This is a genomic window from Streptomyces sp. NBC_01808 (assembly GCF_035917395.1).
Lineage (GTDB): Bacteria > Actinomycetota > Actinomycetes > Streptomycetales > Streptomycetaceae > Streptomyces.
Genome location: NZ_CP109072.1, coordinates 6,478,539 through 6,536,209, shown reverse-complemented (window position 1 = coordinate 6,536,209; position 57,671 = coordinate 6,478,539). Strand labels below are relative to the sequence as shown.

Sequence of the window (57,671 nt, the reverse complement as noted above, 5' to 3'; positions counted from 1 at the left end):
GCCGTTGGTGCTGCCCGCGGGCGCCAGTTGTGTGGACGCGGCGTACGCGCGTCATGGGGAGACGGCGCACACGCTGGTGGGCGCGCGCGTCAACGGGCGGCTCGCCGGCCTCGGGACCCGGCTGCGGGACGGCGACGCGGTGACCCTGCTGCTGGCGCCGGAGGCGTCGGGGCCCGCGCCGGAGTGGCTGGACCACGCGCAGACGCCGGCGGCGCGCATCGCGATCACCCGCTGGCTGGGGGACCACCCGACGGCACAGCCCGCCGACGCGGCGATCCCCCTCCCGGCCGACTACGTCCCGGCCGCCCCCGCCGCGCCCGGCTCCCCCGCCCACGACGAGGCCGACGTCCCCGTCGGCGTACCGGCAGCCGACGCACCGGCAGAGGGCGTACCCGCCGGCGGCGCCCCGGCCGACGGCATCCCGCGCGCCGCCGAGCCCGCCGTGGCCGAGCTGCCGGACGCCACGCCCCGCCTCGCCCGCTGCTGTACGCCGGTGCCCCCCGACGCCGTCACCGGCTTCGTCATCCGCGGCGGCGCCGTCGTCGCCGTGCACCGGGCGCAGTGCGCCACCGTGGCCCGGATGGCCGCCGCCGGCCGCCGCGAGCTTCGGGTCCACTGGCGTACGGGCGAGGGCGCACCGCCCGCCGACCTGCGGGTGACGCTCAAGGCGGAGGCGTTCGTACGGGCCCATCTGCTCGCCGACCTCACCGAGGCCATCGCGGCCGAGGGCGTCGCGATCGTCGCCGCCGACGTCGAGCCGCCGCACGAGCAGCGCGTGCGGCACACGTACACGCTGCAGCTCCCCGACCCGGCGGAGCTGCCCGGGCTGATGCGCGCGATGCGCAAGGTGCCCGGGGTGTACGACGTCTCCCGCGCCCAGCACCCCACGGGCGCGGACGGGCAGGCGCCCGGGCTGCGCGCCCGCACTCGTTAGAGTGCACCGCTGCCGCGTCGGCGGCGCGCGGGGTTCGCCCGCTGATAGCGGTAGCGCATGCTCCGCTCCGCCCGCCCGCGCCGTCCGCTGCGCCACGCCCTGCTCGCCGCCGCCGTCCTCGCCACCCTGGCCGCCGCCCCGGCCGTACCGGCCGCCTCCACCGCGCCGGCCGCCCCCGGCCGTACCGGCGCGCAGGATGCCCCGCCACCCCGCCCCGCCGGCATCGGCGACCCGCTCTTCCCGCACCTCGGCAACCCCGGCTACGACGTCCTCGCCTACGACATCGCCCTCACCTACTCCGGCCGCAACGACGCCCCCCTGACCGCCCGCACCGAGATCACGGCCCGCGTCACCGACCGGCTGCCCCGCATCAACCTCGACTTCACCCACGGCACCGTCCGCGACGTCACCGTCAACGGCCGCCCCGCCGCCCACGCCCGCGCGGGCGAGGACCTCGTCGTCACCCCCGAGCGCACGCTGTACCCCGGCGAACGTCTGCGGATCGCCGTACGGCACACCAGCGACCCCCGCGGCAACGGCGGCGGCTGGATCCGTACGAAGGACGGGCTGGCGATGGCCAACCAGGCCGACGCCGCCCACCGCATCTTCCCCGGCAACGACCACCCCGCCGACAAGGCCCGCTTCACCTTCCGCGTCACCGCGCCCAAGGACCTCACGGTCGTCGCCAACGGCCTGCGCCTGGCCCGCGAGCGCGCCGGCGCGCGCACCACGTGGACGTACCGCACCGCGCACCCCATGGCCACCGAGCTGGCGCAGGTCTCCATCGGCCGCTCCGCCGTGCTGCGCGGCACCGGCCCGCACGGGCTACCGCTGCGCCACGTCGTCCCCGAGCGCGACCGGCGCACCGCCCGACCCGTCGTCGACCGCACGGCCGCGCAGATCGCCTGGATGGAGCGGTACGCGGGCCGCTATCCGCTGGAGTCGTACGGCATGCTGTCCGTGGACGCGCCGCTGAACTTCGCGCTGGAGACGCAGACCCTGTCCGTCTTCGGCCGCGACTTCCTGCGGGCCGTCGCCCAGTACCCGAAGCGCGCCGAGGGCGTCCTCGTGCACGAGCTGGCGCACCAGTGGTTCGGCAACAGCGTGACGCCGCGCAGGTGGTCGGATCTGTGGCTGAACGAGGGCCATGCCACCTGGTACGAGGCGCTGTTCACCGACGAGCGGCACGACCGGGGCAGCCTGGTGCGCCGGATGCGCGCGGCGTACGAGCAGTCCGACGGCTGGCGGCGGGCAGGCGGCCCGCCGGCCGCGCCGCGGCGGCCCGCGGACGGCGGTCAACTGGAGCTGTTCCGCCCGGTCGTCTACGACGGCAGCGCGCTGGTGCTGTACGCGCTGCGCCAGGAGATCGGCGCGCCGGCCTTCGAGGAACTGGAGCGGGCGTGGGTGACGCGCCACCGGGACGGCACCGCCGGCACCGCGGACTTCGTCGCGCTCGCCTCCGAGATCGCCGGCCGCGACCTGGAGGGCTTCCTGCACGCCTGGCTGTACGGCGAGCGCACCCCGCCGATGCCGGGCCACCCCGGCTGGAAGCCGGCGAAGCCCGCGACGCGCGAGAAGGCCGCCGCGCCAGCCGAGCTCGCGAAGGCCGCCAAGCCCGCGGAGGCCGCGCAGCCGGCGCGCTGAGCCGCCGTGCCCGCGGGGCCCGCCGGGGCGTCCCGGCGGTCCCCGCGGGCGGTAAAACGGGTGACGCCCGTGCGGCAGCGTGCGACCATCGTGGATGCCACGACGCCCGCCGTGCGGGGAATCCTCCCGGTCTGCGGGACGTTGTTGCAGAGGCAGACTACCGATCTCACAGACAAGGATCCGATGACTTCTCCTACCCACCTTCCCCAGGACGATCAGCGTCTCCCGGAAGGCCTGCGTGCCGACGCCCTCATGGAAGCCGAAGCCGCGTGGAGTCCCGGATCCGACGCCGATCGCGACGGCGATCAGTTCGACCGCGAGGACCGCGCGGCCCTGCGCCGCGTCGTGGGTCTGTCGACCGAGCTGGAGGACGTCACCGAGGTCGAGTACCGGCAGCTCCGGCTGGAGCGGGTCGTGCTCGTCGGGGTGTGGACCTCCGGTACGGCCCGGGAGGCCGAGAACTCGCTGGCGGAGCTGGCCGCGCTCGCCGAAACGGCCGGCGCGCTCGTGCTCGACGGCGTGGTGCAGCGCCGCGAGAAGCCCGACCCCGCGACGTACATCGGCTCCGGCAAGGCTCTGGAGCTGCGCGACATCGTGGTCGAGACCGCGGCCGACACCGTCGTCTGCGACGGTGAGCTGAGCCCCGGCCAGCTCATCCACCTCGAGGACGTCGTCAAGGTCAAGGTCGTGGACCGCACCGCGCTGATCCTCGACATCTTCGCCCAGCACGCCAAGTCCCGCGAGGGCAAGGCGCAGGTCGCGCTCGCGCAGATGCAGTACATGCTGCCGCGGCTGCGCGGCTGGGGTCAGTCGCTGTCCCGGCAGATGGGCGGCGGCGGCTCGGGCTCGGCGGGGGGCGGCATGGCCACCCGCGGCCCCGGTGAGACGAAGATCGAGACGGACCGGCGGCGCATCCGCGAGAAGATGGCGAAGCTCCGCCGGGAGATCGCCGACATGAAGACCGGCCGGGACGTCAAGCGGCAGGAGCGCAAGCGGCACAAGGTGCCGTCGGCGGCCATCGCCGGCTACACGAACGCGGGCAAGTCCTCGCTGCTCAACCGGCTCACGGGCGCGGGCGTGCTGGTGGAGAACGCGCTGTTCGCCACCCTCGACCCGACCGTGCGCAGGGCGGAGACGCCCAGCGGGCGGCTCTACACGCTGGCGGACACCGTCGGCTTCGTCCGGCACCTGCCGCACCACCTCGTCGAGGCGTTCCGCTCCACCATGGAGGAGGTCGGCGACGCCGACCTGATCCTGCACGTGGTCGACGGGTCCCACCCGGCGCCCGAGGAGCAGCTCGTCAGCGTGCGCGAGGTGATCCGCGACGTGGGCGCGACGTCTGTGCCCGAGATCGTGGTGATCAACAAGGCGGACATCGCGGACCCGGACGTGCTGCGCCGGCTGCTGCGCATCGAGCCGCGGGCGATCGCGGTCTCGGCGTCGACCGGCGAGGGCATCGAGGAGCTGAAGGCGCTCATCGACGTGGAGCTGCCGCGCCCGCAGGTCGAGATCGAGGCCGTCGTGCCGTACACGAAGGGCGGGCTCGTCTCGCGCGTGCACGACGAGGGCGAGGTGCTCGTGGAGGAGCACATCGCCGCGGGCACGCTGCTCAAGGCCCTGGTCCACGAGGAACTGGCCGCCGAGCTGAGGCGGTACGCCCCCGCGGGACAGGCCGACTGAGGCGGTCGCCGAAGTCGTAGACTGACGGACGGGCCGCCCCCGGCGGCCCGTCCGTGAACCCCCGTCGCCGTTTGGATGATCGCTGGCATGCCCGAGGAAGTCGCACAGCCGCGCACGTACGAGGTCAGGACGTTCGGTTGCCAGATGAACGTCCACGACAGCGAACGGATGTCGGGGCTGCTTGAGGAGGCGGGCTACGTCCGCGCGGAGCCGGACGCCGGCACCGCGGACGTGGTCGTGTTCAACACCTGCGCGGTACGGGAGAACGCCGACAACCGGCTGTACGGCAACCTCGGCCAGCTCGCGCCGAAGAAGGCCGCGAAGCCCGGCATGCAGATCGCGGTAGGCGGCTGCCTCGCGCAGAAGGACCGCGACACGATCGTGGGCCGCGCCCCGTACGTCGATGTCGTCTTCGGCACGCACAACGTGGGCAAGCTGCCGGTGCTGCTGGAGCGCGCGCGGGTGGCCCGCGAGGCGCAGGTCGAGATCGCCGAGTCCCTGGAGGCGTTCCCCTCCACGCTGCCGACGCGGCGGGAGAGCCCGTACGCCGCGTGGGTCTCGGTCTCCGTCGGGTGCAACAACACCTGCACGTTCTGCATCGTCCCGGCGCTGCGCGGCAAGGAGAAGGACCGCCGCAGCGGCGACATCCTCGCCGAGGTCGAGGCGCTGGTGTCCGAAGGCGTCAGCGAGATCACGCTGCTGGGGCAGAACGTCAACGCGTACGGGTCCGACATCGGTGACCGGCAGGCGTTCGGCAAGCTCCTGCGGGCCTGCGGGCGGATCGAGGGCCTGGAGCGGGTGCGCTTCACCTCGCCGCACCCGCGGGACTTCACCGACGACGTGATCGAGGCCATGGCCGAGACGCCGAACGTGATGCCGCAGTTGCACATGCCGCTGCAGTCCGGCTCGGACACGGTGCTGCGCGCGATGCGGCGCTCGTACCGGCAGGAGCGGTACCTGGGGATCATCGAGAAGGTACGGGCCGCGATCCCGGACGCGGCGATCACCACGGACATCATCGTCGGCTTCCCCGGCGAGACCGAGGCGGACTTCGAGCAGACGCTGCACGTGGTGCGCGAGGCGCGCTTCACGCAGGCGTTCACCTTCCAGTACTCCAAGCGGCCGGGGACGCCGGCGGCGGAGATGGCCGGGCAGGTGCCGAAGACGGTCGTGCAGGAGCGGTACGAGCGGCTGGTCGCCCTCCAGGAGGACATCTCCTGGGGCGAGAACAAGAAGCAGGTCGGCCGGGTGCTGGAGGTCATGGTCGCCGAGGGCGAGGGCCGCAAGGACGGCGCCACGCGGCGGCTGTCAGGACGGGCGCCCGACAACCGGCTGGTGCACTTCGCGCGGCCGGAGGAGCCGGTGCGGCCGGGCGACATGGCGACGGTCGAGATCACGTACGCGGCGCCGCACCACCTGCTGGCGGAGGCCCCGCCGCGGGCGGTACGCCGCACGCGCTCCGGCGACGCCTGGGCGGCGCGGCAGGCGGCGCCCGACGAGGGCGGGGCGGGCGGCACGGGCGTGCTGCTGGGCCTGCCGACGGTGGGCGTCCCGGATCCGCTGCCGGCGGCGCAGGGCTGCGCGGCGCACTGACGGCTCCGCCCGGGTGCGCCGGGAACGGCCCTGCTTCCCCTACGAGCAGTCCCGCGGGTGCCGCGTGCGTCCTACGCGCGCGTAGATCCCTGCCTCCCCCCGGGTGCGGCCTGCCGTGATCGCCGGACGCGCCGGGGCCGCCGGAGCCGGGGCGGCTAGGCTGCGGCTCATGCTCGTCGCCGCCGCCTGCTGCCCGTGTCCGCCCCTGCTGGTGCCCGAGGTGGCCTCGGGTGCCGCCGGCGAGCTGGAGGCGCTCAGAGCGGCGTGTATGGACGCCGTGGGGGTGCTGGCGGCGGCGCGGCCGGACCTGCTGGTCGTCGTCGGGCCCGCGGAGGAGTCCGGGCGGGGCCCGTATCCGCAGGGGGCCGCGGGGTCGTTCCGGGGCTACGGCGTGGATCTTCCGGTCCGGCTCGGGCCGGCCGGCGGTGCAGAGCAGGAGCCAGGCGGGCGGGAGCTGCCGCCGTCACTTGCGGTGGGCGCCTGGCTGCTGGAGCGGGCGGAGTGGAACGGCGCGCCCGTGGAAGGGCTGGGCGTCGGCGAGCCGCTGGCGGGCGAGCGCTGCGCGGCGGCGGGCCGGGAGATCGCCACGCGGGCCGGGCGGGTGGCGCTGCTGGTGCTGGGCGACGGCAGTGCGCGCCGTACGCAGAAGGCCCCCGGCTACTACGACGAGCGCGCCGCCGGCTTCGACGCCGGGGCGGCCCGCGCGCTCGGCGCCGCGGACGCCGCCGCCCTGGCGGCGCTGGACGCGGAGCTGGCCGCCGATCTGCAGGCCGCGGGCCGCGCCTGCTGGCAGGTCGCCGCGGGCGCGTCGGAGAACGCCGCCCTGCGCGGAGCCCTCCTGTACAACGAGGCGCCGTACGGCGTGGGTTACTTCGTCGCCACCTGGTCCTGACGCCCGCAGCCGCGACAGCCCGGAGGCCGCGGGCCCCGTCCGGGGCCGCGCGCCTCCCAGGGTCCTACTTACGGGCCTCGTCGCCCGCGTCGCTGTCCGCGGCCCCCTCGGCCGACTGCTGCTTCGGGATCCCCGCGGCGGCCGCGGCCCCCGCGTTCGCCGGCTCCTCGGTGGCCTCCGGCTGCGCCGCGGTCGCCGCGGCCTCCCCGGCCGGCGGTTCGGCGGCGGGCACCGGCTCCTTGGCGGCCTGCCCCTCCCCGCTCGATCCGCCTCGACGAAGAAGCTTGGCAAAAACGCCCATCTCAACTCCATAACTGCTCGTGTGGGCGAAATTCCGCGCCGTCCGGAGCGGCTCATTGCGCCGCCCGGGGGCCCGGTCCGTAAACCGGCGTTCGGAACCTCGGAACGGCAAACGACCCCGAGGACACCGCGTCACGTCACTCGTTCGAGGGGGGTCCCGTTGTTTGCGAGACTTGCCGCGTGACAGAGACCACCCCCCGTCCCCAGGTCGTCGCGGTCGTCGGGGCCACGGCCACCGGCAAGTCCGAGCTGGGGATCGCTCTCGCCCGGCGGCTCGGCGGCGAGATCGTCAACGCCGACTCGATGCAGCTCTACCGGGGGATGAACATCGGCACGGCCAAACTGACGCCCGCGGAGCGGCGGGGCGTGCCGCACCACCTGCTCGACGTGTGGGACGTCACGGAGACCGCCAGCGTCGCCGCGTACCAGCGCCTGGCCCGCGCCGAGATCGACAGGCTCGGCGCCCTCGGCCGCACCGCGGTGCTCGTCGGCGGCTCCGGGCTGTACGTGCGCGGGGCCGTCGACGCCATGGAGTTCCCCGGCACCGACCCCGACGTCCGCGCCCGGCTGGAGGCTGAGCTGGCGGCCGGGGGGCCGGGGCCGCTGCACGCGCGCCTCGCCGCCGCCGACCCGGACGCCGCCGCCGCGATCCTGCCGGGCAACGGCCGCCGGATCGTCCGGGCCCTGGAGGTGATCGAGCTGACCGGCCGCCCCTTCACGGCCAGCCTCCCCGCGCACGAGTCGGTCTACGACACCGTCCAGATCGGCATCGCCGTGCCGCGGCCGGAACTGGCGGACCGGATCGAGCGGCGCGTGCACCGGATGTGGCGGGCCGGTCTGGTGGACGAGGTGCGGCGGCTGGAAGCGGAAGGGCTGCGTGAGGGCCGTACCGCCGCCAGGGCCCTGGGGTACCAGCAGGTGCTGGCGTTCCTCGCCGGCGAGTGCACGGAAGCGGAAGCCCGGGACGAGACCGTGAGGGCCACCAGGAGGTTCGCGCGGCGGCAGGAGACGTGGTTCCGGCGCGACGCGCGCGTGCACTGGATCAGCGGCTCGGAGGCCGACCGTGACCGCCTTCCGGACACCGCGTGTGACCTACTCGAACGGTCGGTTACAGGCTGATCACGTCATGGCATCGGGACGCCTCGGTGGCACTGCGGCTGTTCCCCGCCGTGCCATCATCGAGGCGAGCTGGGAAGCCTGAAAGTCGCCGGAGGTTGGGAGGGCACGTGGCTATGGAGGCCGGCCCTCGTGACAGTCGACGGGAGCCGCAGGACGACCGGATCGCCGGGCCTGTGGCAGAGCCCGCGGACGACCTCGCGGGGGATCTCACCGACGCGCCGGAGCCTGTGGGCCAGGAGTCCTTCCGCGAGCTGCGTCCGCCGCGGCTGCTCCGCTTCTGGCAGCTCGCCCCCATCGTCGCGCTGGCCGCGCTGGGCTCGCTGATGTTCGCGTTCCCGCTGGCCTTCGAGTTCGGCGGCGGCGGTCCCGTCGTGGCGATGCTGGGGCTGCTCATCAGTTGCTGCGCCGCCGGCTGGGCCATGATGGCCGCGCGCCGGGTGGGGCTGGCGCTGCCGGGGCTGCCGCGACGCGGCTCGGGGCGGCGGGCGGACTGGCGGATCGCGCTGCTGTACGCGGTGGCGGTGGCGGCGGTCGTCGCGCTGGCCGTCTGGCGGGTGGCCCGGCTGGGCTGACCGGCGCCCGGAGCCCGGTCCCACCCCGTCGCCGGGGCGTTGTCGGCGCGGACGGTTACGATCACAGAGTGAGCACCGCGCAACTGCACTTCCTCAAGGGACACGGCACCGAGAACGACTTCGTGATCGTCCCGGACCCGGCCGGTCTCATCGACCTGTCCCCGGCCGCCGTGGCCCGGCTCTGCGACCGCCGGGCGGGCATCGGCGCCGACGGCCTGCTGCGGGTCGTACGGTCCGACGCGCACCCGGAGGGGCGGCGGATGGCCGCAGACGCCGAGTGGTTCATGGACTACTGCAACGCGGACGGCAGCGTCGCCGAGATGTGCGGGAACGGGGTGCGGGTCTTCGCCCGCTATCTCCAGCACGCCGGCCTCGTGGAGAGCGGCGACCTGGCGGTCGGCACGCGCGCGGGGGTGCGGCGGGTGCACCTGGCGAAGGACGGCGACATCACGGTCGGCATGGGCCGGGCGGCGCTCGCGGCAGGCCCGGACGCCGAGGTGACGGTCACGGTGGGCGAGCGGAGCTGGCCCGCGCGCAACGTCGGCATGGGCAATCCGCACGCGGTGGCGTTCGTCGCCGACCTCGCGGACGCGGGGCGGCTGTACGAGGCGCCGGGGGTCGCGCCGGCGTCGGCGTATCCCACGGGGGTGAACGTGGAGTTCGTCGTGGACCGCGGCCCGCGGCACGTGGCGATGCGGGTCCACGAGCGCGGCTCGGGCGAGACCCGCTCGTGCGGTACGGGCGCGTGCGCGGTGGCCGTCGCCGCCGCCCGCCGCGACGGGGTGGACCCGGCGGCGACGGGCCGCCCGGAGACGTACACCGTGGATGTGCCCGGTGGCCGCCTCGTGGTGACCGAACACCCCGACGGCGAGGTGGAGATGACGGGCCCGGCCCTCATCGTCGCCGAAGGCGACACGGCGGCCGGCTGGCTCTAGCCGCCTGCCGGGCCCCGGACCCGTCCTGCTCCTCGGTCCCCGCTCCTCCGTCCGGCTACTCCTCCGCGTCGTCCGGCCGGCCCAGCATCCGGTTCGCGCACAGCCGCATCGACTCCTCGCGCACCCCCGCAAGCGCCGCCATCAGATGGCCGTCCGGGCGGATGTAGAGGACCGTGTGCGGTGCCGCGCCGGGGTAGGTCTCCGCGACCAGCAGCCGGGCGCGGGCGGGGAGTTCGCCCACGAGCCGCACCAGCTTCGGCATCAGCCCCGCCTGCAGCCAGCGGCTGCGGTCCCAGACCCGGGTGCCGGGGGCGACCAGCACCACCAGGGGGTCGCCCCCCAGCCGTTCGGAGAGCCGGCCCGTCCAACCGTCCGGAGCGATCACTTGGACGTCGTCGACCCGGGCGCCGGGGGCCGTGCCCACCTCCACCGCCCCGTCCAGACCCGTCGGCGCCGTGGCGTATACCGGCGGGCCGCCTATCCGGCCCCGGCCCAGGTGTCCGTCCGTCAGCAGCTCCGCCGCCGACTTGCCGCGCACCGCCGCCCGCAGACCGCCCGCGCGGCGCAGCAGCGGGCGGACCTGGTCGGCGGCGCGCAGCCGGGCGCTGATCGCGCCGCGGCGCTCGGTGACGTAGGTGTCGACGAGGTCGTCGCCGGAGTCGTCGCGTCCTGCCTGGTGCCAGACGCGGCCGAGCTTCCAGGCGAGGTTCTCGGCGTCGGCGAGGCCCTCGTCGAGCTGCTGGGTGCCCAGCGAGCCGACGAGGTGCGCGGCGTCGCCGGCGAGCAGCGTGCGGCCGCGGCGCCAGCGGCGGGCGAGCCGGTGGTGGACGGTGTGCACGCCGGTGTCGAGGAGTTCGTACGACGGATGGCGGGTGCCGGTCCAGACGCGCAGGGTGGCCTCCAGCCGCGCGACGAGGGCCTCCGGGGTGACGACGCCGCCGCCGGGCGGAAGCAGCCAGTCCAGCCGCCACCGGTCGTCGCCGAGCGGCCTGGCGACGCACTCGGCGCCGGGTCCGCTGCGCGGGGCGCCGCGGTACAGCACGCCCTCGCCGGGCCAGGGCAGGTCGGCCCGTACCGCGGCGACAGCGTGCCGCTCGACGGCCGTGCGGCCGGCGTACGGCACCTCCAGCAGCTTGCGCACGGTCGACCGGGCGCCGTCGCAGCCGACGAGCCAGCTCCCGCGCCACCAGGTCCCGGCCCGGGTGCGGACGTTGACGCCGTACGGCTCCTGCGTCAGCTCCGTCAGCCGGCTGCCGCGGAAGACCTCCACGTGGTGGGAGTTGTCGGCGAGCGCCGCCAGGGTGGTGGTCAGGGCGGACTGCGCGACGTGCAGCGGGGCGGGTCCCGCGGCCTCGCCGAACTCCACCCGCACCTGCGTCCGGCCGCCGCGCAGCACGCGCCAGCCGGCGAGCGCGGCGCCGCACTCGCGGGCCTCCGCGGCGCCGAGGCGGTCGAGGAACGCGGTGGTGTGCGGGCGCAGCACGGCGGTACGGGCCGGGCGCGGGCCCGCGGGCCTGCCGTCCTCCTCGGCGTCGCCGGCGGGCCGGTCGTCGAGGAGGACGGTGGGGACCGCGTGCCGTGCCAGAGCCAACGACAGGGCGAGCCCGACCGGGCCCGCCCCGACGATGATCACCGGGTCCACGGTGATGCGCCTCCGGCGCCATGGTGCCTACGTACTAAGGGGTGGGGAGCCCGGTGCGCGATCACAGGGGGTATGCAACCCACTGCCGCACACCGCAGTCAAGCCGAGGGCTTCCGGCCGCCCCCTCGGGCTACCTTCGAGCTACTTACCGACGCCTCCGCGACCGCCCCCGCCACCGGGATCGGCATCGCCCTTGAGGACCGAAGGAGGGACCCCGCCGGACGCGATACCCACCCCGCCGCCTACGGCGCCGGTGCTCAGGTCGTCGACCTCCGCGACCCCGACCACCGCGCCGGTGGTCCGCTTGCCGCGCCGGACGACCTGCTCCAGCCAGCTCGCCAGCGACGTCAGGATGAAGTTCACGACGACGTAGATCGCCGCGACGACGATGAAGCTGGCGAACACGTTGGAGTAGTTGGACGCGAGCGTGCGCCGCTCGACGAGCAGTTCGCTGAAGCCGATCATCGCGCCGCCGAGCGCGGTGTCCTTCACGATGACGACGAGCTGGCTGACGATTGCCGGCAGCATCGCCGTGACGGCCTGCGGCAGCAGTACGGAGCCCATCATCTGGCCCTTGCGCAGGCCGACGGCCTTGGCGGCCTCGGTCTGCCCGCGGGGCAGGGAGAGGATGCCCGCGCGGACGATCTCGGCGAGCACGGAGGCGTTGTAGAGCACGAGCCCGGTGACGACGGCGTACAGGGGACGCTGGTCACTGCTGATGTCGGTGTACTCGGAGTAGAACTGGTTCGCGAACAGCATCAGGAGCAGCACGGGGATGGCGCGGAAGAACTCCACGACCGCACCCGCCGGCACCCGTACCCACGCGTGGTCGGACAGCCGCGCTATGCCGAAGAGCGCGCCCAGCGGCAGCGCGATGAGGAGCGAGAGCCCGGCCGCCTTCAGCGTCTCGCCGAGGCCCGGCAGCAGGTACGTGGTCCATGCCTGGGAATCCGTGAAGAACGGCTTCCACAGCGCCCATTCGAGCTGGTTCTTCTCGTTCAGCTTGTCGATGACCCACCACACGCCGAGCGCCAGCACGGCGACGAAGAGCACGGTGTAGACGACGTTGCGCCGCTTGGCCTTCGGGCCGGGGGCGTCGTAGAGAACGGAGCTCATCGCTTGACCGCCACCTTCTTGCCGACCCAGCCGAGGAGGAGCCCGGTCGGCAGGGTCAGCACGATGAAGCCGAGGGCGAAGATCGCCGAGATGAGGAGGAGCTGCGCCTCGTTCTCGATCATCTCCTTCATGAGCAGGGCCGCCTCGGCGACGCCGATGGCCGCCGCCACCGTGGTGTTCTTGGTGAGCGCGATGAGGACGTTGGTGAGCGGGCCGACGACCGACCGGAATGCCTGGGGCAGCACTATGAGCCCGAGGACCTGGGTGAAGCTCAGACCGATGGCCCGGGCGGCCTCCGCCTGTCCTACGGGCACGGTGTTGATGCCCGAGCGCAGCGCCTCACAGACGAACGCGGCGGTGTACGCGGACAGCCCGAGCACCGCCAGCCGGAAGAACTTGGCGTCGAAGTCGATGCCGGCACCCAGGGTGACGCCGAACACGTCGGAGAGGCCGAGGGCGCAGAAGACGATGATGACCGTCAGGGGAATGTTCCGGATGACGTTCACGTAGACGGTGCCGAAGCCCCGCATGAGCGGGACGGGGCTGACCCGCATGGCCGCCAGGATCGTTCCCCAGATGAGGGAGAACAGACCCGACAGCAGGGTCAGTTTCACGGTGACCCAGAACGCGTCCAGAATCTGTGTGTCGTAATCGGAGATGATGTCCAACGTCAGTCCAGCGCTCTCGCCTTAAGTGGACGCGGTGGTGTCCCACCCGGGCCGGGCGGCACACCACCGCTCTGACAGTGCGGTCGCACCGCCGCCGGGGCGGCGGTGCGGCGGGGTCACTGCTTGATGTCGCCGATCTTCGGCGCGGGCTCGAAGTCGTAGTTCGCGGGGCCGAGGTTGGCGTCCATGAACTTCTCCCACGAGCCGTCGGAGACCATCTTCTCCAGGGCGGCGTCGATGTCGGTCTTCATCTTCTCGTCGCCCTTTTTGATGCCGACGCCGTAGTTCTCGTTGCTCAGGTTCAGCCCGGCGAGCTTGAACTTGCCCTTGTTGGCCTCCTGGGCGGCGTAGCCGGCGAGGATGGAGTCGTCGGTGGTCAGGGCGTCGATCTGGCCGTTGGCGACGGCGTCGAGGCACTCGGAGTAGCCGGGGCGCTCGGCGAGCTGGGCCTTGGGCGCGATGGTGTCCTTGACGTTCTGCGCCGAGGTGGAGCCGGTGACCGAACAGAGGGTCTTGCCGTTGAGGTCCTCGCCCTTGGTGATGTCGTCGTCGGCGCGGATCAGCAGGTCCTGGTGGGCCAGCAGGTACGGGCCCGCGAAGTCGACCTTCTGCTCGCGCTCCTCGGTGATCGAGTAGGTGGCGGCGATCATGTCGACGTCGCCGCGCTCCAGCATGGTCTCGCGGTCGGCGCTGATCGCCTCCTTCCACTCGATCTGGTCCTCGGAGTAGCCGAGCTCCTTGGCCACGTACGTGGCGACGTCCACGTCGAAGCCCGAGTACGAGCCGTCGGGCTCCTTCAGGCCGAGGCCGGGCTGGTCGAACTTGATGCCGATGGTGATGGAGTCCTTGCCACCGCCGCCGTCACCGTTGTCGCCGCTGTCGTCGTCGGAGCCGCACGCGGCCGCGGTGACGGAGAGGGCGAGTGCGCAGGCAGCGGCCGCGCTGACCTTGCGAAGATTCATGGTGAGCATCCTTCTGTCTGGTGTGTTGCCGGCAGCTCAGTGGTGCAGGATCTTCGACAGGAAGTCCTTCGCCCGGTCGCTGCGAGGGTTGGTGAAGAACTGGTCGGGCGTCGTCTCCTCGACGATCTGGCCGTCGGACATGAAGACCACCCGGTTCGCCGCCGAGCGGGCGAAGCCCATCTCGTGTGTGACGACGACCATAGTCATACCGTCCCGGGCGAGTTGCTGCATTACCTCCAGCACCTCGTTGATCATCTCGGGGTCGAGCGCCGAGGTGGGCTCGTCGAAGAGCATCACCTTGGGCTCCATCGCCAGCGCGCGGGCGATGGCCACCCGCTGCTGCTGGCCGCCGGAAAGCTGCGCCGGGTACTTGTCCGCCTGGTTGCCGACGCCCACCCGGTCGAGCAGGGCCCTGGCGGAGGTCTCCGCGGCCGCCTTGTCCTTCTTGCGGACCTTGACCTGCCCGAGCACCACGTTCTGCAGCACGGTCTTGTGGGCGAAGAGGTTGAAGGACTGGAAGACCATGCCCACGTCGGCGCGGAGCTTCGCCAGCTCACGGCCCTCGGCGGGCAGGGGCTTGCCGTCCAGGGTGATGCGGCCGGAGTCGATGGGCTCCAGCCGGTTGATCGCGCGGCACAGCGTGGACTTACCGGACCCGGACGGCCCGATGACGACGACGACCTCGCCGCGCGCGATCGTCAGGTCGATGTCCTGGAGCACGTGCAGCGCACCGAAATGCTTGTTGACGTTGTCCAGCACGACCAGCGGTTCGCCCGCCGCCGGGACGGCGTCCTTGGCCGTCGAAACCTCGGTCATCCGCGTCTTGCTCCGTCCTTTTCGGTTGCCTGGACCTTAGTGAGCAGCCGCGACCAGCGTCATCACATCTGAGGGGAAATTGAGCATAACGATCCGGCTGCAATCGGACACAATGGGTGGAATCGGGACGCCGCTCTCCGTACCTGTCACACAACGGAAACCGCTGGGTGACCTGGCCGGACTTGACGCGGCAGGGCCGTATCCGCCTGTATTCGTGTGCGGGCTGAGACGATACGCGAGAGAGGGAACGGGAGGGTCGATGAGGCTGCTGCTCGTCGAGGACGACGACCACGTGGCCACCGCGCTCTCCGCGGTGCTGGCCCGGCACGGCTTCGAGGTGGGCATGGCCCACAGCGGCCAGGAGGCGCTGCAGGAGCTGCTGCACAGCGAGCTGGCGCCGTTCGACGTGGTCCTGCTGGACCTGGGGCTGCCCGACCAGGACGGCTTCGAGGTGTGCGGACGCATCCGCAAGCTGACCGGCACTCCCGTGATCATGGTGACCGCGCGCTCCGACGTCCGGTCCCGGATCCACGGTCTCAACCTGGGTGCCGACGACTATGTCGTCAAGCCGTACGACACGGGCGAACTCCTCGCGCGCGTGCACGCCGTCGCCCGGCGCACCGCGGCGGCGGAGCCGGAGCCCGCCGCGGGGCCCGGCGGCGCGGGTCCTGCCGCGGCCGGCGAGCGGGCCGACGAGCCCGCGGCACCGCTGGTCGTGGGCCCCGTGACGCTGGAGCCCCACTCCCGCCGGGTGAGCGTCGGCGGCGCGGAAGTGCAGCTCACCCGCAAGGAGTTCGACCTGCTCGCGCTGCTCGCGGCGCGCCCCGGGGTGGTGTTCCGGCGGGAGCAGATCATCAGCGAGGTGTGGCGCAGCAGTTGGGAGGGTACGGGCCGGACCCTGGAGGTCCACATCGCCTCCCTGCGCAGCAAGCTCGGCCTGCCCGCGCTCATCGAGACCGTGCGCGGCGTCGGCTATCGCCTCGTGCCCCCGCCGGCCGGCTGAGGCCCGCTCCCTATGCGTACCCGCCTGCTCCCCCTGCTCATCGTGCTCATGGCCGGCGTGCTGCTCGCGCTCGGCTTCCCGCTGGCCGACCGCATCGCCGGGCAGGAGCAGCAGCGCGTGATCGTGGACCGGATCGACGACACCGCCCGCTTCGCCTCCCTCGCGCAGTACGTCGCCTCCCGCAACGAGGCCCGCCCGCCGGCCGAGGACGAGCGGCTGCGCGCGCTCCAGGAGGAGCTGCACCGGTATCACGACCTCTACGGCATCCGCGCCGGCGTCTACTACCGCGACCGCTCCGCGATGGCCGCCGCCCCCGCCGGCTGGCGGGCCATGGCCCGCGCCGAGGGCGACCGGGCCTTCTCGGAGTCCCTGGCGGGCCGCCGCAGCCACGATCCCCCGCAGGTCTGGCCCTGGCAGGACGACCGGCTGACGGTCGCCTCCCCGGTCGTGCGGGACGGGGACGTGGTCGCCGTCGTGGTCACCGACTCGCCCACCGGGGCCATGCGCTCGCGCACCCTCACCGGCTGGCTCTGGCTCGGAGCGGGCATCACCGCCGCGATGACGGTCGCGGTGGCGGCGGCGTACCGGCTGACCGGCTGGGTGCTCAGGCCCGTGCGCGTGCTCGACAAGGCCGCCCACGACATCGCCACCGGCCGGCTGAAGTCCCGCGTCGCCGCCGCCGGCGGGCCGCCGGAGCTGCGCCGGCTCGCGGGGTCCTTCAACGAGATGGCCGACAACGTCGAGATGGTCCTGGAGCAGCAGCGCACCTTCGTCGCGGACGCCTCCCACCAACTGCGCAACCCGCTGTCCGCGCTGCTGCTGCGCATCGAGCTGCTGCGCCTGGAGGCGCCGCAGGCCGCGGCGGAGATCGAGTCGGTGCAGGCGGAGGGCACCCGGCTGGCCCGGGTGCTGGACGACCTGCTGGATCTGGCGCTGGCCGAGCACTCCCCCGCCGACCTGCGGGTGACCGACGTGGCCCGGCTGGCGGCGGAGCGGGTCGCGAGCTGGCGTCCGCTGGCCGAGGGACAGGACGTACGGCTGTTCCTGTCCGGCGCCCCGGCCGTGACCGGCTGGGCGGACGAGGTGGCGCTGTCCAGCGCGCTGGACGCGGTGGTGGACAACGCCGTGAAGTTCTCGCCGCGGTGCGGCGAGGTGGAGGTGCGGGTGGACACGGCCGGTGACGAGGTGACGGTCGCCGTCGCCGACGGCGGGCCGGGGCTCACCGACGAGGAGCTGGGCCGCATCGGCGACCGCTTCTGGCGCAGCGGACGGCATCAGAACGTCTCCGGCTCGGGTCTGGGTCTGTCCATCGCCCGGGCGCTGCTGACGGCGGGCGGGGGACGTATCTCGTATGAACGCAACGAGCCGGAGGGGCTCCGGGTGACGATCGCGGTGCCGCGCACGGCCCCGGAGGACGGCGTGCAGGGGGGCGGTTAGGGCGCGCGGGGTGCGTCGCCGGACTCCGCGGCCTCCCGTCCGGGGTTCGCGCCGGGTGGTGCGCCGGGGTGGCGCAGCAGCGCGCGCATCCGGGCCAGCCGGGCGGGGCCGCGTCGCCGCAGGGGGCGCTCCTCCTGGACCCGGGCGTCGACCTCGTAGCGGCGTACGTACGCGGAGAGGAACGCCTGCAGCGTGGCCGTCGCCGGGATCGCGATCAACGCGCCCACCGCGCCCAGCAGCGCGGCCCCCGCGATGACAGAGCCGAAGGCCACGGCGGGGTGTATGTTCACCGTCTTCGCGGTGATCCGCGGCTGCAGCAAATAGTTCTCGAGCTGCTGGTAAAGGATCACGAACCCGATCAGCCACACCGCCGTCCACGGCCCGACGGTGAACGCCAGCAGGATCGGCAGCGCCCCGGCGATGTACGTGCCCACGGTCGGCACGAACTGCGAGACCACCCCCACCCACACCGCGAGCGCGGGCGCGTACGGCACGTTCAGCAGCAGCATCGCGATGTAGTGGGCGATGCCCGAGACGATGGCCATCAGGCCGCGCGAGTAGAGGTAGCCGCCGGTCTTGGCGACCGCGATCTCCCAGGCGCGCAGCACCTCGGCCTGCCGCGCCGGCGGCAGTACGGAGCAGATCGCGCGGCGCAGCCGCGGGCCCTCGGCGGTGAAGTAGAAGGCGAACAGCACCACGGTCAGCGCGGTGAAGAGGCCGCCGAGGACGGTGGTGGAGATGCCCCATACGTTGTCGGCGCTGCGCTGCAGGTAGTCGCGTACGACCTCGGACTTCAGGAAGTCCTGCTGGAGGTCGTCGACGCGCAGCTCGGTGCCGAACTGCTCGTTGATCCACTCGACGAGGGACTCGACGTAGGCCGGGAAGTTCTCGACGATCAGCCGGACCTGGTCGGCGACCAGCGAGCCGAGGGCGGCGACGAACGCGGCGGCGGCCACCAGCACCCCGAGGAAGACCAGCGCGGTGGCGGCGCCGCGGCGGATGCCGCGGGCGGCGAGCCGGTCGACCGCGGGCTCGCAGGCCAGCCCGATGAAGAAGGCCACCAGGATGTTGAGCAGCAGCCCGTACAGCTCGTGGAAGGCCCACTCGGCGACGTGGAAGCAGGCGAACAGGGCCAGCGCGAGGACGATCGCGCGGGGCAGCCAGGGGGGCATGCGCTCGCGGGGGCTCGCGGGCGGGGTGCCGTCGCCCGGGGGCGTGCCGGGCGTGGACGGGGCGTCCTGGGCGTCCGGGGCGGTGCGGGCGTCCGGGACGGGCGGTGTCTCACGTGCGCGAGCGGTGCCGTCGGAAGCAGCCGATGATGGAGCCATGGACGAACAGTGTGGCCGACGTCCGCCTCGGCGGCGTCAGCGCATCTCCGCCGGGATGTCCATCGCCGCGCACACCCCTCGCCAGACGTCGCGCGCGTCCCACCCGGCGTCCAGCGCCTCGCGGACCGTTCGCCCGCCCAGCTCGGACATCACGTGGTCGCGGGCGAAGGAGTCGACGTAGGGCTCGCCGAAGTAGTCGCGCATCCGCTGCCAGAAGACCGTCAACCGCATGCGTCCATTATCCCGCGCGTACGTGCACCTGAGAGTGCTCCCGGCCCGTTGGCCTCCCGGTCGGCCCCGCCGTGCTCGTAACGTCGCCCCATGGCTGACTCCCCTCAGGTCCGCGCCGCAGAGTTCATCTGGCTGACCGCCCGTGTGCTGGAGCAGCGCCGGTTCGCGCACCACTTCGTGCCCGGCGCCGCCGACGCGGACGGGGTGGAGAAGGCGCTGGAGGCGTACCGGAACGCCGACGGCGGCTACGGGCACGCCCTGGACCCCGACCTGCGCGGCCCCGGCAGCCAGCCCTTGCACACCGCGCACGCGCTGCGGGTCCTCGACTCCCTCGGCCGCTGCACCGGCCGCCGGGCGGAGGACGTCTGCCGCTACCTGACCGCCGTCTCCAACCAGGACGGCGCCCTGCCCGCCGTGCACCCGTCGCTGCGCGGCTACCCGGCCGCGCCGTGGCTGCCGGTGCCCGCGGACCCGCCGAGCGCGCTGCTGACCACCGCGCCGGTCGTGGGGCTGCTGCACCGCAACGACATCTGGCACGCCTGGCTCTTCCGCGCCACCGACTTCTGCTGGCACGCCGTGGAGACGCTGCGCGGCAGCCGTCCGTACGAGGCGGAGGCCGCGGTCGCCTTCCTCGACCACGTGCCGGACCGGCGGCGCGCCGAGGCCGCCGCGGACCGGCTGGGCCGGCTGGTGCGCGCCGAGCGGCTGGTGCTGCTGGACCCGGCCCTGGCGGACGCGGAACCGGCCGCGGAAGGCCACGCGCCGGGCGAGCACCACCACCCGCACGACTTCGCCCGGCGGCCGGCGTCGCTGGCGCGGCGGTGGTTCAGCGACGCGGAGATGGCGCGGTCGCTGGACTTCCTGGCGGCGAACCAGCGGGCGGACGGCGGCTGGCCGGTGGCGTGGCGGCGGTGGTCGCCGGGGGCGGAGCTGGAGGCGCGGCCGCTGGCGACGCTGGACGCGCTGCTGACGCTGCGGGCGTACGGGCGGATCTGAGGGCGCGCGGGCGGTGTGGGGGCGTACGGGGCGGGCAGGGGAGGCCGGGGCGTGCGCGGGCACGGGCCCTAGTCGGCCCGCGCACGCCCCGGGGTCGTCAGCCGGCCACGGCCCGTACCGCCGCGGTCACGACCACCGCGGCGGCCACCACGACCAGGAACGGCGCCCGCAGCAGCAGCGCGGCGCCGGCCGCCGCGAGCCCCGCAGCGCGGGCGTCGAGGACCAGCGCGGTGCCGTCGGCGAACGTCTGCTGCGCGGTGAGCGCCGCCAGCAGGGCGACGGGCAGCAGGGCGGCCAGGCGCCGTACGAGCGGGCGCTCCAGGGCGCCCGAGGGCACGGAGAGGCCGAGCAGCTTGACCGCGTAGCAGCCGGCGAAGGTCAGCCCGATCGCAAGCCAGGTGGTCACGTTGCACCCTCCGCCTCGTGCGCGCCCGCGCCGTCCGTACCGTCCGCACCGTCCGGGGGGTCACCCTGCGCGCGCCCGCGCGTGCCCCTCCCGTGCAGCGCCAGCACCAGCGGCGCCGCGAGCGCGGCGACGAGCACCGGCGTCCCGGCGGGCAGCGCCGGCAGCGTGCCGAGGACGAGCGCGACAGCGACGAGGGCGGTGGCCCGCTCCACGGTCCCGGTCAGCATCGGCCCCACCAGCGCCAGGAACACCGCGGGCCCGGCGGCGTCGAGGCCCCAGGCGGCGGTGTCGCCGATCGCCTCGGCGCCGAGCACGCCGACGAGGGTGGTGACGTTCCAGCAGACGTACAGGGTGAGGCCGGTGACGACGAAGCCGATGCGCTGGGCGCGGCGGGTGGGCTGGGCGATGGTGACGACGGCCGTCTCGTCGATGATCCACTGGGCGGCCAGCGGCCGCAGCGCGCGGGGCAGCCGGAGCATGGGGGCGAGACGGAGCCCGTAGAACGCGTTCCGTACGCCGAGGAAGAAGGCCCCGGCCGCGGCGGCGAAGGGGCTGCCGCCCGCGGCCACCGCACCGGCGAGGGCGAACTGCGAGGCGCCGGTGAAGATCAGCAGGCTCATGGTGCACGCCTGCGCGGCGCTGAGCCCGGCGCCGGCCGCGGTGACGCCGAACGCGAACCCGGAGAGCCCGACGGCGACCCCGACCCCGAGCCCGTCGCGCAGGGCGGCGCGGTCCTCGGGCGCAGGATCTGCGGTGGACGGAGGCTGTGCTTCTGTGGCCATGCGCCGGACGTTATGCGGCCGGGGTCCGACCGGTCTTGTACGTTCTTGCGCGACCCTGCCCACGCGGCCCTGCCCACGCAACCCCGTGACGCGCAGTCCCGCGACACCCGGACCGCTCAGCCCGCCCGCTCCCGCTGGTACGCGCCCGGAGGCACGCCCACGATGCGGGTGAAGTGCCGGTTCAGATGCGGCTGGTCGGTGAACCCCACGGTCACCGCCGCCTCCGACGGCCGCAGCCCCTCGTCCAGCAGCCGCCGCGCGCGCCGTACCCGGGCGTCGGTCAGCCAGCGGTGCGGCGGCGTGCCGTACGCCTCCTTGAAGGCCCGCAGCAGCGCGAACGGGGACGTGCCCAGCTCCGCCGCCAGCGCCTCCAGCGTCGGCGGCGCTGCCATCCGCTCGTACAGCACCGCCCGCGCCCGCGCCGCGGTCCGCGCGCCCGCGGACGCCACCACGCGCCCCGGGAGCCGCGCGCCGTGGCGGCGCAGCAGGCGGGCCAGCACGACGCGCAGCACGCTGTCGGCGGCCAGCGGGTTGTCCTCCTCCGCGGCGCGGTGCACCTCGGTGATGAGGCGGGCGCCGCCGGGGTCGTCGACCATGGTCTCGCCGAAGCCCGCGGTGCCGCCGATGGCGGTGACCTCCGCCGCCACCTCGGCGACCAGGCCCGCCGTCGGGTAGAGCGTCGCGTACGACCAGCCCTCCGCGGCGCCCGCGCGGGCCGTGTGCGGCACCTCGGGGTTGATCATGACGACGGTGCCGGGGCCGGCGAGGAGCGTGCCGTCCGGCATGCCGACGGCCTCCACCCCGGCGGTGACGGCGCCGAAGACGTAGCCGTCGTGGGAGTGGGTGGGGAAGGTGTGCCCGACGTAGCGGGCGCGCAGCAGGTCGAGGCCGGGCAGGCTGGTGTAGCGCCAGTGCCGGGCCCACTCGCGATCGGCGTCCCCCGACGCCCGCGCCGTACGCGACCGCATGGGGACAAGTGTGCTGGGTGTCAGTGGTCGGGTGCACGATGGTTCACATGGCGAGATCGGTGCTGGAGACGTTCGACCCGGCGACGCGGGCGTGGTTCGAGGGTGCCTTCGCCGCGCCCACGGCGGCCCAGGAGGGCGCCTGGCGGGCGCTGGGCGAGGGCTCCGACGTGCTGGTCGTGGCGCCCACGGGCTCGGGCAAGACGCTGGCGGCGTTCCTCTCCGCGCTCGACGGGCTGACGTCCGCCCCGCCGCCCGCGGAGGCCCGCAAGCGCTGCCGCGTGCTGTACGTGTCGCCGCTGAAGGCGCTCGCCGTGGACGTCGAGCGGAATCTGCGCAGCCCGCTCACGGGCATCCGCCAGGAGGCGGTCCGCCTCGGCCGGCCGGAGCCGGAGGTGCGGGTCGCGATCCGCTCCGGTGACACGCCCGCGGCCGAGCGCCGCTCGATCGCCAACCGTCCGCCGGACATCCTCATCACCACGCCCGAGTCGCTGTTCCTGATGCTCACGTCCGCCTCGCGGGACGCGCTGGCCGGCGTGGAGACCGTGATCCTGGACGAGGTGCACGCCGTGGCGGGCACCAAGCGCGGCGCCCACCTGGCGCTCTCCCTGGAGCGGCTGGACGAGCTGCTGCCGCGGCCCGCGCGCCGCATCGGCCTGTCGGCGACGGTCCGGCCGGTGGAGGAGGTGGCCCGGTTCCTGTCCCCCGGGCGGCGGGTGGAGGTCGTACAGCCGCCGTCGGAGAAGCGGTTCGACCTGTCGGTGGTCGTGCCCGTCGAGGACATGGGCGAGCTGGGCGGCTCGCCCGCGCAGGAGGACGGCGCGGGGGCCGACCGGCCGTCCATCTGGCCGCATGTGGAGGAGCGGATCGTCGACCTGGTGGAGGAGCACCGCTCGACAATCGTCTTCGCCAACTCGCGCCGGCTCGCGGAGCGGCTGTGCAACAGGCTGAACGAGATCGCGTACGAGCGCGCGGCCGGCGAGCCGATGGCGGAGGACGCGCCGCCGCCCGCCGAGATCATGGCCCAGTCCGGCGCGGCGCAGGGCGCGCCCGCGGTGATCGCCCGCGCGCACCACGGCTCGGTCTCCAAGGAGCAGCGGGCGCAGGTGGAGGAGGACCTGAAGGCGGGGCGGCTGCCCGCGGTGGTCGCCACCTCCAGCCTGGAGCTGGGCATCGACATGGGCGCGGTGGACCTGGTGGTGCAGGTCGAGTCGCCGCCGTCGGTGGCGTCCGGGCTGCAGCGGGTGGGCCGCGCGGGGCACCAGGTGGGTGCCGTCTCACGCGGTGTGGTCTTCCCCAAGTACCGCGGTGACCTGGTGCAGTCCGCGGTGGTCACGGAGCGGATGCGCGAGGGCGCCATCGAGGCGCTGCGGATCCCGGCCAACCCGCTGGACGTGCTGGCGCAGCAGATCGTCGCGATGACGTCCATGGACGTGTGGGACGTGGAGGAGCTGCTGGCGCTGGTGCGGCGGGCGGCTCCGTTCGCGGCGCTGCCGGAGTCGGCGTTCACGGCCGTGCTCGACATGCTCGCCGGGCGCTATCCCTCCGACGCTTTCGCCGAGCTGCGCCCGCGCCTGGTGTGGGACCGGGTGGCGCAGACGGTCAAGGGCCGCCCGGGCGCGCAGCGGCTCGCCGTCACCTCCGGAGGCACGATCCCGGACCGCGGCCTCTTCGGCGTCTTCCTCGCCGGGGCCGACCCGAAGAAGGGCGGCGGCCGGGTCGGCGAGCTGGACGAGGAGATGGTCTACGAGTCGCGGATCGGGGACGTCTTCACGCTGGGCACGACGTCGTGGCGCATCGAGGACATCACCCGGGACCGGGTGCTGGTCTCGCCCGCCCCCGGGGTGCCGGGCCGGCTGCCGTTCTGGAAGGGCGACCAGTTGGGCCGGCCGCTGGAGCTGGGGCGGGCGCTGGGCGCGTTCCTGCGCGAGCTGAGCGGTATGGACCGGCAGGCGGCGCAGGAGCGGCTGCGGGCGGCGGGGCTGGACGCGTGGGCCGCGGGGAACGTGATCGCGTATCTGGAGGAGCAGCGCGCCGCCTGCGGGCACGTACCGGACGACCGGACGATCGTCGTGGAGCGCTTCCGGGACGAGCTGGGCGACTGGCGGGTGGTGGTGCACTCGCCGTTCGGCGCGCAGGTGCACGCGCCGTGGGCGCTGGCGCTCGGCGCCCGGCTCACCGAGCGGTACGGGATGGACGCCCAGGTGATGCACGCCGACGACGGCATCGTGCTGCGGCTGCCCGACACCGATCTGATGGGCCTCGACCTGCTGGACGTCGACCCGGCGGGCGGTGGCACGGCTGCGGACGCGGCCGGGGACGACGGGCAGTCGCCGGTCGGCGCGGCCGACGTCCTCTTCGACAAGGGCGAGGTCGACCAGGTCGTCACCGACCAGGTGGGCGGCTCGGCGCTGTTCGCCGCCCGGTTCCGCGAGTGCGCGGCCCGCGCGCTGCTGCTGCCCCGCCGCGACCCGCGCAAGCGCACGCCGCTGTGGCAGCAGCGGCAGCGCGCCTCCCAACTGCTCCAGGTGGCGAGCGAGTTCGGCTCGTTCCCGATCGTGCTGGAGGCGGTGCGCGAGTGCCTCCAGGACGTCTTCGACGTCCCGGGGCTCACCGAGCTGATGGGCGACGTCGAGAACCGCCGGGTGCGGCTGGTGGAGGTGACGACGCAGGAGCCGTCGCCGTTCGCCCGCTCGCTGCTCTTCGGCTACGTGGCGCAGTTCCTGTACGAGGGCGACTCGCCGCTGGCCGAGCGCCGGGCCGCGGCGCTGTCGCTGGACTCCCGGCTGCTCGCCGAGCTGCTGGGGCAGGCGGAGCTGCGCGAGCTGCTGGACGCCGAGGTGCTGGCGGAGCTGGAGCGCGAGCTGCAGTGGCGTACGGACGACCGGCGGCTCAAGGACGCCGAGGGCGTCGCGGACGCGCTGCGCGTGCTCGGGCCGCTGACGGACGAGGAGCTGGCGGAGCGCGGCGCGGAGCCCGCGTGGGTGCGGGAGTTGGAGGGCGCCCGCCGGGCGATCCGGGTGCGGCTGGCGGGGACGGCGCACTGGGCGGCCGTCGAGGACGCCGGCCGGCTGCGGGACGCGCTGGGCACGGCGCTGCCGGTGGGCGTGCCGGAGGCGTTCACGGAGCCGGTGGCGGACCCGCTGGGCGACCTGCTGGCGCGCTTCGCCCGTACGCACGGCCCGTTCACCTCGGGGCAGGCCGCGGCGCGCTTCGGCCTGGGTGCGGCGGTCACCGACGGCGCGCTGCACCGGCTGGCAGCGGCGGGCCGGACCGTACAGGGCGAGTTCCATCCGGCGGGCATCGGCCAGGAGTGGTGCGACGCCGGGGTGCTGCGGCGGCTGCGGCGCCGGTCGCTGGCCGCGCTGCGGGAGGAACTGGAGCCCGTCGCCCCGGCCGCGCTCGCCGCGTTCCTGCCGCAGTGGCAGCACCTGGGCACGCACAGCCTCCGCGGCCTCGACGGCCTCGTCCGGGCGGTGGAGCAACTGCAGGGCGCGCCGGTGCCGGCGTCGGCGCTGGAGAAGCTGGTGCTGCCGTCGCGGGTCGCGGGGTACGTACCGACGATGCTCGACGAGCTGACGAACTCGGGCGAGGTGGTCTGGGCAGGCGCCGGTGCGCTGCCCGGCAAGGACGGCTGGATCTCCCTGTATCCCGCGGACTCCGCCCCGCTGCTGCTGCACGAGCCGCATCCGCTGGAGGTCACGCCGCTGCACCAGGCGGTGCTGACCGCGCTGACCGGCGGGTACGGGCTGTTCTTCCGGCAGATCGCCGAGCAGGTGCGCGCGACGCACCCGGACGCCACCGACGCGCAGCTCGCCGACGCCGTCTGGGACCTGGCCTGGTCCGGGCGGCTGACAAACGACACCCTGGGACCGCTGCGCGCCCTCCTCGGCTCGGGCCGTACCGCGGGCGCCACCGCGCACCGCGCGAAGCGGCCCACGCCGCGCGGGCGTTACGGCAGCCTGGCGGTCGCGGGCGCCGCGCGCACGGCGTCGCGGAACGGTCCGCCGACGGTCTCCGGCCGCTGGTCCCTGCTGCCCGAGCGCGAACCGGACACCACGCACCGCGCGCACGCGCTGGCCCGCACGCTGCTCGACCGGCACGGGGTCGTCACCCGCGGCGCCGTGTCGGCGGAGGGCGTGGAGGGCGGCTTCTCGGCGGCGTACCGGGTGCTGTCGGCGTTCGAGGAGACGGGCCAGGCCCGCCGCGGGTACGTCGTAGAGGGGCTGGGCGCCGCGCAGTTCGCGATGGACGGCGCGGTGGACCGGCTGCGGGCGGTGGCCACGGCGCGGGAGCGCGGGGCCGTGGAGGCCGCGGCGGCGGGGGCGGCGGCGGACGACGGGTTCATGGACGAGGAAGGGCCGGCGGGTCCGTACGGCGGGCACACCCTGGGCGGCGGCCGCCCGCGCGGCGGCGGTCCAGGGGCGTACGGCGCCGGCGGCGCGGGCCGCGGCGGGCAGCGGGCGCTGGTGCTGGCCGCGGCGGACCCGGCGAACGCGTACGGGGCGGCCCTGCCCTGGCCCGAGCCCCCGCCCGGCACGACGCACAAGCCCGGCCGGAAGGCCGGGGCGCTGGTGGTGCTGGTGGACGGTGACCTCGCGCTGTACGTGGAGCGCGGCGGCCGCACGCTGCTGGCCTGGCCCCCGGCGGACGACCCCCGCCTCGCCGCCGCGGCCGAAGCGCTCGCGGCGGCGGCCCGCGGCGGCGCCCTGGGCCGTACGGCAACGGTGGAGCGCATCAACGCCACCGCGGCCCTGGACTCCCCCCTGGGCACGCTCCTGGAGCAGTCCGGCTTCCTGGCCACCCCTCGCGGCCTGCGCATCCGCTCCTGACGGCGAGAGCGGGGCAGTGCCACCGGCGCCCGCCGTAGGCGGCGCCGCAGGCGCGCGCCATCCTCGGCGGCAGCGTGCCCGCGCCCACCGCTGCCCCGCAGCAAGCGCCCCGCGCCGCGGCAGCGGCAGGCACCCACGGGCCGCACCCAGCCCGGCCGCATCCCGACCGGCGCGGCCCCCGCGACCCGGTCGGCACGCCATCCAGCCCTCGCGCCCCAGGCACCGCCGCCGCAGGCGCTGCGGGCCTACTCCACCTGCCCGTTCAGATACGCCAGCACCGCCCGCACCCTGCGGTTGTCGTCGTCCGACGGGGGCAGGTCCAGCTTCGCGAAGATGCTCGTCGTGTACTTGCTCACCGCGCCCTCGGAGAGGAAGAGCTGACGTGCGATCGCCGCGTTCGAGCGGCCCTCCGCCATCCCCGCCAGCACCTCCCGCTCCCGCGGCGTCAGCCGCCCCAGCGGCTCGTCCCGCGCGTTGCTCGCCAGCAGCTTCGCGATGACCTCCGGGTCCATCGCCGTGCCGCCCTCGGCCACCCGCCGCACCGAGTCCACGAACTGCCGCGCCGCGAACACCCGGTCCTTCAGCAGGTACCCCACCGCCCCGCGGCCGTCCGCCAGCAACTCCCGTGCGTACAACTGCTCCACGTGCTGCGACAGGATCAGCACCGGCAGGTCGGGCCGCTCCCGGCGGGCCGCCAGTGCCGCCTGCAGTCCCTCGTCCGTGAACGTCGGCGGCAGCCGGATGTCGACCACCGCCACGTCCGGCCGCTCGGCCCGCAGCGCCGCCAGCAGCTCGTCCCCGGACTCGACCGCCGCGCAGATCTCCATGCCGTGCGCCTGCAGCAGCCGCGTCAGCCCGTCCCGCAGCAGGTACTGGTCCTCCGCCAGGACGACTCGCACTGCCCCGCTCCTCTCCGCCCCGTCACCCGGGACGGCCGCGCGTCCCCCCGTCAACACCGCTGCGCCGAGCCGGTCTTCCGCCACCGCCGCAGCAGCGGCGGCACCCCGCTCAGGCCCAGCGCCACCATCGCCAGCACCGTCGGCCAGCGCAGCGGCTCCGGCATGTACAGCGCCAGGAACCACGACCTGTTGTCCGTGCCGAAGATCAGGAGCAGCCCCGCGACCAGCCCCTGCGGGAACAGCGCGACGGAACACAGTACCGGTGCCAGCGCCGTCAGCCACAGCTCCCCGCGCCCGGCCGCCGCTCCCCGCGCCGCTCCGGGTGCGGCGGCGTCCGGCTCGCAGCACTCCTCCCCCAGCGGGCACGGGATCTCCACCGCCACCGTCGTCGGCCCGCCCTCGGGGCTGCTGATCGCCAGCACCCCGTCGAACGGCTTGATCCGCCGCTCCACGCCGCGCAGCCCGCCCCCCGCCACCGCCACCGCGCCCCCGCGCCCGTCGTCGGTGACCGTCGCGCGCAGCACGCCGTCGCGGTGCCACAGGTCGATGTCCACCCGGTCCGCGCCCGCGTGCTTGCCCGCGTTGGCGAGGATCTCCGCCACCGCGAAGTACGCCGCCGACTGCACCGGGTCCGGCAGGTGCCCGCGCAGGTCGACCTCGACCCGTACGTCCAGCGCGCTGTCCAGCGCCAGCGCCCGTACGGCGTCCCCGAGCCCCCGCTCCGCGAGCACCGGCGGGTGGATGCCCCGTACCAGCCCGCGCAGCTCCCGCAGCACCAGGGACGACGACTCCTGCGCCTGCCGCAGCAGCACCTTCGCCGCCGCCGGGTCCTCGTCGACCAGCTCCTCCGCCGCCGAGACCGTCATGCCGAGGGCGACGAGCCGGGCCTGCGGCCCGTCGTGCAGGTCCCGCTCGATGCGGCGCACCTCCGCCGCCTGCCAGTCGGTGGCCGCCGTACGCGTCCGGTCCAGCTCCGCGACCTGCAGCGCCAGCTCGGACGCCCGCGTCGGCGCCAGCAGCGTCCGCGTCCAGCGCGCGTGCAGCACCATCGACCGCGGCCCTGCCCACAGGCCGAGCACGACGAGCGCCGCGCCCACGGGCACGAGCGCCAGGGCGGTGCCCTGCGAGGCGACCTCGACGCCCGCGTAGTGCCCGAGGGTGTCCCCGGGGTACGAGGGGTCCCACAGCAGCGGCAGCGCCATGCCGGCCAGCCCGTAGCCGACGGCTATCAGCGGCAGCGCGGCCATCGCCAACCCGACGACCGGGTCGGCGACCAGCCACAGCGTGTCCCGCCAGGTCGCGCGGTCGGACAGCAGCCGGTGGACGCGCTCGAAGAACTCCGGCAGCGCGGGGCTGCGGTAGCTGATGCCCAGGTGCCGGTAGCGCCCGTCGGGGCCGGGCCGCGGATGCGGCGGCGCGGGCAGGTACGGCGCGGAGATCGGGCGTCCCGTCCAGCGGCCGTGCACGGCCCGCGCCAGGTTGGCGACGCCGCGGGTGAGGCCGACGGCCCAGGGGAAGACGAACATCAGCCCCAGGCCGAAGGCGAGTACGAGCGACAGGAGCATGACAGCCTGCACCAGGGTCACCAGCGGGGCGAGCGCCACCAGCACGAGGGCGCGCCCCAGAGCGGTCGCGTACCGCCGCGGCCTGCTCATCCCGCCTCCTTGTTCCGTCCTCATCATGCCGCCCATCGTGGCCCGCGCGGCACCCAGGGCACCGCCCCCGCAGGCCCCGGACCAGGGTGGGTCTATCCCCACCCGGTACGCCGGGGCCGTACGCCCGCGCCTGGCACGATGGGGTACGTGCCCGAAGGAGACACCGTCTGGCGCACCGCCCGCCTGCTGCACGAGGCGCTGGCGGGCCGCCGGCTGACCCAGTGCGACCTGCGCGTGCCCCAACTGGCCACGGCCGACCTCACCGGCCGCGAGGTCACCGAGGTCGTCCCGCGCGGCAAGCACCTGCTGACCCGCGTCGAGGGCGGCCTCACGCTCCACTCGCACCTGCGGATGGAGGGCGCCTGGATCACGTACGCGGACGGGGAGCGGTGGCGCGGTGGGCCGGGCCACCAGATCCGCGCCGTCCTCGGCAACGCCGACCGCACCGCGGTCGGCTACCGCCTGCCCGTGCTGGAGCTGCTGCGCACCGCCGCCGAGGACCGGATCGTCGGCCACCTCGGCCCCGACCTGCTCGGCCCCGACTGGGACCCGGCGGAGGCGGAGCGCCGGCTGCTCGCCGACCCCGCCCGCCCGCTCGGCGAGGCCCTGCTCGACCAGCGCAATCTCGCCGGGATCGGCAACGTCTACAAGTCCGAGCTGTGCTTCCTCGCCGGCGTCAGCCCGTACGCACCGGTCGCCGCGCTCCCCGAGCCCGGCCGGCTCATGGCCGCCGCCCAGCGGCTGCTGGAGGCGAACCGGGACCGCGTGGCCCGTACGACGACGCCCTCCCGGCGCCCCGACCGGCGGCTGTGGGTCTACGGCCGCGGCGGGCGCCCGTGCCTGCGCTGCGGGACGGCGGTGCGCAAACGGGCGCAGGGGGCGACGGACGAGCGGGTGACGTACTGGTGCCCGCGCTGCCAGCCGGGCGGGTGACCGCCGGCGGTCCGTACGTCCGCGCACGCAAGCCGAGAGCCCGGCTCCGCCGACGGCGGACCGGGCTCTCGTGCCAGGCTCTCTACGCTCAGGCCGCGACGGGGTCGGGCTCCTTCGGCGCCTTGATGGTGACTCGCTCGTCGGGCATTCCCGTCACCGAGGTCACGGTGAACGACCGCACGGGGGCGGGAATCGGCTCGGTGGCCGCCGCGGACTGGGCCAGCTCTGCGAGGGCGAGCTCGCCGCTCACCTCGCGCATCAGCTCGGACATCCGGACGTCCAAGGCTTCACAGATGGAGTTGAGCAACTCGGAGGAGGCTTCCTTCTGGCCGCGCTCGACCTCCGACAGATAGCCGAGGGAAACACGCGCTGACGAGGAAACCTCGCGCAGCGTCCGGCCCTGGCGCTGTCGCTGCCGGCGCAGCACGTCACCCAGCAGGCGACGGAGCAGGATCATGCGTGGCTCCCTCCTAGGACCTCGGATCCGGATCCTCTCTGCTCCACCGTACCGCCTCGGACCGTGACAGTGCGGCGACGGAAGTCATCTTCACCGTTCGCCAAGCGAGGAATACGGGGCCTCCTGATCAGGATTTTCCGGGTATTTCCGCCCCTCTTGCCCCTTCGGTGCCGCGTCCAGGTGCCGCCGGAGGAGCGTCAGCGCCTCCCCCACGGCCGCCGTGCGGATCTCCGTGCGAGAGCCCGTCAGGTTCAGCGACCGCGTCTCGGTCCGCCCCTCGGGACCGGCCACGGCCACGAAGACGGTGCCCGGCTGCTGGCCGTCCTGGGGATCGGGTCCCGCGACGCCCGTCGTCGCCACCGCCCAGTCGGCGCCCAGCCGCCAGCGCACCCCGGCGGCCATCTGCCTGGCGACCTCGCCGTCGACGGCGCCGCGCTGGGCGAGCAGCGAGCTGTCGACGCCGAGCACATCGCGCTTGAGGTCGGTCGCGTACGCGATGACGGCGCCCCGGAACGCCTGGGAGGCGCCGGGCACCACGGTGATCTCGGCGGCGAGGAGGCCGCCGGTGAGGGATTCGGCGACGGCGAGGGTGACGCCGAGCTCGTCGCACAGGGCGAGCAGGCCGGCCGCGGCCCCGTCGGTGTTCTGTGTGGTCACTGGACTCTCTGCTCCCGTTCGGCGGCCAGCCCCCTGCGGCGGAGCACGATCGCCTGCTTGACGTAGTCCAGGCCGGTCGCCACGGTCAGGACCACGGCGGCGGCCATGATCCAGAAGCGCAGCGTGGCGAGCGGTCCGGTGAGGGTGAGGATGTACATGCCCACGGCCACGCCCTGGGCCAGGGTCTTCAGCTTCCCGCCCCGGCTGGCCGGGATCACACCGTGCCTGATCACCCAGAACCTCATGAAGGTGATGCCGATCTCCCGCGCCAGGATCACGATCGTCACCCACCAGGGCAGGTCGCCCAGCGCCGACAGGCAGATCAGCGCGGCACCCATGATCGCCTTGTCGGCGATGGGGTCGGCGATCTTGCCGAAGTCGGTGACGAGGTCGTAGCGGCGGGCCAGTTCCCCGTCGAAGAGGTCGGTGATCATGGCGACCGTGAAGGCGGCCCATGCGAACGAGCGCCAGGCCGGGTCATGGCCGCCGTGGGCGGCCATGAGCAGCACGAACGCCGGTACGAGCAGCAGCCGCACCATGGTGAGGACGTTGGCGATGTTCCACAGACCGGCCTGACCGACGGCCGGGGCGGGGCTCATCTCGCGGCCTCCTCGGCCGGCTCCCTGGGCCGCCGCCGATCGGGCTCGCCTATCGGCTCCGCCAGCAGGTCCACGCCTTCGCTCCCCACCACCTTGGCGGTGACCAGCGCCCCCGGCGCCGCCTGCCGCGCGGTCCCGCCGGCCAGCAGCGTCACGCCGTCGGTCTCCGGCGCCTGGTGCGCCGCGCGGCCGACGACCTCCCCGGCGTCCGCGAAGGGGTCCGCACCGGCGTCGGGACCGGGATCCTCCACCGCGTCCACCAGGACCCGTAGCGTCTCCCCCACCCGCTCCTCGGCCCGCTGCGCCGTCAGCTCCTCCGCCAGCCGCGTCATGTGCGCCAGCCGCTCCGCGACCGCCTCCGGCGCGACCTTCGACCCGTACGTCGCGGCCTCCGTGCCCTCCTCGTCGGAGTAGCCGAAGATCCCCACGGCGTCGAGCCGCGCGGCGGTGAGGAAGCGCTCCAGCTCTTCCACGTCCCGCTCGGTCTCGCCCGGGAAGCCGACGATGAAGTTCGACCGCGCGCCCGCCTCCGGCGCCCGGGAGCGGATCTCCGCCAGCAGTTGCAGGAACCGCTCGGTGTCCCCGAAGCGGCGCATCGCGCGCAGCACTTCGGGGGCGGCGTGCTGGAAGGAGAGGTCGAAGTACGGCGCCACCTTCTCCGTCGACGTCAGCACGTCGATCAGCCCGGGGCGCATCTCGGCGGGCTGCAGATAGCTGACCCGGATCCGCTCGATGCCGTCCACGGCGGCCAGTTCGGGCAGCAGCGTCTCCAGCAGCCGCACGTCGCCGAGGTCTTTGCCGTACGAGGTGTTGTTCTCGGAGACGAGCATGATCTCCCGTACGCCCTGCCCGGCCAGCCAGCGGGTCTCGCCGAGGACGTCGGAGGGGCGGCGGGAGACGAAGGAGCCGCGGAACGAGGGGATCGCGCAGAACGTACATCGGCGGTCGCAGCCGGAGGCCAGCTTGACCGAGGCGACGGGTCCCGAGCCGAGCCGGCGGCGCAGCGGCGGCCGCGGCCCGGAGGCGGGGGCGACCCCGGCCGGCAGGTCGGCGGGGGCGGCGGGGGCGGCGGCGGTCGCGTCTGCCGGGCCGGCCGGGTCCGCGGCGCCCGGGTCGCCGTGGCCCGGCAGCGCCGCCGCGCCGCGGGCGGCGGCGTCCTGCCGCTCCGCGGGGCTGATCGGCAGCAGCTTGCGGCGGTCCCGCGGGGTGTGCGCGGCGTGGCCGCCGCCGGAGAGGATGGTCTGCAGCCGCACCGAGATGTCGGCGTAGTCGTCGAAGCCGAGGACGCCGTCCGCCTCCGGGAGCGCGTCGGCCAGCTCCTTCCCGTACCGCTCGGCCATGCAGCCGACGGCGACGACGGCCTGCGTACGGCCCGTGTCCTTGAGGTCGTTGGCCTCCAGCAGGGCGTCGACGGAGTCCTTCTTGGCGGCTTCGACGAATCCGCAGGTGTTCACGACGGCGACGTCCGCGGCGGCGGCGTCCGTGACGAGATCCCAGCCGTCCGCCGCCAGGCGGCCCGCAAGCTCCTCGGAGTCCACCTCGTTCCGGGCGCAGCCAAGCGTGACGAGGGCGACGGTGCGGCGTTCTGGCATGGGCTCAGCCTACTTCGTCCCGCGCCCGCAAACCGCCGCCGACCAGCCGCATTCCGCACGCCTGCGCGAAGCACGGGAGAGCGAGGGCACGGACGTACGAGCCTTGCCGCAGGCCGGGCCCGCGCAGCCGCCCGGCGGGGCAGGTCAGCCGGCCTCGGGATCGCCCTTGGTGTACGTCAGCCGCTCGACCTCGCCGGGCTGGAAGTCCTCCGCGATCTGCTTGCCGTTGACGAACAGGTCGACGCCGCCGGCGTTGCCGAGGACGAGGTAGATCTTCTCGCTGTCGGTGACGGTGACGGAGTCGCCCTGGGCGAGCACGCCCTCCTCCAGCTCGCGCCCGTCGGCGCCCTGCGCGGAGATCCAGCTCTGCCCGTCCGCCGCGACGATCCGCAGCGTCACCTTGTCCGGCGGGGCACCCGCCACCGCGCTGTCCGAGGGCTGCGGGCTCTGCTTGTCCTCGGCGCCGTCCTTGCCGGAGTCGGGGTCCTTCGGCTTCTGCGACCCCTGCGACTCCCCGGCCACCGAGGAGCCGTCCGGCTCGTCCTCGCCGCCGCCGCTGAAGACGGTGAACCCCACGAAACCGACGACCGCGACGATCGCGGCGACCATGGCGGCGGTCCAGTTGGGGCGGCGCGGCTCGGGGCGGATGCGCTCGGCCTCGAACATCGGGGCGGCGGGCGTCGGCTCGGGCCGGCCGCCGTGCTCCGCGTCGTACTGCGCGACGAGGTCCCCGGCCTCCAGGCCGACCGCCCGCGCAAGGGTTCGCACATGTCCGCGGGCGTAGACGTCGCCGCCGCAGCGAGAGAAATCGTCCTGTTCGATGGCATGGATGATCGGAATGCGCACACGCGTGGTCAAGCTGACCTGTTCGACGGACAGCTTGGCATCAAGGCGGGCCTGCTGAAGTGCGCAACCGACGGAAGGGCGGTCGCCTGTGGGGGAGTTGCCGAGGGACACGTGGGCGCCTTTCGGGGTGAGCCACCTGCCGGGTGTTCAGTCTAGGGGGGTTGTAAAAGGATCGGCCAACCGGTCGAGCACACTTAATGGGCCATCGGGATAGACGTACTGCCCGACCGCGGGATCACCCGCGCGGCCCATTGATGTGACGCATCAGGCGCCGAACCGGTTGCCCTGGTCGCCGTTACGGATGATCCTGCCCCCGCAGTTGGGCGAGCACTCCGTCCATTTCATCCGGTTTGATGAGTACGTCCCGGGCCTTCGAACCCTCACTCGGACCGACGATCCCGCGCGACTCCATCAGGTCCATCAGCCGCCCCGCCTTGGCGAACCCGACCCGCAGCTTGCGCTGGAGCATCGACGTGGAGCCGAACTGCGTGGAGACCACCAGCTCGGCCGCCTGGCACAGCAGATCGAGATCGTCACCGATCTCCTCGTCGATCTCCTTCTTCTTCGCCCCGCCGACCACGACGTCCTCGCGGAAGACCGGCGCCATCTGGTCCTTGCAGTGCTGCACGACCGTGGCGATCTCGTCCTCTTCGATGTACGCGCCCTGCAGCCGGACCGGCTTGTTCGCGCCCATCGGCAGGAACAGCCCGTCGCCCTTGCCGATCAGCTTCTCGGCGCCGGCCTGGTCGAGGATGACGCGGCTGTCGGCGAGGGAGGAGGTGGCGAAGGCCAGCCGGGACGGCACGTTCGCCTTGATGAGCCCGGTGACGACGTCGACGCTGGGGCGCTGGGTGGCGAGCACCAGGTGGATGCCGGCGGCGCGGGCGAGCTGCGTGATCCGTACGATCGCGTCCTCGACGTCCCGCGGCGCGACCATCATCAGGTCCGCCAGCTCGTCGACGATCACCAGCAGATACGGGTACGGGGCCAGCTCCCGTTCGCTGCCGGGCGGTGCGGTGGCCTTGCCGGAGCGGACGGCGGCGTTGAAGTCGTCGATGTGGCGGTAGCCGTACGCGGCGAGGTCGTCGTAGCGCAGGTCCATCTCGCGGACGACCCACTGCAGGGCCTCGGCGGCCCGCTTGGGGTTGGTGATGATCGGCGTGATCAGGTGCGGGATGCCCTCGTACGCGGTCAGCTCCACCCGCTTCGGGTCGACCAGCACCATCCGCACGTCCTCCGGCGTGGCCCGCGCCATGACGGAGGTGATCAGGCAGTTGATGCAGGAGGACTTGCCGGAGCCGGTGGCGCCGGCGATGAGGATGTGCGGCATCTTGGCGAGGTTCGCCGAGACGTAGCCGCCCTCGACGTCCTTGCCGAGGCCGACGAGCATCGGGTGGTCCTCGCCGGCCGCTTCCGCGGACCGCAGCACGTCGCCGAGCTTGACCATCTCGCGGTCGCTGTTGGGGATTTCGATGCCGACGGCGGACTTGCCGGGGATGGGGCTGATGATGCGCACGTCGGGGCTGGCGACGGCGTAGGCGATGTTCTTCGTCAGCGCCGTGATCCGCTCGACCTTCACGGCGGGGCCCAGCTCCACCTCGTACCGCGTGACGGTCGGGCCGCGGGTGAAGCCGGTGACGGCGGCGTCGACCTTGAACTCGGTGAAGACCTGGGTGAGGGAGGCGACGACGGCGTCGTTGGCGGCGCTGCGCGTCCGTCCTGGGCCGCCGCGCTCCAGGATGTCCAGGGACGGCAGCGCGTAGGTGATGTCGCCGGAGAGCTGGAGCTGTTCGGCGCGGGGCGGCAGGGCGGCGGGGGCGGGCTCGGCGGCCTGCTTGGTGAGGTCGGGGACGGAGTTCTCGACGCTTTCGGAGCGTACGGCCTCCTCCGCGCCCGACTCCTCGCGCGCGGCCGGCACGCCACCGGTGCGCTCGGCGACGCCGTGGGTGAGGTTGGCGAGCAGCGGGGAGGGCTGGACGCCGTGCAGCACGGCGCCGTCGAGGTCGGTGGCCGCGGCGGCGGCCGCGTCGATGGGGTCCATGCCGCCGTAGTCGCGATCGGCCGCCGCGCGCCGCGCGGGTGCGGGGGCGGCCGGCGCGGCGGGGGCCTTGCGGGTGCGGCGGCGGCGCAGCGGCGGCGGGGGCTCGTCGTCGGCGTCGTCCTCGTCCGTACGCACCAGGCCGTCGCGCCAGTCGTCGTCGAACTCCTCCGCCTTGGCCGCGGCCGCCGGATCGGGCCGCGGCTGTACGAGCCCGAGCCGCACCCCGGCGGAGTGGATCCGGTCCGGGATCGCCGCGACGGGCGTGGCGGTGACGACGAGCAGCCCGAAGATGGTCAGCAGCACCAGCAGCGGCAGCGCGAGCACGTCGCCGAGAGTGGTGACCAGCGGCCGGGACACCGCCCAGCCGACGAACCCGCCGGAGTCCCTGATGGTCTGCGTGCCCTCGCCGCGCCCGGGGGTGCCGCAGGCCAGGTGCACGAGCCCGAGCACGCCGATCACCAGCGCGGACAGGCCGATGACGATACGGCCGTTGGCCTCGGTCTGCTCGGGGTGGCGGATGAGGCGTACCGCGATGGTGGCCAGCAGGATCGGCACGAGCAGGTCGAGGCGGCCGAAGGCACCGGTGATCAGGATCTCGACCAGCTCGCCCACGGGGCCCTTGAGGTTCGACCAGGTGCCGGCCGCGACGATCAGGGCGATGCCGAGCAGCAGCAGCGCGAGGCCGTCCTTGCGGTGGGCGGGGTCGAGTCCCTTGGCGCCGCGCCCTATGCCGCGGAAGAGGGCGCCGACGGTGCGGGCAAGGCCGAGCCAGATCGCGCGCAGCAGCCGCAGCACACCGCCGGTCGGCGAGGGGGCGGGCTTCTTGGCCGGCGCCTTGGCCGCGCCCCCGGCCTTCTTCTGCGGCGGCTTCTTGGCGGGTGCCTTCTTCGCGGGCGCCTTCTTCGCCGCGGGCTTCTTGGCCGTGCTACCTCCGGACCGCTGCCGGGAGTTGCCGCTGCCAGAGGTACGTGAGGCCATACGTGCGAGGTTACCGGCAGCGCCCGCACGGGACAGGTAGGACGTGCAGGTACGCATCCTCCGCGCACCCGCGCCCCGCCGGGCGGCCCGGCTACTCCGCGTCGGGGCGGGAGCCGGGCTCCAGGGCGTCGATCGCCTTGCGCAGCCCGGTGAGTTTCCGCTCCAGATGCGCGGCGGTGGCGACCACGGCGGACTCCGCGTTCGCCCCGCTGAGCTGCTTCGACAGCGCCTCGGCCTGCTCCTCCGCGGCGGCGAGCCGGGCGGACAGCTCGGCGAGCAGCCCGGTCTGCGCGGCCCCGTCGCCGTTGGCCTTCTGGGCGCCTTCGAGCTGCAGCCGCAGCAGGCCCGCCTGCTCGCGCAACTGCAGGTTCTTCATGTACAGCTCGACGAAGACCGAGACCTTCGCCCGCAGCACCCAGGGGTCGAAGGGCTTGGAGATGTAGTCGACGGCTCCGGCGGCATAGCCCCGGAACGTGTGGTGCGGGCCGTGGTTGATGGCCGTGAGGAAGATGATCGGGATGTCGCGGGTGCGCTCGCGGCGCTTGATGTGCGCCGCGGTCTCGAACCCGTCCATGCCCGGCATCTGCACGTCGAGCAGGATCACCGCGAAGTCCTCGGTCAGCAGCGCTTTGAGCGCTTCCTCCCCGGACGACGCCCGGACCAGGTGCTGATCCAGCGCGGAAAGGATGGCCTCCAGCGCCAGCAGATTCTCCGGCCGGTCATCGACCAGGAGAATCTTGGCCTTCTGCACCATGGCCTGCCCTCCTCGCCCCGGCGGTGTGCCGGTCCTCGTCGCCAAAGACGCGCCCACCGTGCCGCCCGCCCTCGTGCCGGTCATCGTATCCACACCCCGAGACTCGCCACACCCTGTCACCGAGTTGTCACTGCATACTCAGCGACAACGCGCCTGCGATCAGTTTGGTTCCCGGAATCCTGCGTTCTCACACGCATTTGGACACACTGAGTCATCAAAGAGCAGGAATTCACGGCGATTTGACTACTCTCCGCTCATCCAACCGGCCATTACGGCCAGCAATCGGTCGGTATCCACCGGCTTGGTCACATAGTCCGATGCGCCCGCTTCGATGCTCTTCTCCTTGTCGCCCTTCATCGCCTTGGCCGTCAGCGCGATGATCGGCAGCCCGGCGAACTGCGGCATCCGGCGGATCGCCTCGGTCGTGGCGTAGCCGTCCATCTCCGGCATCATGATGTCCATCAGCACCACGGCCACGTCCTCGTGCTGCTCCAGCACCTCGATGCCCTCGCGGCCGTTCTCCGCGTACAGCACCGCGAGCCCGTGCTGCTCCAGCACGCTCGTCAGCGCGAAGACGTTGCGGATGTCGTCGTCGACGATGAGCACCTTCTCGCCGCGGAACGTGCCCTTGAAGCGCGGCGACGCCGACCGCTGCGGCTCCGCCCGCTCCAGGCCGCCGTTCACCGAGAGGGCGCCGGAAAGGGCCCCAGACGCCCCCGAGGCGTCCCGCGCGCCCGTCTCGCCCGTCGTGGGTCCCGCGGGCGGCCCCGAGGCGCCTGAGCGCCCGTCAGAGGACTTCCGCGTACGTCCCGAAGGCAGCGCCTCGACGTCGGCATCGGCGGCGGCCTTCGCCGCCTCGGCCTGCTCCAGGCCCGCCGCGAGCGCGCCCGTGACGGCGCCGCCCGTGCCCGGCAGCCCGGGGGCCGGGAGCTCGGCCGGGTGCAGCGGCAGGTACAGCGTGAACGTCGAGCCGCGGCCCGGCTCGCTGTCGACGTGGATCTCGCCGCCCAGCAGCCGGGCGATCTCCCGGCTGATCGACAGCCCCAGGCCCGTGCCGCCGTACTTCCGGCTCGTCGTGCCGTCGGCCTGCTTGAACGCCTCGAAGATCACGCCCATCTTGTTCGACGGGATACCGATCCCCGTGTCCGTGACCGAGAACGCGATCAGCTCGGCGTCCGGGTCGCGCAGCGCGCCCTGCTCCAGCAGTTGCTCCTTGATGGCCTGCGGCACGTCGTCCTTCGCGGTGCGGATCAGCAGCTCCACCGCGCCGCTGTCGGTGAACTTCACCGCGTTCGACAGCAGGTTGCGCAGCACCTGCAGCAGCCGCTGCTGGTCGGTGCTGAGCGTCGCCGGCGGGTCCGGCGAGACCCGTACCGAGAAGTCCAGGCCCTTCTCCGCCGTCAGCGGCCGGAACGTCGCCTCCACGTAGTCGACGAGCTGCACCAGCGCGATCCGGGTGGGGCTCACGTCCATCTTGCCCGCCTCGACCTTCGACAGGTCGAGGATGTCGTTGATCAACTGCAGCAGGTCCGAGCCCGCGCCGTGGATCGTCTCGGCGAACTCCACCTGCTTGGGCGTCAGGTTCCCGTCGCCGTTGTCGGCGAGCAGCTTCGCCAGGATCAGCAGCGAGTTCAGCGGCGTGCGCAGCTCGTGCGACATGTTCGCCAGGAACTCGGACTTGTACCGCATCGAGACCGCGAGCTGCTCCGCCCGCTCCTCCAGGCCCTGCTTGGCCTCCTCGATCTCCACGTTCTTGATCTCGATGTCGCGGTTCTGCCGGGCCAGCAGCTCGGCCTTCTCCTCCAGCTCCGCGTTCGACTCCTGGAGCGCCTTCTGCCGCACCTCCAGCTCGCCCTGCCGGTCGCGCAACTGCGCGGCCAGCTCCTGGGACTGGCTGAGCAGCACCTCGGTCTTGGAGTTGACGCTGATGGTGTTGACGCTGGTGGCGATGACCTCGGCGATCTGGCCGAGGAAGTCCTTCTGGATCTGGGTGAACGGCTGGAACGACGCCAGCTCCACCACGCCCAGCACCCGGCCCTCGAAGATCAGCGGGAGCACGATGACGTGCGCAGGCGGCGCCTGGCCGAGCCCCGAGGCGATCTTCAGATAGCCCTTGGGGACGTTCTCGACGACGATCGGGCGCCGCTCCTGCGCGGCGGTGCCCACCAGCGTCTCGCCGGGCCGCAGGATGTGCGGCAGCTCGTTCCCGGAGTGCCCGTACGAGCCGATCATGCGCAGCTCGTACGCGTCGTCCCCGCTGGCCGCGCCGATCTCCACGACGGCCTCGGCGCCGGTGCGCTGCACGAGGAAGAACGCGCCGTGCTGCGCGGCGACCACCGGGGTCAGCTCGCTCATGATCAGCCGCGCCACGTCGGCGAGGTCACGGCGGCCCTGCAGCAGGCCGGAGATACGGGCGAGGTTGCCCTTGAGCCAGTCCTGCTCCTTGTTGGCGATGGTCGTCTCACGGAGCTTCACGATCATCGTGTTGATGTGGTCCTGCAGCTCCATCATCTCGCCGTAGGCGTCCACGTCGATCTTGAGGTTCAGATCGCCGCGGGTCACCGCCGTGGCCACCTGGGCGATCTGCCGCACCTGACTGGTGAGGTTGTTCGCCATCAGGTTGACCGACTCCGTGAGGTCCTTCCAGATCCCGGAGACGCCGGGCACCCGCGCCTGCCCGCCGAGGCGGCCCTCGGTACCCACCTCCCGCGAGACCCGGGTCACCTCGTCACCGAAGGACGAGAGCTGGTCGACCATCGTGTTGATCGTGGTCTTCAGCTCCAGGATCTCGCCCTGCGCGGCCACGTCGATCTTCTTCGACAGGTCGCCGCTGGCCACCGCGGTGGTCACCATGGCGATGTTCCGCACCTGGTTGGTGAGGTTGGACGCCATCGAGTTCACGGACTCGGTGAGGTCCTTCCACGTACCCGAGACACCCGGCACGCGGGCCTGGCCGCCGAGCCGGCCGTCCGTGCCGACCTCGCGGGCGACGCGGGTGACCTCGGCGGCGAACGACGAAAGCGTCTTGACCATGGTGTTGACGGTGGCCGCGAGCTGCTGGACCTCGCCGCGCGCCTCGACCGTGACCGTACGGGTCAGGTCGCCGTTGGCGACGGCCGTGGCGACCTGGGAGATGTTGCGCACCTGGCTGGTCAGGTTGACCGCCATCTGGTTCACGTTGTCGGTGAGGTCCTTCCAGATGCCCGAGACCCCGCGCACCCGCGCCTGGCCGCCGAGCTGGCCCTCCGTGCCCACCTCGCGCGCCACCCGCGTGACCTGCTCGGCGAACGACGACAGTTGGTCGACCATCGTGTTCACCGTCGTCACGAGTTCGAGGATCTCGCCCCGCGCGTCGACGGTGATCTTCTTGGACAGGTCGCCGCGCGCCACCGCGGTGGTGACCTCGGCGATGCTGCGCACCTGGTTGGTGAGGTTGTTCGCCATCGAGTTGACGGACTGGGTGAGGTCCTTCCACGTACCGGAGACGCCCTGCACCTCCGCCTGGCCGCCGAGCTTGCCCTCGGTGCCGACCTCGCTGGCGACCCGGGTCACCTGGTCCGCGAAGGACGAGAGCTGGTCCACCATCGTGTTGATGGTGTTCTTCAGCTCCAGGATCTCCCCGCGCGCGTCCACGTCGATCTTCTGCGAGAGGTCGCCGCGCGCGACCGCCGTCGCGACCTGGGCGATGTTGCGGACCTGGCCGGTCAGGTTGCCGGCCATGAAGTTGACCGAATCGGTCAGGTCCCGCCAGACGCCGGCGACGCCCTGCACCCGGGCCTGCCCGCCGAGCCTGCCCTCCGTGCCCACCTCGCGCGCCACCCGCGTGACCTGCTCGGCGAAGGAAGAGAGCTGATCGACCATGGTGTTGACGGTGTTCTTCAGCTCCAGGATCTCGCCGCGGGCGTCGACCTCGATCTTCTGCGAGAGGTCGCCGCGCGCCACGGCCGTCGTCACCTGGGCGATGTTGCGGACCTGACCGGTCAGGTTGCTCGCCATCGAGTTGACGGAGTCGGTGAGGTCCTTCCACGTACCCGAGACGCCCTCGACGCGCGCCTGGCCGCCGAGGCGGCCCTCCGTGCCCACGTCCCGCGCCATCCGCGTCACCTGGTCGGCGAAGGAGGACAACTGGTCCACCATCGTGTTCACGGTGTTTTTGAGCTGGAGCATCTCGCCGGAGACGTCCACCGTGACCTTCTGCGACAGATCGCCGTTCGCGACCGCCGTCGTCACCTGCGCGATGTTGCGGACCTGGCCGGTCAGGTTGCGGAACGCCGTGTTGACCGAGTCGACCAGGTCCTTCCACGTACCCGCGGCCCCGGCCACCTGCGCCTGGCCGCCCAGTTCGCCCTCCACGCCGACCTCGCGGGCGACCCGCGTGACCTCGGCGCCGAAGGAGGAGAGCTGGTCGACCATGGTGTTGACGGTGTTCTTCAGTTCCAGCATCTCGCCGGAGACGTCCACCGTGACCTTCTGCGAGAGATCGCCGTTGGCGACCGCCGTCGTCACCTGCGCGAACTCGCGCACCTGCCGGGTGAGGTTGGAGAAGGCGGTGTTCACCGAGTCGGTGAGGTCCTTCCAGATGCCCGCCGCGCCGGGCACCTGCGCCTGCCCGCCCAGCCGGCCCTCCGCGCCGACCTCGCTGGCCACGCGCGTCACCTCGCCGGCGAAGGTGCGCAGCGTCTCGGTCATCGTGTTGATCGTGTCCGCGAGCTGGGCGACCTCGCCGCGCGCGCTGACGGTCACCTTCTGCGACAGGTCGCCGTTGGCGACCGCGGTGGTGACCTGCGCGATGCCGCGCACCTGGGCGGTCAGGTTGCCCGCCATCAGGTTCACGCTGTCCGTGAGGTCCTTCCACACCCCTCCGACGCCCTCGACCTGCGCCTGCCCGCCCAGCTCGCCCTCGGTGCCCACCTCGCGGGCCACCCGGGTCACCTCGGAGGAGAACGCGGAGAGCTGGTCCACCATCGTGTTGACGGTGTTCTTCAGTTCCAGCATCTCGCCGTCGACGTGCACGGTGACCTTGCGGGACAGGTCGCCCTTGGCGACCGCCGTGGTCACCAGGGCGATGTCGCGGACCTGGGCCGTCAGCCGGTACGCCATGGTGTTCACGGAGTCCGTGAGGTCCTTCCAGGACCCGGACATCCCGCGCACCTTCGCCTGGCCGCCGAGCTTCCCCTCGGTGCCGACCTCGCTGGCGACCCGGGTCACCTCGTCCGTGAACACGGAGAGCTGGTCCACCAGCCCGTTGACCGTGCGGCCCATCTTCAGCACCTCGCCGCGCAGCGGGTGCGGGGCGCCGTCCTGGCCCTGCGGCCGCAGATCCATGCGCTGCTGCAGATCGCCGTCCGCCACCGCCGTCAGCACCCTGCCGACATCGGCCAGGGGGCGTACGAGATCGTCCACGAGCGCGTTCGACGCGTCGACCGCCGCCGCCCACGACCCCTCGCAGGGCCCCGCGGACAGCCGCTCCGCGAGCTTGCCCTCGCGGCCGACCATGCGCCGCACCCGCGACAGCTCGCCGGTGACGTGCAGATTACGCTCCGCGACCTCGTTGAAGACCTCGGCGATCTCCGACATCACTCCGTCGCCGCCGACCCGCAGGCGCTTGCGGAAGTTGCCGTCGCGCATCGACTCCAGGGCGCCGAGCAGGCGATACAGCGAGGCCGTATCGACCTGTGTGGTCCCGGAGGGCGTCCGGGAGCGTCCGCCCTTCGTGCGCGGACTCACGCCCGGCGCGCTCGCGTCAGACTGCACTGTGTCCCTCCCGCAGGGTCGACGTTCGCCTCGGGCTCCCTCCGAAGCCTTCCCAGTGTTTCACCCCGGCCCTGGCAGGCCATAACAGTTCGGCGGCTAAGGCGCACTTTCCGAGTGTTAAGAGAAGGATCCGGCATCTGTCCGCAGGGTGAAGGTAAGTACCCTGGCATCCGCCGTCCATCCCTTCAGCCGGGAGAGTGGCACATCGAGAGGAGAGCTGGTGACCACCGCGCGGGCTGCGGCCACCTTCGAGCCGGTCGGGCGCTCCGTCGCCGCGGCCAGGACCTTCGTCCGCGACACCCTCCAGGGCTGGGGCTATCCCGAGGCTACAGACGACGCCGTCGTACTGACCAGCGAACTTGTGACGAACGCCATAATTCATGCTGGTACGGCAGTAGATGTCCTTTGTATCCGAATGGCAGACGCGGTACGGGTCGAGGTCGCCGACCGGCACGCAGAGCGCGAGTTGCCGCTGCACAGCCCCCAGCTCCAGCCCACGCCCCTCGACCGCGAAGGCGGCCGCGGCCTGATGCTCTGCGCCGCCCTCGCCAGCCGCTGGGGCGTCGACTACACCGCGGAGCACAAGCGCGTCTGGTTCCAGCTCTCCGTCGCGGACCCGCCCGCAGGCACCCGCGCCGCCGGCCCCGAGCTGCCCGTCGACGAGCTGCCGCTGGCCGAGGAGCGTATCCGCGTCGCCGTCGTCCGCATCGACCGCGGCGGCCTCGTCAGCGAGTGGAACGACGACGCCCACGACCTCTTCGGCTACGAGCCGGAGAAGGTCATCGGCAAGCCCCTCGGCGACCTTGCCGCCTGGCCGCACACCCCCGGCACCGGCACGGGACTGGTCGAGGCGCTCCAACTCTCCCGCTGGGAGGGCTCGTACGGCATCCGCTGCAACGACGGGCGCGTCACCCCCGTCTACGCCTCGCACATGCGCCTGCGCAACTCGGCCGGCGACCCGTCCACGATCTGCCTCATGGTCCGCGACCGCGAACGCGCCATCCTGCAGACCCCGCTGCGCACCCCCGCGGGCGACAGCCACGGCAGCGAGGGCCGCGCCAGGGGCTTCCCCGGCGGCGACTCCTTCGAGGCGTTCATCGGCACCCCCTCGCCCGACGACCTCGACGGCCTGCTCCAGCGCACCGTGGAGCGCGCCCGCGACATGCTCGCCGCCGACGCCGCGTACCTGCTGCTCGCCACCGACGACGAGACCGAGCTGGAGGTACGGGCCTCCACGGGGCTGCCCTCCGCCCGCCAGCGGTTCGCCCGCGTCCCCGTCGAGACCGGCACCGGACGCTACGGCTCCGCCCGCCTCCCGTCCGTCCACGAAGACCTCATGGCCGACCCCGACGCCGTACCCCTGCTGGCGGCCACCGGCATGCGCTCCGTCGTCTCCGTACCGCTGAAGGTCGAAGGCCGCCTCACCGGCTCCCTCGGCGTCGCCGCTGAGGTGCCCGGCCGCTACACCAACGAGGAAGCGCTACGCCTCCAGTTCGCCGCCGACCGCATCGCGCTCGCCGTCGAGTCCGCCCGCCTCGGCGAGCTGGAACGGCTGCGCCGCGGCTCCCTGTCCTTCCTCGTCGAAGCCTCCGACCTGCTCGCCGGCACCCTGGACCGGGACCAGACGCTGGCCCTGATGGCCCAGATGATCGTCCCCACGCTCGCCAGTTGGTGCGCCGTCTACACCCTCCCGGAACAGGCCGAGCCCGAACTCAGCTACGTCCTGCACGAGGACGAGGACCGCATCGACGACCTGCGCGCCCTTCTCTCCCGCATCGACCCGCCCGACGCCGTCCTCGTCCCCGGCGCCCGCCAGTGGCGCGGGCCGGGCGACGCGGCGCACACGCTGGCGATGCGCAGCTCGTTCCTCAGCCTCAGCATCGTGGGCAACACGACCCTCGCCGAGGACGCCGAGACCTCCCTCGCCACGGCGGCGACCGTCGGTGGCGAAACCGTTGTGCTGCCGCTCGTCGCCCGCAACCGCGTCATCGGCATGCTCGTCCTCGGCAAGCCGACCGACGAGCACTTCCGCCAGGAGATCCTCGAACTCGCCGAGGACCTCTCCCGCCGGGCGGCCCTGGCCCTCGACAACGCGCGCCTCTACTCCGAGCGCACCACCATCAGCCAGTCCCTGCAGCGCAGCCTTCTGCCTCCGGGCCTGCCGGACATCCCCGGCGTCGAGGTCGAGGTCATCTACCGCCCCGCGGGCGAGGGCAACGAGGTCGGCGGCGACTTCTACGACCTCTTCGAGATCCGGGACGGCACCTACGGCTTCGCCATCGGAGACGTCTGCGGTACGGGCCCGGAAGCCGCCGCCGTCACGGGCCTGGCCCGGCACGCACTGCGCCTGCTGGCCCGCGAGGGCTTCGGCGGCCCGGCGGTACTGGAGCGCCTCAACGCCGCCATCCTCGACGAGGGCGCCCGCGGCCGCTTCCTGACGCTCCTCTACGGCGAGCTCTGGCCCCAGCCGGACGGCAGCGCCGTCCTCAAGACCGTCTGCGCCGGTCACCCGCCCCCGCTCCGCCTGCGCCCCGACGGCACGGTGGAACAGGCCACGGAATCCCAGCCGTTGCTGGGCGTCATGGACGACCTGGAGCTCCACAGCGAAGAACTGGTCCTCGACCCGGGCGACGTCCTCCTGTGCGTCACGGACGGCGTGACGGAACGCCGCGAGGGCACCCGCATGCTCGGCGACGAGGGCCTGATCGACGTCCTCACGACATGCACGGGCCTGACGGCTGGCGCGGTGGCAGCGCGGGTGCTGCGCACGGTGGAACGCTTCGCGGCGGAGCCGGCGTCGGACGACATGGCGATCCTGACGATGCGGGTGCCGGGCCAGATGAACGGGAACGGCGAGTAGGAGACAGGGCCCTGGGAAAGGACCCCGGAAATGACTCAACCCCCGGACGGTGTCCGGGGGTTGAGTACTAAAGATTGTTCGGCGGTGACCTACTCTCCCACACGGTCCCCCATGCAGTACCATCGGCGCGGTCGGGCTTAGCTTCCGGGTTCGGAATGAGACCGGGCGTTTCCCCAACGCTATAACCACCGAAACCCTCAAAGGGTCAGCGAACAAGCACACTCTTCAGTTAAGTGAACAAACTCAAGCCAACCCGACAACAACGGTTTGTTGTCTGGGAACAACACAGTGGACGCAAGCAGCTATGGACAAGCCCTCGGCCTATTAGTACCGGTCACCTCCACCCCTCACAGGGCTTCCAGATCCGGCCTATCAACCCCGTCGTCTACAGGGGGCCTTAACCCCTCATGGGGGTGGGAGTCCTCATCTCGAAGCAGGCTTCCCGCTTAGATGCTTTCAGCGGTTATCCCTCCCGAACGTAGCCAACCAGCCATGCCCTTGGCAGAACAACTGGCACACCAGAGGTCCGTCCGTCCCGGTCCTCTCGTACTAGGGACAGCCCTTCTCAAGACTCCTACGCGCGCAGCGGATAGGGACCGAACTGTCTCACGACGTTCTAAACCCAGCTCGCGTGCCGCTTTAATGGGCGAACAGCCCAACCCTTGGGACCGACTCCAGCCCCAGGATGCGACGAGCCGACATCGAGGTGCCAAACCATCCCGTCGATATGGACTCTTGGGGAAGATCAGCCTGTTATCCCCGGGGTACCTTTTATCCGTTGAGCGACGGCGCTCCCACAAGCCACCGCCGGATCACTAGTCCCTGCTTTCGCACCTGCTCGACCCGTCAGTCTCGCAGTCAAGCTCCCTTGTGCACTTACACTCACCACCTGATGACCAACCAGGCTGAGGGAACCTTTGGGCGCCTCCGTTACTCTTTAGGAGGCAACCGCCCCAGTTAAACTACCCACCAGACACTGTCCCCGATCCGGATCACGGACCCAGGTTAGACATCCAACACGACCAGAGTGGTATTTCAACGACGACTCCACAACCACTGGCGTGGCCGCTTCACAGTCTCCCACCTATCCTACACAAGCCGAACCGAACACCAATATCAAGCTATAGTAAAGGTCCCGGGGTCTTTCCGTCCTGCTGCGCGAAACGAGCATCTTTACTCGTAATGCAATTTCACCGGGCCTATGGTTGAGACAGTCGAGAAGTCGTTACGCCATTCGTGCAGGTCGGAACTTACCCGACAAGGAATTTCGCTACCTTAGGATGGTTATAGTTACCACCGCCGTTTACTGGCGCTTAAGTTCTCAGCTTCGCCACCCCGAAGAATGACTAACCGGTCCCCTTAACGTTCCAGCACCGGGCAGGCGTCAGTCCGTATACATCGCCTTACAGCTTCGCACGGACCTGTGTTTTTAGTAAACAGTCGCTTCTCGCTGGTCTCTGCGGCCACCCCCAGCTCCCCGCGTAAAACGGATCACCAGAAGCGGCCCCCTTCTCCCGAAGTTACGGGGGCATTTTGCCGAGTTCCTTAACCATAGTTCACCCGAACGCCTCGGTATACTCTACCTGACCACCTGAGTCGGTTTAGGGTACGGGCCGCCATGAAACATCGCTAGAGGCTTTTCTCGACAGCATAGGATCATCCACTTCACCACAATCGGCTCGGCATCAGGTCTCACCCTCATGTTGCACGGATTTACCTGCACAACGGGCCACACCCTTACCCCGGGACAACCACCGCCCGGGCTGGACTACCTTCCTGCGTCACCCCATCACTCACCTACTACAAGCTCGGATCACCGGCTCCACCACACCCACCCTCACCCGAAGGATCAGACAGGGGGCTTCACGGGCTTAGCATCACCTGATTCGATGTTTGGCGCTTCACAGCGGGTACCGGAATATCAACCGGTTATCCATCGACTACGCCTGTCGGCCTCGCCTTAGGCCCCGACTTACCCTGGGCAGATCAACTTGACCCAGGAACCCTTAGTCAATCGGCGCACACGTTTCCCACGTGTGTATCGCTACTCATGCCTGCATTCTCACTCGCGAACCGTCCACCACTACCTTCCGGTGCGGCTTCACCCGGCACACGACGCTCCCCTACCCAACAACACACCCGTTAAGGCTATCTGTGCTGCTGACACGACTTCGGCGGTACGCTTGAGCCCCGCTACATTGTCGGCGCGGAATCACTTGACCAGTGAGCTATTACGCACTCTTTCAAGGATGGCTGCTTCTAAGCCAACCTCCTGGTTGTCTCTGCGACTCCACATCCTTTCCCACTTAGCATACGCTTAGGGGCCTTAGTCGATGCTCTGGGCTGTTTCCCTCTCGACCACGGAGCTTATCCCCCGCAGTCTCACTGCCGCGCTCAACTTACCGGCATTCGGAGTTTGGCTAAGGTCAGTAACCCGGTAAGGCCCATCGCCTATCCAGTAGCTCTACCTCCGGCAAGCAACACACGACGCTGCACCTAAATGCATTTCGGGGAGAACCAGCTATCACGGAGTTTGATTGGCCTTTCACCCCTAACCACAGGTCATCCCCCAGGTTTTCAACCCTGGTGGGTTCGGGCCTCCACGACCTCTTACAGCCGCTTCACCCTGCCCATGGCTAGATCACCCCGCTTCGGGTCTAGAGCGTGCAACTCAAACGCCCAGCTAGGACTCGCTTTCGCTACGGCTACCCCACACGGGTTAACCTCGCTACACACCGCTAACTCGCAGGCTCATTCTTCAAAAGGCACGCAGTCACGACGCCATGCACACAAGGTGCACGACGCGACGCTCCCACGGCTTGTAGGCACACGGTTTCAGGTACTCTTTCACTCCGCTCCCGCGGTACTTTTCACCATTCCCTCACGGTACTATCCGCTATCGGTCACCAGGGAATATTTAGGCTTAGCGGGTGGTCCCGCCAGATTCACACGGGATTTCTCGGGCCCCGTGCTACTTGGGTGGTTCACAACGAGCCGCACACATTTCAACTACGGGGGTCTTACCCTCTACGCCGGGCCTTTCGCATGCCCTTCGTCTACATATGCGGTTTCTCACTCGCCGACCAGCCGGCAGACCAGTCACGTAAACTCCCACAACCCCGCCCGCGCAACCCCTGCCGGGTATCACACACAAACGGTTTAGCCTCATCCGGTTTCGCTCGCCACTACTCCCGGAATCACTATTGTTTTCTCTTCCTGCGGGTACTGAGATGTTTCACTTCCCCGCGTTCCCTCCACACCGCCTATACATTCAGCAGCGGGTGACAGCCCATGACGACTGCCGGGTTTCCCCATTCGGACACCCCCGGATCACAGCTCGGTTGACAGCTCCCCGGGGCCTATCGCGGCCTCCCACGTCCTTCATCGGTTCCTGGTGCCAAGGCATCCACCATGCGCCCTTAAAAACTTGGCCACAGATGCTCGCGTCCACTGTGCAGTTCTCAAACAACAACCCATAAGAGAAACAGACACTCACATGCCCGTACTCTCAGACACCCAACAGTGCGCCGTGATGCGTAATCGATGTTCCACCCATGAGCTGGCCGTGCAAGACACTTGCTTGCATGCGGCACTGTGCTCCTTAGAAAGGAGGTGATCCAGCCGCACCTTCCGGTACGGCTACCTTGTTACGACTTCGTCCCAATCGCCAGTCCCACCTTCGACGGCTCCCTCCCACAAGGGGTTGGGCCACCGGCTTCGGGTGTTACCGACTTTCGTGACGTGACGGGCGGTGTGTACAAGGCCCGGGAACGTATTCACCGCAGCAATGCTGATCTGCGATTACTAGCGACTCCGACTTCATGGGGTCGAGTTGCAGACCCCAATCCGAACTGAGACCGGCTTTTTGAGATTCGCTCCACCTTGCGGTATCGCAGCTCATTGTACCGGCCATTGTAGCACGTGTGCAGCCCAAGACATAAGGGGCATGATGACTTGACGTCGTCCCCACCTTCCTCCGAGTTGACCCCGGCAGTCTCCCGTGAGTCCCCACCACCCCGAAGAGCGTGCTGGCAACACAGGACAAGGGTTGCGCTCGTTGCGGGACTTAACCCAACATCTCACGACACGAGCTGACGACAGCCATGCACCACCTGTACACCGACCACAAGGGGGCACCCATCTCTGGATGTTTCCGGTGTATGTCAAGCCTTGGTAAGGTTCTTCGCGTTGCGTCGAATTAAGCCACATGCTCCGCCGCTTGTGCGGGCCCCCGTCAATTCCTTTGAGTTTTAGCCTTGCGGCCGTACTCCCCAGGCGGGGCACTTAATGCGTTAGCTACGGCACGGACGACGTGGAATGCCGCCCACACCTAGTGCCCACCGTTTACGGCGTGGACTACCAGGGTATCTAATCCTGTTTGCTCCCCACGCTTTCGCTCCTCAGCGTCAGTATCGGCCCAGAGATCCGCCTTCGCCACCGGTGTTCCTCCTGATATCTGCGCATTCCACCGCTACACCAGGAATTCCGATCTCCCCTACCGAACTCCAGCCTGCCCGTATCGAATGCAGACCCGGGGTTAAGCCCCGGGCTTTCACATCCGACGCGACAAGCCGCCTACGAGCTCTTTACGCCCAATAATTCCGGACAACGCTTGCGCCCTACGTATTACCGCGGCTGCTGGCACGTAGTTAGCCGGCGCTTCTTCTGCAGGTACCGTCACTCTCGCTTCTTCCCTGCTGAAAGAGGTTTACAACCCGAAGGCCGTCATCCCTCACGCGGCGTCGCTGCATCAGGCTTGCGCCCATTGTGCAATATTCCCCACTGCTGCCTCCCGTAGGAGTCTGGGCCGTGTCTCAGTCCCAGTGTGGCCGGTCGCCCTCTCAGGCCGGCTACCCGTCGTCGCCTTGGTAGGCCATCACCCCACCAACAAGCTGATAGGCCGCGGGCCCATCCTGCACCGCCGGAGCTTTCCACCAACAGGCATGCGCCCGAAGGTACTATCCGGTATTAGACCCCGTTTCCAGGGCTTGTCCCAGAGTGCAGGGCAGATTGCCCACGTGTTACTCACCCGTTCGCCACTAATCCCCGGCCGAAACCGGATCATCGTTCGACTTGCATGTGTTAAGCACGCCGCCAGCGTTCGTCCTGAGCCAGGATCAAACTCTCCGTAAATGCATACATGATGCATCACAGAAACGAGTCTGCCTCGCTTACTGCTGTGTCACTACATCAAACACTTGGCATCGATTACTTGGCACACTGTTGAGTTCTCAAAGAACGGACACTACCTTCAAGACTCCTTCGAGCCTCTCCGGGCGTTTCCCTTCGGTGTGTTCCAACCCTAACAGCTTCCTGTGGGTTGAAATGACCGCCCCTCGGCCCCAGTTGAGCGGGCACGATGGCCCTCGGGCTCATCGGGCGGTGTCGTCAACTTACTGGACGTTCGGCCCTCGTGCAAATCGGCTCCGGCCCCAACCCCCGCCTGGGGCAATGTCCGAGGCGGGGGTTGGGGCCGGGCCGTGTGCAACGGGGCGGCTCCCGGGGGGTGTCAGACCTCGACGACGACCGGGAGGATCATCGGGCGGCGGCGGAAGGTGTCGGAGACCCACTTGCCCACCGTGCGCCGGACCAACTGCTGGAGCTGGTGTGTCTCGGCTACGCCGTCCGAGGCGGACTTGGCGAGGGCTTCCTCCAGCTTCGGGATGACGTCCCGGAACGCCGCGTCCTCGATACCGGAGCCGCGGCTCTGGACATGAGGGCCGCCCACGATCTTCCCCGTCGTGCTGTCGACCACGACGAAGACGCTGATGATGCCCTCCTCGCCGAGGATGCGGCGGTCCTTGAGCGAGGACTCCGTCACGTCGCCGACGGAGAGGCCGTCGACGTACACGTATCCCGCCTGGACCTTGCCGGAGATCTTGGCGACTCCGTCGACCAGGTCGACGGCCACGCCGTCCTCCGCGATGACGATGCGGTCCGCGCGGACGCCTGTCGCCGCCGCGAGTTCGGCGTTGGCGCGCAGGTGGCGCCATTCGCCGTGGACCGGCATGACGTTGCGGGGTTTGCAGATGTTGTAGAAGTACAGCAGTTCGCCGGCCGAGGCGTGGCCCGAGACATGGACCTTGGCGTTGCCCTTGTGGACGACGTTGGCGCCCCAGCGGGTGAGGCCGTTGATCACGCGGTAGACCGCGTTCTCGTTCCCCGGGATCAGGGACGAGGCGAGGATGACGGTGTCGCCGGCGACGATGCGGATCTGGTGGTCGCGGTTGGCCATCCGGGACAGGGCGGCCATCGGCTCGCCCTGCGAGCCCGTACAGACGAGGACGACCTCGCGGTCCGGCAGGTCGTCGAGGGTCTTCACGTCGACGACCAGTCCCGCGGGCACCCGCAGGTAGCCGAGGTCACGGGCGATGCCCATGTTGCGGACCATGGAGCGGCCGACGAAGGCGACCTTCCTGCCGTACGCGTGCGCCGCGTCCAGGACCTGCTGGATGCGGTGCACGTGGCTCGCGAAGCTCGCGACGATGATCCTTCGCTGCGCCGCCGCGAACACCCCGCGCAGCACGCCGGAGATGTCCTTCTCCGGGGCCACGAACCCCGGGACCTCGGCGTTGGTGGAGTCCACCAGCAGCAGGTCGATGCCCTCCTCGCCGAGGCGCGCGAACGCGGGCAGGTCGGTGAGGCGGCCGTCGAGGGGCAGTTGGTCCATCTTGAAGTCGCCGGTGTGCACGACGACGCCCGCGGGGGTGCGGACGGCGACGGCCAGGCTGTCCGGGATGGAGTGGTTGACGGAGACGAACTCGCAGTCGAAGGGCCCGATGCGCTCCCTGCCGCCCTCGGCGACCTGGAGGGTGTACGGGCGGATGCGGTGCTCCTGGAGCTTGGCCTCGATGAGGGCGAGGGTCAGCTTGGAGCCGATCAGGGGGATGTCCGCCTTCTCGCGGAGCAGGTACGGCACGGCGCCGATGTGGTCCTCGTGGCCGTGCGTGAGGACGATGCCCTCGATGTCGTCGAGGCGGTCCCTGATGGTGGAGAAGTCGGGAAGGATCAGGTCGACCCCGGGCTGCTCCTCTTCGGGGAAGAGGACGCCGCAGTCGACGATCAGCAGGCGGCCGCCGTATTCGAAGACGGTCATGTTGCGGCCGATCTCGCCGAGTCCGCCGAGCGGCGTGACGCGCAGGGCGCCCTCCGCGAGTGCGGGGGGTGGGCCGAGTTCGGGATGGGGATGGCTCAAGGTCTCTCCTCACCATGCGCACCGGCCGGGTCCCGGCGGCGGGCCCGGGCGGGGCGCACATGGATGCGTGCGACGGCGGCTTCCCTGAAGCCGCGCCGCGGCTTTCTCGGTATGCGGTTGTGACGTCTCGGTGGCGGGGAGGACGGCGGTGGTGCGACGCGTACGGCCGGGCGCGTACGGCTATACGTGCACGCCGCCGCCCTTGAGGTCCCGCTTGAGCTGCTCGGTCTCCTCCGGCGAGAGTCCCACGAGGGGCAGCCGCAGCGGGCCGCCGGGCATCTGCCGCAGGGTGAGCGCCGCCTTGACGGTGATGACGCCCTGGGTGCGGAACATGCCGGTGTAGACGGGAAGCAGTTGCTGGTGCAGTTCGGTGGCCTTGGTCACGTCCCCGCCGGTGTACGCCTCGACGAGGGCGACCAGTTCGGGGGTGACGAGGTGGCCGACGACGGAGACGAAGCCGACGCCGCCGACGGACAGCAGCGGCAGGTTCAGCATGTCGTCGCCGGAGTACCAGGCCAGGCCCGTCTGGGCGATGGCCCAGCTCGCGCGGCCGAGGTCGCCCTTGGCGTCCTTGTTGGCGACGATCCGCGGGTGCTCGGCCAGCCGGACCATGGTCTCGGTGTTGATCGGGACGCCGCTGCGGCCGGGGATGTCGTAGAGCATCACGGGCAGGTCGGTGGCGTCGGCGATGGCCGTGAAGTGGGCGTAGAGGCCCTGCTGCGGCGGCTTGCTGTAGTACGGCGTGACGGCCAGCAGGCCGTGGGCGCCGGCGTCCTGGGCGGCGCGGGCCAGCTCGACGCTGTGCCGGGTGTCGTTCGTCGAGGCTCCGGCGACGATGTGGGCGCGGTCGCCGACGGCGTCCACCACGGCCCGTACGAGCTGGGCTTTCTCCGCATCGCTCGTGGTGGGGGACTCACCGGTGGTGCCGTTGAGCACCAGCCCGTCGTTGCCTGCGTCGACGAGGTGGGCGGCGAGTCGCTGGGCGCCGTCGAGGTCGAGGGCGCCGTCGGGGGTGAACGGCGTGACCATGGCGGTCAGCATCCGTCCGAAGGGCGTCTGCGGGGTGGATGTCGGAGCCATGAGTCACACGCTACTCGTAAGAATGCCCGGAGTGCGCGCTTGGGTGGCGTGCGGTGCGGCAGGCGCGGGAGAACCCGGCACTGCCTGCTCGGGGGTTCAAGCAGTACCGGGTTCGTATCCTCAGCCTAGGTGAACTTCGCAATAACTGCCATTCCAGACATTTCGCAGCGACTTTTGAGCGCTCCCGGCTCCGCCGGCCCGCCGGGCACCCGCTACAGCCGGGTACCTTTGAGAGGTATTCGGCACATGGCCCTGGATCTGGGCACTTTACGGGACGTTCCGACGTTGCCCGGATGACAGGAGTCAAGTCGACAAACCCACGAGCCCTGAGGTGGTGCCCCGCATGCTTCGCCGTCGGCGTGAGCCCGTTCCGTTCGCCTTCGTAGCGGAGGCCGACCGCTTCCGCAGCGACGTCCCCGTGCCGCCCCCCGTGAAACGCGCCGGGATCGGGGAGATCGCCGGTCGGGCGCTGGTGGGGGTGCTGATAGTGGCGGGGCTCGTCGGCGCGGTGGTGTTCGGCATCCCGGCCATGCAGCTCAGCGACGACCCCGGGTCCGCGCAGCACACCCCCTGACGCTGCCCGCGTCACCGCCGTCACAGGCGCCCCGGATGCCCCGTCCGCACCCCCGGGGTGGTGGGCCCGCCGGGGCCTCGCTAGCCTCGCAGGCGTGCCACTGCCCTTTCTGACCGCCGACCGCGACTTCGGAGACGTCGCCGGCGACGCGCCCCTCCCCTACGCCGACCGTGACCGCTGGCGCCGGCCGTATCGTCCGGGACCCTGGCGGGTACTCATGGCGGCCATCGAGCTGCTGCTCGCCTCGTATCTCCTCTTCGCGACCGTCATCATGCTGCTCGCGGACTCGGTCACGGGCGCGCTGACCTGCGCGGGCGTGGCGGTGGGCTTCATCCTGGCGGCGCTGCGGCTGCTGCGGGTCGGGGTGTGGGTGAGCGCGCACGGGCTGCGGCAGGTGCATCTCCTCCGCACCGTCACCCTGGCGTGGGACGAGGTCGCCGCCGTACGGACCGTGCAGCAGCCGGTGAAGTGGCTCGGCCTGCCGCGTACGGTGCAGGGGCAGGCGCTCCTCGTGGTCCCGGCCGCGGGGCGGCGGGGGCAGGGCGGGGCTGCGGCGCCGCTGCGGCCGCTGCTGACGGACACCAACGCCGACTTCCTGAGCCGCCCCGAGGCGTTCGACCGGGCGGCCGACACCGTCGAGGCGTGGGCGACGGAGCTGCGCTGACGCTCCCGTAGCGCCGCGGGCGACGCCCGCCCGCGTACGGACGGACGCCCCCGCTAGCCCGCCGCTCTGCGCAGCCTGATCGCCTGCTGCATCGCCTTGCGCGCCCGCGGGGTGTCGCGCGCGTCGTGGTACGCGACCGCCAGCCGGAACCAGCTCCGCCAGTCCTCCGGCGCCGCCTCCGTCTCGGCCTTGCGGCGGCGGAAGACGGCGTCGGCCGAGTCGCGGTCGATACGGCCGCTGGGGGTGCGCTCCAGCTCGTCGACCGGCAGCCCGCCCTCGGCGTCGAGCTCCCGCGCCAGCGCGCTCGCGGCGCGGGCGAAGGCGGTGGTGTGCCACAGGAACCAGATGCCGATGGCGGGGAGCACGAGCACGGCGACGCCGAAGGCGACGGTCAGGGGCGTGCCCTCGCGCAGCAGGTACCAGCCGCGGGTGCCGGCGAGGAAGAAGTACACGACCAGCACGGCCGACAGCACGATGTACGTGATCTTCGAGCGCATGAGCGGGGTCCGGGAGGCGGCGTCAGCCGAGGTCGAGGAAGTGTTCCAGGCCGACCGTCAGCCCCGGGGTCGCGGGCACCCGGCGGGCGGCGAGCAGGATACCCGGCATGAAGCTGCTGTGGTGCAGCGAGTCGTGCCGGATGGTGAGGGTCTCCCCCGTGTCGCCGAGCAGCACCTCCTGGTGGGCGAGGAGCCCCCGGAGCCGTACGGCGTGCACGGGCACCCCGTCGACGTCGGCGCCGCGGGCGCCGGGCAGGGCGGTGGCGGTGGCGTCGGGCTGCGGCGGCAGGCCGGCCTCGCGGCGGGCCTCGGCGATGAGGCGGGCGGTGCGGGTCGCGGTGCCGGACGGGGCGTCGGCCTTGTTCGGGTGGTGCAGCTCGACGACCTCGGCGGACTCGAAGAACCTCGCGGCCTGCCTGGCGAAGTGCATGGTGAGGACGGCGCCGAGGGAGAAGTTCGGGGCGATGAGCACGCCGGTGCCGGGGCTTTCCGCGAGCCGGGTGCGCAGCGCGTCGAGGCGGTCGTCGGTCCAGCCGGTGGTGCCGACGACGGCGTGGATTCCGTTGCGTACGCAGAAGTCGACGTTGGCGGGGGCGGAGTCCGGGTGGGTCAGCTCGACGGCGACCTGGGCACCGGCCCCGGTCAGCTCCGCGAGGTCGTCCTCGCGGTCGACGGCGGCGACGAGGTCCATGTCCTCGGCGGCCTCGACCGCCCTGGCGGCCTCGGAGCCGATACGGCCGCGGGCGCCGATGACGCCGACCTTGAGCTGGGTGGTCATGCGCG

The 57,671-nt window shown here is 71.9% G+C and carries 41 protein-coding genes and 3 rRNA genes (1 of these 44 only partly in view); 16 read left to right on the top strand and 28 right to left on the bottom strand.

Annotation, left to right across the window (positions count from 1 at the left end):
- The 5 genes from OG946_RS28870 to OG946_RS28850 all read left to right on the top strand — a co-directional run.
- Window positions 1-934, top strand: the end of a protein-coding gene (locus tag OG946_RS28870) for a RelA/SpoT family protein (protein WP_326798891.1). Its footprint begins 1,289 nt before the window's first position; the window shows 934 of its 2,223 coding nt (coding positions 1,290-2,223); its start codon lies beyond the left edge, outside the window; it ends in the stop codon at window positions 932-934.
- 57 nt (window positions 935-991) lie between these two features.
- A complete protein-coding gene (locus OG946_RS28865; RefSeq protein ID WP_326798890.1) occupies window positions 992-2,578 on the top strand; it encodes a M1 family metallopeptidase in 1,587 nt (528 codons plus the stop codon).
- 183 nt (window positions 2,579-2,761) lie between these two features.
- Window positions 2,762-4,258, top strand: a complete 1,497-nt coding sequence (gene hflX / locus OG946_RS28860) for a GTPase HflX (protein WP_326798889.1) — start codon at window positions 2,762-2,764, stop codon at window positions 4,256-4,258.
- 87 nt (window positions 4,259-4,345) lie between these two features.
- Window positions 4,346-5,851 (top strand): tRNA (N6-isopentenyl adenosine(37)-C2)-methylthiotransferase MiaB, encoded by a 1,506-nt coding sequence (gene miaB / locus OG946_RS28855; protein ID WP_326798888.1) that lies wholly within the window; start codon window positions 4,346-4,348, stop codon window positions 5,849-5,851.
- 169 nt (window positions 5,852-6,020) lie between these two features.
- Window positions 6,021-6,743, top strand: a complete 723-nt coding sequence (locus tag OG946_RS28850; protein ID WP_326798887.1) for a class III extradiol dioxygenase subunit B-like domain-containing protein — start codon at window positions 6,021-6,023, stop codon at window positions 6,741-6,743.
- Window positions 6,744-6,807: 64 nt separating this feature from the next.
- Here OG946_RS28850 and OG946_RS28845 read toward each other — a convergent pair whose 3' ends face one another.
- Window positions 6,808-7,044: a hypothetical protein gene (locus OG946_RS28845; RefSeq protein WP_326798886.1), complete on the bottom strand. Its 237-nt coding sequence runs from the start codon at window positions 7,042-7,044 to the stop codon at window positions 6,808-6,810.
- Between the two features lie 179 nt (window positions 7,045-7,223).
- On the opposite strand from OG946_RS28845, the gene miaA reads away from it, so the two are divergent.
- The 3 genes from miaA to dapF all read left to right on the top strand — a co-directional run bounded on the left by miaA (window position 7,224) and on the right by dapF (window position 9,669).
- Window positions 7,224-8,162, top strand: coding sequence for a tRNA (adenosine(37)-N6)-dimethylallyltransferase MiaA (gene miaA, locus OG946_RS28840; RefSeq protein WP_326798885.1), 939 nt, complete (start codon window positions 7,224-7,226; stop codon window positions 8,160-8,162).
- A 113-nt stretch (window positions 8,163-8,275) separates the two neighbouring features.
- A complete protein-coding gene (locus OG946_RS28835; RefSeq protein ID WP_164716222.1) occupies window positions 8,276-8,734 on the top strand; it encodes a hypothetical protein in 459 nt (152 codons plus the stop codon).
- 68 nt (window positions 8,735-8,802) lie between these two features.
- Window positions 8,803-9,669, top strand: coding sequence for a diaminopimelate epimerase (gene dapF / locus OG946_RS28830; RefSeq protein ID WP_326798884.1), 867 nt, complete (start codon window positions 8,803-8,805; stop codon window positions 9,667-9,669).
- Between the two features lie 55 nt (window positions 9,670-9,724).
- Here the strand turns inward: dapF and OG946_RS28825 are convergent, their stop codons facing one another.
- The 5 genes from OG946_RS28825 to OG946_RS28805 form a co-directional block, all read right to left on the bottom strand.
- Complete coding sequence (locus OG946_RS28825) at window positions 9,725-11,311, bottom strand: FAD-dependent monooxygenase (RefSeq protein WP_326798883.1); 1,587 nt, start codon at window positions 11,309-11,311, stop codon at window positions 9,725-9,727.
- 141 nt (window positions 11,312-11,452) lie between these two features.
- Window positions 11,453-12,427 (bottom strand): amino acid ABC transporter permease, encoded by a 975-nt coding sequence (locus OG946_RS28820; RefSeq protein WP_326798882.1) that lies wholly within the window; start codon window positions 12,425-12,427, stop codon window positions 11,453-11,455.
- A complete protein-coding gene (locus OG946_RS28815) occupies window positions 12,424-13,095 on the bottom strand; it encodes an amino acid ABC transporter permease (protein ID WP_326798881.1) in 672 nt (223 codons plus the stop codon). The genes OG946_RS28820 and OG946_RS28815 overlap by 4 nt, the downstream gene beginning before the upstream one ends.
- A 116-nt stretch (window positions 13,096-13,211) precedes the next feature.
- Window positions 13,212-14,057, bottom strand: a complete 846-nt coding sequence (locus OG946_RS28810) for a glutamate ABC transporter substrate-binding protein (RefSeq protein ID WP_326798880.1) — start codon at window positions 14,055-14,057, stop codon at window positions 13,212-13,214.
- Between the two features lie 36 nt (window positions 14,058-14,093).
- On the bottom strand, window positions 14,094-14,873 hold the full coding sequence (locus OG946_RS28805; protein ID WP_326798879.1) for an amino acid ABC transporter ATP-binding protein: 780 nt from the start codon (window positions 14,871-14,873) through the stop codon (window positions 14,094-14,096).
- Between the two features lie 259 nt (window positions 14,874-15,132).
- On the opposite strand from OG946_RS28805, the gene OG946_RS28800 reads away from it, so the two are divergent.
- Together OG946_RS28800 and OG946_RS28795 are read left to right on the top strand one after the other, a co-directional pair.
- A complete protein-coding gene (locus OG946_RS28800) occupies window positions 15,133-15,876 on the top strand; it encodes a response regulator transcription factor (RefSeq protein WP_326798878.1) in 744 nt (247 codons plus the stop codon).
- Window positions 15,877-15,888: 12 nt separating this feature from the next.
- Window positions 15,889-17,313, top strand: coding sequence for a HAMP domain-containing sensor histidine kinase (locus OG946_RS28795; protein WP_326798877.1), 1,425 nt, complete (start codon window positions 15,889-15,891; stop codon window positions 17,311-17,313).
- Here OG946_RS28795 and OG946_RS28790 read toward each other — a convergent pair.
- Complete coding sequence (locus tag OG946_RS28790; RefSeq protein ID WP_326800392.1) at window positions 17,310-18,485, bottom strand: AI-2E family transporter; 1,176 nt, start codon at window positions 18,483-18,485, stop codon at window positions 17,310-17,312. The genes OG946_RS28795 and OG946_RS28790 overlap by 4 nt on opposite strands.
- A gap of 192 nt (window positions 18,486-18,677) precedes the next feature.
- The gene (locus OG946_RS28785) at window positions 18,678-18,872 is read right to left on the bottom strand and encodes a DUF3046 domain-containing protein (protein WP_027752675.1); all 195 of its coding nucleotides are present in this window, start codon (window positions 18,870-18,872) and stop codon (window positions 18,678-18,680) included.
- Between the two features lie 90 nt (window positions 18,873-18,962).
- Here OG946_RS28785 and OG946_RS28780 point away from each other — a divergent pair, with 90 nt between their 5' ends.
- A complete protein-coding gene (locus OG946_RS28780; RefSeq protein WP_326798876.1) occupies window positions 18,963-19,868 on the top strand; it encodes a hypothetical protein in 906 nt (301 codons plus the stop codon).
- A 97-nt stretch (window positions 19,869-19,965) separates the two neighbouring features.
- Here OG946_RS28780 and OG946_RS28775 read toward each other — a convergent pair whose 3' ends face one another.
- The 3 genes from OG946_RS28775 to OG946_RS28765 form a co-directional block, all read right to left on the bottom strand.
- Window positions 19,966-20,274 carry an AzlD domain-containing protein gene (locus OG946_RS28775; protein ID WP_047018432.1) on the bottom strand — a complete coding sequence of 103 codons (309 nt, stop codon included), beginning with the start codon at window positions 20,272-20,274 and terminating at the stop codon, window positions 19,966-19,968.
- A complete protein-coding gene (locus OG946_RS28770) occupies window positions 20,271-21,056 on the bottom strand; it encodes an AzlC family ABC transporter permease (protein WP_326798875.1) in 786 nt (261 codons plus the stop codon). Before OG946_RS28770 ends, OG946_RS28775 begins: the two co-directional genes overlap by 4 nt.
- 116 nt (window positions 21,057-21,172) lie before the next feature.
- Window positions 21,173-22,024: an AraC family transcriptional regulator gene (locus OG946_RS28765; protein WP_326798874.1), complete on the bottom strand. Its 852-nt coding sequence runs from the start codon at window positions 22,022-22,024 to the stop codon at window positions 21,173-21,175.
- A gap of 47 nt (window positions 22,025-22,071) precedes the next feature.
- Between OG946_RS28765 and OG946_RS28760 the strand changes: the two genes are divergently transcribed.
- The gene (locus OG946_RS28760; protein WP_326798873.1) at window positions 22,072-26,853 is read left to right on the top strand and encodes an ATP-dependent helicase; all 4,782 of its coding nucleotides are present in this window, start codon (window positions 22,072-22,074) and stop codon (window positions 26,851-26,853) included.
- Window positions 26,854-27,098: 245 nt separating this feature from the next.
- Here the strand turns inward: OG946_RS28760 and OG946_RS28755 are convergent, their stop codons facing one another.
- Complete coding sequence (locus OG946_RS28755; protein WP_326798872.1) at window positions 27,099-27,752, bottom strand: response regulator transcription factor; 654 nt, start codon at window positions 27,750-27,752, stop codon at window positions 27,099-27,101.
- Between the two features lie 50 nt (window positions 27,753-27,802).
- Window positions 27,803-29,407 carry a sensor histidine kinase gene (locus tag OG946_RS28750; RefSeq protein ID WP_326798871.1) on the bottom strand — a complete coding sequence of 535 codons (1,605 nt, stop codon included), beginning with the start codon at window positions 29,405-29,407 and terminating at the stop codon, window positions 27,803-27,805.
- Between the two features lie 147 nt (window positions 29,408-29,554).
- On the opposite strand from OG946_RS28750, the gene OG946_RS28745 reads away from it, so the two are divergent.
- Window positions 29,555-30,340, top strand: coding sequence for an Fpg/Nei family DNA glycosylase (locus OG946_RS28745; RefSeq protein WP_326798870.1), 786 nt, complete (start codon window positions 29,555-29,557; stop codon window positions 30,338-30,340).
- A gap of 88 nt (window positions 30,341-30,428) precedes the next feature.
- Here the strand turns inward: OG946_RS28745 and OG946_RS28740 are convergent, their stop codons facing one another.
- The 8 genes from OG946_RS28740 to OG946_RS28705 form a co-directional block, all read right to left on the bottom strand.
- The gene (locus OG946_RS28740) at window positions 30,429-30,797 is read right to left on the bottom strand and encodes a helix-turn-helix domain-containing protein (RefSeq protein WP_018838068.1); all 369 of its coding nucleotides are present in this window, start codon (window positions 30,795-30,797) and stop codon (window positions 30,429-30,431) included.
- A gap of 90 nt (window positions 30,798-30,887) precedes the next feature.
- Complete coding sequence (locus OG946_RS28735) at window positions 30,888-31,454, bottom strand: CinA family protein (protein ID WP_442814514.1); 567 nt, start codon at window positions 31,452-31,454, stop codon at window positions 30,888-30,890.
- Window positions 31,451-32,053 carry a CDP-diacylglycerol--glycerol-3-phosphate 3-phosphatidyltransferase gene (gene pgsA, locus OG946_RS28730; protein ID WP_326798869.1) on the bottom strand — a complete coding sequence of 201 codons (603 nt, stop codon included), beginning with the start codon at window positions 32,051-32,053 and terminating at the stop codon, window positions 31,451-31,453. The genes OG946_RS28735 and pgsA overlap by 4 nt, the downstream gene beginning before the upstream one ends.
- Window positions 32,050-33,645 (bottom strand): 30S ribosomal protein S12 methylthiotransferase RimO, encoded by a 1,596-nt coding sequence (gene rimO / locus OG946_RS28725; protein ID WP_326798868.1) that lies wholly within the window; start codon window positions 33,643-33,645, stop codon window positions 32,050-32,052. Before rimO ends, pgsA begins: the two co-directional genes overlap by 4 nt.
- A 144-nt stretch (window positions 33,646-33,789) precedes the next feature.
- Window positions 33,790-34,602 carry a helix-turn-helix domain-containing protein gene (locus OG946_RS28720; protein ID WP_326798867.1) on the bottom strand — a complete coding sequence of 271 codons (813 nt, stop codon included), beginning with the start codon at window positions 34,600-34,602 and terminating at the stop codon, window positions 33,790-33,792.
- Window positions 34,603-34,786: 184 nt separating this feature from the next.
- On the bottom strand, window positions 34,787-37,510 hold the full coding sequence (locus tag OG946_RS28715) for a DNA translocase FtsK (protein ID WP_326798866.1): 2,724 nt from the start codon (window positions 37,508-37,510) through the stop codon (window positions 34,787-34,789).
- 91 nt (window positions 37,511-37,601) lie between these two features.
- Window positions 37,602-38,264 carry a response regulator gene (locus OG946_RS28710; RefSeq protein ID WP_326798865.1) on the bottom strand — a complete coding sequence of 221 codons (663 nt, stop codon included), beginning with the start codon at window positions 38,262-38,264 and terminating at the stop codon, window positions 37,602-37,604.
- Between the two features lie 243 nt (window positions 38,265-38,507).
- Window positions 38,508-43,892 (bottom strand): HAMP domain-containing protein, encoded by a 5,385-nt coding sequence (locus OG946_RS28705; RefSeq protein ID WP_326800390.1) that lies wholly within the window; start codon window positions 43,890-43,892, stop codon window positions 38,508-38,510.
- Between the two features lie 346 nt (window positions 43,893-44,238).
- On the opposite strand from OG946_RS28705, the gene OG946_RS28700 reads away from it, so the two are divergent.
- Window positions 44,239-46,878: a SpoIIE family protein phosphatase gene (locus OG946_RS28700; protein ID WP_326798864.1), complete on the top strand. Its 2,640-nt coding sequence runs from the start codon at window positions 44,239-44,241 to the stop codon at window positions 46,876-46,878.
- Between the two features lie 76 nt (window positions 46,879-46,954).
- On the opposite strand, the gene rrf is transcribed toward OG946_RS28700, so the two are convergent.
- From rrf to dapA, 5 genes are all read right to left on the bottom strand, one after another.
- A 5S ribosomal RNA gene (gene rrf / locus OG946_RS28695) occupies window positions 46,955-47,071 on the bottom strand.
- Window positions 47,072-47,182: 111 nt separating this feature from the next.
- Window positions 47,183-50,311, bottom strand: a 23S ribosomal RNA gene (locus tag OG946_RS28690).
- Between the two features lie 172 nt (window positions 50,312-50,483).
- Window positions 50,484-52,011 (bottom strand): 16S ribosomal RNA (locus tag OG946_RS28685).
- Together the 16S, 23S and 5S rRNA genes form the textbook arrangement of a ribosomal RNA operon.
- A gap of 376 nt (window positions 52,012-52,387) precedes the next feature.
- Entirely contained in the window at window positions 52,388-54,073 is a 1,686-nt protein-coding gene (locus tag OG946_RS28680; protein WP_326798863.1) for a ribonuclease J, read from the bottom strand.
- 180 nt (window positions 54,074-54,253) lie between these two features.
- Window positions 54,254-55,153 (bottom strand): 4-hydroxy-tetrahydrodipicolinate synthase, encoded by a 900-nt coding sequence (gene dapA / locus OG946_RS28675; RefSeq protein ID WP_326798862.1) that lies wholly within the window; start codon window positions 55,151-55,153, stop codon window positions 54,254-54,256.
- A gap of 343 nt (window positions 55,154-55,496) precedes the next feature.
- On the opposite strand from dapA, the gene OG946_RS28670 reads away from it, so the two are divergent.
- Window positions 55,497-55,727: a hypothetical protein gene (locus tag OG946_RS28670; protein WP_326798861.1), complete on the top strand. Its 231-nt coding sequence runs from the start codon at window positions 55,497-55,499 to the stop codon at window positions 55,725-55,727.
- Between the two features lie 94 nt (window positions 55,728-55,821).
- On the top strand, window positions 55,822-56,391 hold the full coding sequence (locus tag OG946_RS28665; protein WP_326798860.1) for a hypothetical protein: 570 nt from the start codon (window positions 55,822-55,824) through the stop codon (window positions 56,389-56,391).
- A 53-nt stretch (window positions 56,392-56,444) separates the two neighbouring features.
- Here the strand turns inward: OG946_RS28665 and OG946_RS28660 are convergent, their stop codons facing one another.
- Window positions 56,445-56,888 (bottom strand): hypothetical protein, encoded by a 444-nt coding sequence (locus OG946_RS28660; RefSeq protein WP_326798859.1) that lies wholly within the window; start codon window positions 56,886-56,888, stop codon window positions 56,445-56,447.
- Between the two features lie 22 nt (window positions 56,889-56,910).
- Entirely contained in the window at window positions 56,911-57,666 is a 756-nt protein-coding gene (dapB, locus tag OG946_RS28655) for a 4-hydroxy-tetrahydrodipicolinate reductase (protein ID WP_326798858.1), read from the bottom strand.
- Window positions 57,667-57,671 lie beyond the last annotated feature (5 nt).

Excerpts from the sequence above, each read along its gene's own strand:
- OG946_RS28865 (WP_326798890.1), top strand. The coding sequence starts at position 992 with ATGCTCCGCTCCGCCCGCCCGCGCCGTCCGCTGCGCCACGCCCTGCTC.
- hflX (WP_326798889.1), top strand. The coding sequence starts at position 2,762 with ATGACTTCTCCTACCCACCTTCCCCAGGACGATCAGCGTCTCCCGGAA.
- miaB (WP_326798888.1), top strand. The coding sequence starts at position 4,346 with ATGCCCGAGGAAGTCGCACAGCCGCGCACGTACGAGGTCAGGACGTTC.
- OG946_RS28850 (WP_326798887.1), top strand. The coding sequence starts at position 6,021 with ATGCTCGTCGCCGCCGCCTGCTGCCCGTGTCCGCCCCTGCTGGTGCCC.
- OG946_RS28845 (WP_326798886.1), bottom strand. The coding sequence starts at position 7,044 with ATGGGCGTTTTTGCCAAGCTTCTTCGTCGAGGCGGATCGAGCGGGGAG.
- OG946_RS28835 (WP_164716222.1), top strand. The coding sequence starts at position 8,276 with ATGGAGGCCGGCCCTCGTGACAGTCGACGGGAGCCGCAGGACGACCGG.
- OG946_RS28820 (WP_326798882.1), bottom strand. The coding sequence starts at position 12,427 with ATGAGCTCCGTTCTCTACGACGCCCCCGGCCCGAAGGCCAAGCGGCGC.
- OG946_RS28810 (WP_326798880.1), bottom strand. The coding sequence starts at position 14,057 with ATGAATCTTCGCAAGGTCAGCGCGGCCGCTGCCTGCGCACTCGCCCTC.
- OG946_RS28805 (WP_326798879.1), bottom strand. The coding sequence starts at position 14,873 with ATGACCGAGGTTTCGACGGCCAAGGACGCCGTCCCGGCGGCGGGCGAA.
- OG946_RS28800 (WP_326798878.1), top strand. The coding sequence starts at position 15,133 with ATGAGGCTGCTGCTCGTCGAGGACGACGACCACGTGGCCACCGCGCTC.
- OG946_RS28795 (WP_326798877.1), top strand. The coding sequence starts at position 15,889 with ATGCGTACCCGCCTGCTCCCCCTGCTCATCGTGCTCATGGCCGGCGTG.
- OG946_RS28790 (WP_326800392.1), bottom strand. The coding sequence starts at position 18,485 with ATGCCCCCCTGGCTGCCCCGCGCGATCGTCCTCGCGCTGGCCCTGTTC.
- OG946_RS28785 (WP_027752675.1), bottom strand. The coding sequence starts at position 18,872 with ATGCGGTTGACGGTCTTCTGGCAGCGGATGCGCGACTACTTCGGCGAG.
- OG946_RS28780 (WP_326798876.1), top strand. The coding sequence starts at position 18,963 with ATGGCTGACTCCCCTCAGGTCCGCGCCGCAGAGTTCATCTGGCTGACC.
- OG946_RS28770 (WP_326798875.1), bottom strand. The coding sequence starts at position 21,056 with ATGGCCACAGAAGCACAGCCTCCGTCCACCGCAGATCCTGCGCCCGAG.
- OG946_RS28765 (WP_326798874.1), bottom strand. The coding sequence starts at position 22,024 with ATGCGGTCGCGTACGGCGCGGGCGTCGGGGGACGCCGATCGCGAGTGG.
- OG946_RS28760 (WP_326798873.1), top strand. The coding sequence starts at position 22,072 with ATGGCGAGATCGGTGCTGGAGACGTTCGACCCGGCGACGCGGGCGTGG.
- OG946_RS28750 (WP_326798871.1), bottom strand. The coding sequence starts at position 29,407 with ATGAGCAGGCCGCGGCGGTACGCGACCGCTCTGGGGCGCGCCCTCGTG.
- OG946_RS28740 (WP_018838068.1), bottom strand. The coding sequence starts at position 30,797 with ATGATCCTGCTCCGTCGCCTGCTGGGTGACGTGCTGCGCCGGCAGCGA.
- pgsA (WP_326798869.1), bottom strand. The coding sequence starts at position 32,053 with ATGAGCCCCGCCCCGGCCGTCGGTCAGGCCGGTCTGTGGAACATCGCC.
- rimO (WP_326798868.1), bottom strand. The coding sequence starts at position 33,645 with ATGCCAGAACGCCGCACCGTCGCCCTCGTCACGCTTGGCTGCGCCCGG.
- OG946_RS28715 (WP_326798866.1), bottom strand. The coding sequence starts at position 37,510 with ATGGCCTCACGTACCTCTGGCAGCGGCAACTCCCGGCAGCGGTCCGGA.
- OG946_RS28710 (WP_326798865.1), bottom strand. The coding sequence starts at position 38,264 with ATGGTGCAGAAGGCCAAGATTCTCCTGGTCGATGACCGGCCGGAGAAT.
- OG946_RS28705 (WP_326800390.1), bottom strand. The coding sequence starts at position 43,892 with ATGCGCGACGGCAACTTCCGCAAGCGCCTGCGGGTCGGCGGCGACGGA.
- dapA (WP_326798862.1), bottom strand. The coding sequence starts at position 55,153 with ATGGCTCCGACATCCACCCCGCAGACGCCCTTCGGACGGATGCTGACC.
- OG946_RS28670 (WP_326798861.1), top strand. The coding sequence starts at position 55,497 with ATGCTTCGCCGTCGGCGTGAGCCCGTTCCGTTCGCCTTCGTAGCGGAG.
- OG946_RS28660 (WP_326798859.1), bottom strand. The coding sequence starts at position 56,888 with ATGCGCTCGAAGATCACGTACATCGTGCTGTCGGCCGTGCTGGTCGTG.
- dapB (WP_326798858.1), bottom strand. The coding sequence starts at position 57,666 with ATGACCACCCAGCTCAAGGTCGGCGTCATCGGCGCCCGCGGCCGTATC.